General features: G+C 59.4%; 54 protein-coding genes, 6 tRNA genes and 1 pseudogene (1 of these 61 running past the window's edge). 17 read left to right on the top strand and 44 right to left on the bottom strand.

Annotated elements, in window-relative coordinates:
• Positions 1-257: 257 nt before the first annotated feature.
• The 3 genes from rplL to DWW73_RS01515 form a co-directional block, all read right to left on the bottom strand.
• A complete protein-coding gene (gene rplL, locus DWW73_RS01505; protein ID WP_006235005.1) occupies positions 258-635 on the bottom strand; it encodes a 50S ribosomal protein L7/L12 in 378 nt (125 codons plus the stop codon).
• A gap of 102 nt (positions 636-737) precedes the next feature.
• Complete coding sequence (gene rplJ, locus DWW73_RS01510; protein ID WP_006235004.1) at positions 738-1,259, bottom strand: 50S ribosomal protein L10; 522 nt, start codon at positions 1,257-1,259, stop codon at positions 738-740.
• A gap of 505 nt (positions 1,260-1,764) precedes the next feature.
• Positions 1,765-2,901 carry a pyridoxal phosphate-dependent aminotransferase gene (locus tag DWW73_RS01515; RefSeq protein ID WP_117778563.1) on the bottom strand — a complete coding sequence of 379 codons (1,137 nt, stop codon included), beginning with the start codon at positions 2,899-2,901 and terminating at the stop codon, positions 1,765-1,767.
• Between the two features lie 93 nt (positions 2,902-2,994).
• On the opposite strand from DWW73_RS01515, the gene DWW73_RS01520 reads away from it, so the two are divergent.
• A complete protein-coding gene (locus tag DWW73_RS01520; RefSeq protein WP_117563775.1) occupies positions 2,995-3,657 on the top strand; it encodes a hypothetical protein in 663 nt (220 codons plus the stop codon).
• Position 3,658: 1 nt separating this feature from the next.
• Here DWW73_RS01520 and DWW73_RS01525 read toward each other — a convergent pair whose 3' ends face one another.
• The 6 genes from DWW73_RS01525 to DWW73_RS01550 all read right to left on the bottom strand — a co-directional run bounded on the left by DWW73_RS01525 (position 3,659) and on the right by DWW73_RS01550 (position 10,826).
• Complete coding sequence (locus DWW73_RS01525; RefSeq protein WP_117778564.1) at positions 3,659-4,222, bottom strand: uracil-DNA glycosylase family protein; 564 nt, start codon at positions 4,220-4,222, stop codon at positions 3,659-3,661.
• Between the two features lie 3 nt (positions 4,223-4,225).
• Complete coding sequence (locus tag DWW73_RS01530) at positions 4,226-5,602, bottom strand: alpha-amylase family glycosyl hydrolase (RefSeq protein ID WP_117778565.1); 1,377 nt, start codon at positions 5,600-5,602, stop codon at positions 4,226-4,228.
• A 154-nt stretch (positions 5,603-5,756) separates the two neighbouring features.
• A complete protein-coding gene (locus DWW73_RS01535; RefSeq protein WP_117778566.1) occupies positions 5,757-6,953 on the bottom strand; it encodes an MFS transporter in 1,197 nt (398 codons plus the stop codon).
• A 123-nt stretch (positions 6,954-7,076) separates the two neighbouring features.
• Positions 7,077-9,437 carry a ferrous iron transport protein B gene (feoB, locus tag DWW73_RS01540; protein ID WP_117778567.1) on the bottom strand — a complete coding sequence of 787 codons (2,361 nt, stop codon included), beginning with the start codon at positions 9,435-9,437 and terminating at the stop codon, positions 7,077-7,079.
• A 121-nt stretch (positions 9,438-9,558) separates the two neighbouring features.
• Positions 9,559-9,879: a hypothetical protein gene (locus DWW73_RS01545; protein ID WP_117778568.1), complete on the bottom strand. Its 321-nt coding sequence runs from the start codon at positions 9,877-9,879 to the stop codon at positions 9,559-9,561.
• 47 nt (positions 9,880-9,926) lie between these two features.
• Positions 9,927-10,826 carry an alpha/beta hydrolase gene (locus tag DWW73_RS01550; RefSeq protein ID WP_117778569.1) on the bottom strand — a complete coding sequence of 300 codons (900 nt, stop codon included), beginning with the start codon at positions 10,824-10,826 and terminating at the stop codon, positions 9,927-9,929.
• Positions 10,827-11,070: 244 nt separating this feature from the next.
• Between DWW73_RS01550 and DWW73_RS01555 the strand changes: the two genes are divergently transcribed.
• The 11 genes from DWW73_RS01555 (at position 11,071) to DWW73_RS01605 (ending at position 22,850) form a co-directional block, all read left to right on the top strand.
• Entirely contained in the window at positions 11,071-11,634 is a 564-nt protein-coding gene (locus DWW73_RS01555; RefSeq protein WP_118266321.1) for a PTS glucose transporter subunit IIA, read from the top strand.
• A 181-nt stretch (positions 11,635-11,815) separates the two neighbouring features.
• Positions 11,816-13,219, top strand: a complete 1,404-nt coding sequence (gene asnS / locus DWW73_RS01560) for an asparagine--tRNA ligase (RefSeq protein WP_117563868.1) — start codon at positions 11,816-11,818, stop codon at positions 13,217-13,219.
• 249 nt (positions 13,220-13,468) lie between these two features.
• Entirely contained in the window at positions 13,469-14,257 is a 789-nt protein-coding gene (locus DWW73_RS01565) for a hypothetical protein (RefSeq protein WP_117778570.1), read from the top strand.
• Between the two features lie 160 nt (positions 14,258-14,417).
• Positions 14,418-15,398, top strand: a complete 981-nt coding sequence (locus DWW73_RS01570) for an ABC transporter substrate-binding protein (RefSeq protein WP_117778571.1) — start codon at positions 14,418-14,420, stop codon at positions 15,396-15,398.
• A 204-nt stretch (positions 15,399-15,602) separates the two neighbouring features.
• Entirely contained in the window at positions 15,603-16,526 is a 924-nt protein-coding gene (locus tag DWW73_RS01575) for an ABC transporter permease (protein WP_117743087.1), read from the top strand.
• Complete coding sequence (locus DWW73_RS01580) at positions 16,519-17,313, top strand: ABC transporter ATP-binding protein (protein WP_055250279.1); 795 nt, start codon at positions 16,519-16,521, stop codon at positions 17,311-17,313. The genes DWW73_RS01575 and DWW73_RS01580 overlap by 8 nt, the downstream gene beginning before the upstream one ends.
• Before the next feature lie 147 nt (positions 17,314-17,460).
• A complete protein-coding gene (locus tag DWW73_RS01585) occupies positions 17,461-18,228 on the top strand; it encodes a mechanosensitive ion channel family protein (RefSeq protein WP_117778572.1) in 768 nt (255 codons plus the stop codon).
• Positions 18,229-18,322: 94 nt separating this feature from the next.
• Entirely contained in the window at positions 18,323-20,239 is a 1,917-nt protein-coding gene (locus DWW73_RS01590) for a BMP family ABC transporter substrate-binding protein (protein WP_117778573.1), read from the top strand.
• Positions 20,236-20,946: a metallophosphoesterase gene (locus DWW73_RS01595; RefSeq protein WP_117778574.1), complete on the top strand. Its 711-nt coding sequence runs from the start codon at positions 20,236-20,238 to the stop codon at positions 20,944-20,946. The genes DWW73_RS01590 and DWW73_RS01595 overlap by 4 nt, the downstream gene beginning before the upstream one ends.
• Before the next feature lie 232 nt (positions 20,947-21,178).
• Positions 21,179-21,739 carry an RNA polymerase sigma factor gene (locus DWW73_RS01600; RefSeq protein ID WP_117583099.1) on the top strand — a complete coding sequence of 187 codons (561 nt, stop codon included), beginning with the start codon at positions 21,179-21,181 and terminating at the stop codon, positions 21,737-21,739.
• Positions 21,720-22,850, top strand: a complete 1,131-nt coding sequence (locus DWW73_RS01605; protein ID WP_117635373.1) for a DUF4179 domain-containing protein — start codon at positions 21,720-21,722, stop codon at positions 22,848-22,850. The genes DWW73_RS01600 and DWW73_RS01605 overlap by 20 nt, the downstream gene beginning before the upstream one ends.
• A gap of 351 nt (positions 22,851-23,201) precedes the next feature.
• Here DWW73_RS01605 and DWW73_RS01610 read toward each other — a convergent pair whose 3' ends face one another.
• The 13 genes and pseudogenes from DWW73_RS01610 to DWW73_RS01670 all read right to left on the bottom strand — a co-directional run bounded on the left by DWW73_RS01610 (position 23,202) and on the right by DWW73_RS01670 (position 30,452).
• The gene (locus DWW73_RS01610) at positions 23,202-23,852 is read right to left on the bottom strand and encodes an isocitrate/isopropylmalate family dehydrogenase (RefSeq protein ID WP_233502585.1); all 651 of its coding nucleotides are present in this window, start codon (positions 23,850-23,852) and stop codon (positions 23,202-23,204) included.
• Positions 23,776-24,495: pseudogene (locus DWW73_RS01615) on the bottom strand (hypothetical protein). The gene DWW73_RS01610 and the pseudogene DWW73_RS01615 overlap by 77 nt, the downstream one beginning before the upstream one ends.
• Positions 24,496-24,807: 312 nt before the next feature.
• Positions 24,808-25,515, bottom strand: a complete 708-nt coding sequence (gene rplA / locus DWW73_RS01620) for a 50S ribosomal protein L1 (RefSeq protein WP_117736544.1) — start codon at positions 25,513-25,515, stop codon at positions 24,808-24,810.
• A gap of 117 nt (positions 25,516-25,632) precedes the next feature.
• Positions 25,633-26,061, bottom strand: coding sequence for a 50S ribosomal protein L11 (rplK, locus tag DWW73_RS01625; RefSeq protein ID WP_022093893.1), 429 nt, complete (start codon positions 26,059-26,061; stop codon positions 25,633-25,635).
• A 120-nt stretch (positions 26,062-26,181) separates the two neighbouring features.
• On the bottom strand, positions 26,182-26,718 hold the full coding sequence (gene nusG, locus DWW73_RS01630; RefSeq protein ID WP_006234984.1) for a transcription termination/antitermination protein NusG: 537 nt from the start codon (positions 26,716-26,718) through the stop codon (positions 26,182-26,184).
• A gap of 3 nt (positions 26,719-26,721) precedes the next feature.
• Positions 26,722-27,060: a preprotein translocase subunit SecE gene (gene secE / locus DWW73_RS01635; RefSeq protein ID WP_117583102.1), complete on the bottom strand. Its 339-nt coding sequence runs from the start codon at positions 27,058-27,060 to the stop codon at positions 26,722-26,724.
• 76 nt (positions 27,061-27,136) lie between these two features.
• A tRNA-Trp gene (locus DWW73_RS01640) sits at positions 27,137-27,212 on the bottom strand.
• 13 nt (positions 27,213-27,225) lie between these two features.
• Positions 27,226-27,375, bottom strand: a complete 150-nt coding sequence (gene rpmG, locus DWW73_RS01645) for a 50S ribosomal protein L33 (RefSeq protein ID WP_022093895.1) — start codon at positions 27,373-27,375, stop codon at positions 27,226-27,228.
• 277 nt (positions 27,376-27,652) lie between these two features.
• Positions 27,653-28,843, bottom strand: coding sequence for an elongation factor Tu (gene tuf / locus DWW73_RS01650; RefSeq protein WP_117563790.1), 1,191 nt, complete (start codon positions 28,841-28,843; stop codon positions 27,653-27,655).
• A 96-nt stretch (positions 28,844-28,939) separates the two neighbouring features.
• Positions 28,940-29,016, bottom strand: a tRNA-Met gene (locus tag DWW73_RS01655).
• 3 nt (positions 29,017-29,019) lie between these two features.
• A tRNA-Thr gene (locus DWW73_RS01660) sits at positions 29,020-29,095 on the bottom strand.
• Positions 29,096-29,105: 10 nt separating this feature from the next.
• Positions 29,106-29,187 (bottom strand) — tRNA-Tyr (locus DWW73_RS01665).
• A 431-nt stretch (positions 29,188-29,618) separates the two neighbouring features.
• On the bottom strand, positions 29,619-30,452 hold the full coding sequence (locus DWW73_RS01670; RefSeq protein WP_158550121.1) for a MurR/RpiR family transcriptional regulator: 834 nt from the start codon (positions 30,450-30,452) through the stop codon (positions 29,619-29,621).
• A 151-nt stretch (positions 30,453-30,603) separates the two neighbouring features.
• On the opposite strand from DWW73_RS01670, the gene DWW73_RS01675 reads away from it, so the two are divergent.
• Complete coding sequence (locus DWW73_RS01675; RefSeq protein ID WP_117646059.1) at positions 30,604-32,022, top strand: glycoside hydrolase family 1 protein; 1,419 nt, start codon at positions 30,604-30,606, stop codon at positions 32,020-32,022.
• Positions 32,023-32,031: 9 nt separating this feature from the next.
• The gene (locus DWW73_RS01680) at positions 32,032-33,432 is read left to right on the top strand and encodes a PTS transporter subunit EIIC (protein WP_117646058.1); all 1,401 of its coding nucleotides are present in this window, start codon (positions 32,032-32,034) and stop codon (positions 33,430-33,432) included.
• A gap of 533 nt (positions 33,433-33,965) precedes the next feature.
• Here DWW73_RS01680 and DWW73_RS01685 read toward each other — a convergent pair.
• The 7 genes from DWW73_RS01685 to disA form a co-directional block, all read right to left on the bottom strand.
• Positions 33,966-34,040: transfer RNA gene (locus DWW73_RS01685), tRNA-Thr, on the bottom strand.
• A gap of 224 nt (positions 34,041-34,264) precedes the next feature.
• Complete coding sequence (locus DWW73_RS01690) at positions 34,265-34,942, bottom strand: NYN domain-containing protein (RefSeq protein WP_055309418.1); 678 nt, start codon at positions 34,940-34,942, stop codon at positions 34,265-34,267.
• Positions 34,943-34,945: 3 nt separating this feature from the next.
• Positions 34,946-35,860, bottom strand: coding sequence for a 23S rRNA (guanosine(2251)-2'-O)-methyltransferase RlmB (gene rlmB / locus DWW73_RS01695; RefSeq protein ID WP_117778575.1), 915 nt, complete (start codon positions 35,858-35,860; stop codon positions 34,946-34,948).
• 186 nt (positions 35,861-36,046) lie between these two features.
• A complete protein-coding gene (gene cysS, locus DWW73_RS01700) occupies positions 36,047-37,513 on the bottom strand; it encodes a cysteine--tRNA ligase (protein ID WP_117778576.1) in 1,467 nt (488 codons plus the stop codon).
• A gap of 3 nt (positions 37,514-37,516) precedes the next feature.
• On the bottom strand, positions 37,517-38,011 hold the full coding sequence (gene ispF / locus DWW73_RS01705) for a 2-C-methyl-D-erythritol 2,4-cyclodiphosphate synthase (RefSeq protein WP_117778577.1): 495 nt from the start codon (positions 38,009-38,011) through the stop codon (positions 37,517-37,519).
• Positions 38,001-38,729, bottom strand: a complete 729-nt coding sequence (gene ispD / locus DWW73_RS01710) for a 2-C-methyl-D-erythritol 4-phosphate cytidylyltransferase (protein ID WP_117629251.1) — start codon at positions 38,727-38,729, stop codon at positions 38,001-38,003. The genes ispF and ispD overlap by 11 nt, the downstream gene beginning before the upstream one ends.
• Complete coding sequence (gene disA, locus DWW73_RS01715) at positions 38,729-39,769, bottom strand: DNA integrity scanning diadenylate cyclase DisA (RefSeq protein ID WP_369831362.1); 1,041 nt, start codon at positions 39,767-39,769, stop codon at positions 38,729-38,731. The genes ispD and disA overlap by 1 nt, the downstream gene beginning before the upstream one ends.
• 456 nt (positions 39,770-40,225) lie before the next feature.
• Between disA and DWW73_RS01720 the strand changes: the two genes are divergently transcribed.
• From DWW73_RS01720 to DWW73_RS01730, 3 genes are all read left to right on the top strand, one after another.
• Complete coding sequence (locus tag DWW73_RS01720) at positions 40,226-40,723, top strand: manganese efflux pump MntP family protein (protein ID WP_233509084.1); 498 nt, start codon at positions 40,226-40,228, stop codon at positions 40,721-40,723.
• Between the two features lie 127 nt (positions 40,724-40,850).
• Positions 40,851-41,282, top strand: a complete 432-nt coding sequence (locus DWW73_RS01725; protein WP_158563763.1) for a helix-turn-helix domain-containing protein — start codon at positions 40,851-40,853, stop codon at positions 41,280-41,282.
• Positions 41,283-42,587 carry a type II toxin-antitoxin system HipA family toxin gene (locus DWW73_RS01730; RefSeq protein ID WP_117778579.1) on the top strand — a complete coding sequence of 435 codons (1,305 nt, stop codon included), beginning with the start codon at positions 41,283-41,285 and terminating at the stop codon, positions 42,585-42,587.
• Positions 42,588-42,712: 125 nt separating this feature from the next.
• Here the strand turns inward: DWW73_RS01730 and DWW73_RS01735 are convergent, their stop codons facing one another.
• The 15 genes from DWW73_RS01735 to murI all read right to left on the bottom strand — a co-directional run.
• Entirely contained in the window at positions 42,713-44,170 is a 1,458-nt protein-coding gene (locus DWW73_RS01735; protein WP_117778580.1) for an aminoacyl-histidine dipeptidase, read from the bottom strand.
• Positions 44,171-44,318: 148 nt separating this feature from the next.
• Positions 44,319-44,840 carry a PIN domain-containing protein gene (locus DWW73_RS01740; RefSeq protein ID WP_117655056.1) on the bottom strand — a complete coding sequence of 174 codons (522 nt, stop codon included), beginning with the start codon at positions 44,838-44,840 and terminating at the stop codon, positions 44,319-44,321.
• Positions 44,837-45,196, bottom strand: coding sequence for a type II toxin-antitoxin system RelB/DinJ family antitoxin (locus DWW73_RS01745; protein ID WP_117758657.1), 360 nt, complete (start codon positions 45,194-45,196; stop codon positions 44,837-44,839). The genes DWW73_RS01740 and DWW73_RS01745 overlap by 4 nt, the downstream gene beginning before the upstream one ends.
• Before the next feature lie 124 nt (positions 45,197-45,320).
• A complete protein-coding gene (locus DWW73_RS01750) occupies positions 45,321-47,963 on the bottom strand; it encodes an ATP-dependent Clp protease ATP-binding subunit (protein ID WP_117637594.1) in 2,643 nt (880 codons plus the stop codon).
• Positions 47,964-48,263: 300 nt separating this feature from the next.
• Positions 48,264-49,832, bottom strand: a complete 1,569-nt coding sequence (locus DWW73_RS01755) for a threonine/serine exporter ThrE family protein (RefSeq protein ID WP_199413446.1) — start codon at positions 49,830-49,832, stop codon at positions 48,264-48,266.
• A 419-nt stretch (positions 49,833-50,251) separates the two neighbouring features.
• Positions 50,252-52,216 (bottom strand): lysine--tRNA ligase, encoded by a 1,965-nt coding sequence (gene lysS / locus DWW73_RS01760; RefSeq protein WP_117778581.1) that lies wholly within the window; start codon positions 52,214-52,216, stop codon positions 50,252-50,254.
• Positions 52,217-52,295: 79 nt separating this feature from the next.
• A complete protein-coding gene (gene greA, locus DWW73_RS01765; RefSeq protein WP_006234960.1) occupies positions 52,296-52,766 on the bottom strand; it encodes a transcription elongation factor GreA in 471 nt (156 codons plus the stop codon).
• Positions 52,767-52,872: 106 nt separating this feature from the next.
• Positions 52,873-53,148 (bottom strand): twin-arginine translocase TatA/TatE family subunit, encoded by a 276-nt coding sequence (gene tatA, locus DWW73_RS01770; RefSeq protein WP_022094895.1) that lies wholly within the window; start codon positions 53,146-53,148, stop codon positions 52,873-52,875.
• Positions 53,149-53,260: 112 nt separating this feature from the next.
• Positions 53,261-53,337, bottom strand: a tRNA-Pro gene (locus tag DWW73_RS01775).
• Between the two features lie 49 nt (positions 53,338-53,386).
• Positions 53,387-54,283 carry a 4-(cytidine 5'-diphospho)-2-C-methyl-D-erythritol kinase gene (gene ispE, locus DWW73_RS01780; RefSeq protein ID WP_117778582.1) on the bottom strand — a complete coding sequence of 299 codons (897 nt, stop codon included), beginning with the start codon at positions 54,281-54,283 and terminating at the stop codon, positions 53,387-53,389.
• Positions 54,284-54,285: 2 nt separating this feature from the next.
• On the bottom strand, positions 54,286-54,582 hold the full coding sequence (locus tag DWW73_RS01785) for a Veg family protein (RefSeq protein WP_006234957.1): 297 nt from the start codon (positions 54,580-54,582) through the stop codon (positions 54,286-54,288).
• Positions 54,583-54,765: 183 nt separating this feature from the next.
• Complete coding sequence (gene dtd, locus DWW73_RS01790; RefSeq protein ID WP_089572532.1) at positions 54,766-55,212, bottom strand: D-aminoacyl-tRNA deacylase; 447 nt, start codon at positions 55,210-55,212, stop codon at positions 54,766-54,768.
• Positions 55,213-55,215: 3 nt separating this feature from the next.
• Positions 55,216-55,857 (bottom strand): RdgB/HAM1 family non-canonical purine NTP pyrophosphatase, encoded by a 642-nt coding sequence (gene rdgB, locus DWW73_RS01795; protein WP_117635961.1) that lies wholly within the window; start codon positions 55,855-55,857, stop codon positions 55,216-55,218.
• Between the two features lie 143 nt (positions 55,858-56,000).
• Positions 56,001-56,726: a ribonuclease PH gene (gene rph / locus DWW73_RS01800; protein ID WP_117778583.1), complete on the bottom strand. Its 726-nt coding sequence runs from the start codon at positions 56,724-56,726 to the stop codon at positions 56,001-56,003.
• Between the two features lie 54 nt (positions 56,727-56,780).
• On the bottom strand, positions 56,781-57,452 hold the 3' portion of the coding sequence (gene murI / locus DWW73_RS01805; RefSeq protein WP_117778584.1) for a glutamate racemase. 213 nt of this gene lie beyond the right edge of the window; only the last 672 of its 885 coding nucleotides appear in the window; the start codon falls outside the window, past its right edge; it ends in the stop codon at positions 56,781-56,783.

Raw genomic sequence — 57,452 nt, forward strand, 5'->3', positions numbered from 1 at the left:
GCAGACCAAATTGCGATACCCAAGCATCTTACCGCTGGAACTATATGTCGCTACAAGGCAGAGACAATTCTTCAGCAGGTCAACGCAAATTATTGCTCGAATGGTGCAATTTTATTGCCCAACGGCAGGGCACCCGATACGACGCAAATCACAGAACATGGCAGTTTGAGCAACCGATGCCGAGGGACCGAAAAACAAAAAAGACGGGGCTCGCAATGCGAACCCCGTCTGCAAAGAAATCTGGCGAGAAAGCCTGATTACTTGAGGGTGACAGCAGCGCCAGCAGCCTCGAGCTTCTCCTTGGCAGCCTCGGCGTCCTCCTTCTTGGCACCCTCGAGAACAGCCTTGGGAGCGCCCTCGACGACCTCCTTGGCCTCCTTCAGGCCAAGGTTGGTGAGCTCACGGACGGCCTTGATGACCTGGATCTTGTTGTCGCCGAAGCCCTCGAGCACGACGTCAAACTCGGTCTTCTCCTCGGCCTCAGCAGCGCCAGCAGCGGGAGCGGCGACAACAGCGGCAGGAGCAGCGGCGGAAACGCCGAAGGTGTCCTCGATAGCCTTAACGAGCTCGGAAGCCTCGAGAAGGGTCATTTCCTTAAGAGCATCGATGATCTCATCGGTGGTAAGCTTAGCCATTTCTAAGTCCTTTCGGTTTCCGTGTCTGTGCACGGAGATCAGTTAAAACACGGCGCGAATGCGCCAGGGGTGCGGCATTGCCGCCGCGGGTGAAAACAGCGACTAGGCTGCCTTCTGCTCGGAGACCTGCTGGATCGAACGAGCGAGACCAGAGGAAACGCCGTTGACGCAGACAGCGATGTCGCGAGCGAAACCGGAGATGAGACCGGCGATCTGGCCGAGAAGCTGATCCTTGGTGGGCAGCTCGGCGATAGCCTTAACATCATCAGCGGAAACGGCCTTGCCGTCGGAGATACCGCCCTTGATCTCAAGGACGCCCTTGGACTTAGCAGAGAAGTCCTTAAGGGCCTTAGCGGCCTCGACCGGCTCGGACTCGTAGAACACATAAGCGACGGGGCCGGCGAGGATCTCGTCGAGCTCGGGCTGCTCCTGGTTCTTGAGAGCGATCTTGACCAGGTTGTTCTTGTAGACCTTCATCTCGGCGCCGCACTCGCGAAGCTGATGACGCAGCTCCTGAGCCTGCTTAACCGTCAGACCGTTGTAGTTGACGACGAACAGACCGGCGTTCTCGGCGATACGGGACTCGATCTCTGCAACCTTGTCGATTTTGTACTGCTGGGGCATGAATTACACCTCCTCGAATTCTTTCCGGGCACGGTCCGCCACAAGGACGTGACGGGGGCATGTCCAAAAAGAAAGCCCCCGCGCTGCATGAGCGACGGGGGCGAGAAGACATATCTACTCGACCACCTCGGCTGGCGGGATATCCCATTAAGCTCGCGGGCGATGCCCGTTTGCACCGGCTGTCTCTGGCAGCGGATTCGTGCGTGAACCGAAAGTATTATGGCGGGGACCCCGGCGTCGGTCAACGGGAAACCGGGCTGCACACAATTCCACCATCCGGCCGCGCCGCCGAAGGCCAGGCGCAAGGTTTTCGCTCGGTCAGGTCCTGGGCTCGCACGAAGAGCACATTAAGTGCTCTTCGGCTCGTGCGGAATCTACGAAAACCTTGCGCCTGGCCTTCGGCGGCGCGGCCTGCGGTGACTTTGGGGCAGCCCGGTTTCCCGTTGGCCGGCGCCCCCACTCATAAGCCTTAAGTCGGTGGGCTGATATGTTGCGTCCCTGATGGCTACAAGGTTGAAAGGAAGGTGGACAGGCGGTGGAGGCCTTCGTCTAGGTCTTTGTCGGAGACGCAGTAGCTTAGGCGGATATGACCTTCGGTGCCGAAGCAGTCGCCCGGGACTAGGGCTACGTTTGCCTCTTCGATGGCTTTGATGCAGAAGTCTTCGCTGGTTAGGCCGAACTTTTTGATGCTCGGGAAAGTGTAGAAGGCTCCTGCGGGCTCTACTACGTCGAGGCCCATGGCGTATAAGGCTGCGAGGACGCGCTCGCGGCGGGCTCGGTAGACTTTGAGCATGGGGGTTGGGTCGACGGTCAGGGCTCGGGCTGCGGCGTCCATCTCGAAGGAGACGGCGCTCGATACTAGGTATTGGTGAGCTTTTGCGATCTCGGCGATGACGGGTGCCGCTGCCGCGAGCCAACCCAGGCGCCAGCCGGTCATGGCCCAGGGCTTGGAGAAGCTCTCGATGACGACCGTCTGCTCGCGCAGCTCCGGGTGTCGCTGGGCAAAGCGCTCGTAGCCGTCCACGTAGACCAGACGGTTGTACACGTCGTCGCAGACTACGTATATGCCCGCCTGCTCTGCCACGCGCGCCACGGCGTCGAGCGATGCCGTGTCGAGGATGCAACCCGTGGGATTGTTGGGCGAGCAGATGACGATGGCCTTGGTCGCCGGGGTCACACAGGCGCTAAGCGCGTCCTCGTCAATCTGGAATTGCGCAGGCTCCGTATCCAAGAAGACCGCCTTGGCGTGGTTGGCCACGACGATGCTCTCGTACAGGCCAAAGGCGGGCGTGGGGATAATGACCTCGTCGCCGGGGTTGAGCATAGCCATAAATGTTGCCGACAGTGCCTCGGTCGCGCCGTCGGTCAGGATGACCTCATCGGCGGAAAACGCCAGGCCCGCGTCATCCATATATTTGGACAGTGCATCACGCAGGGCGGGGCGACCGTTGTTGGGCGGATAGTGCGTGTCACCGCGGTCCAGCGCGGCGGTCACCTCGGCGCTAATCGCATCGGGCGTGGGAAAATCGGGCTCGCCGAGCGCGAGCGCGATACACCCCGGATGCCGGGCGGCGAGCGCGTTAATCCGGCGGATACCGGAGGGCTTGAGCATGGCAAGCGAGGTATTCATGGGCAGACGCATGGCGTTCCTTTCATAAGGGTTGCACTAGGATAGCGCGGCGGGGCGCCACCAGACGGTGTAACCTAAACGGAAACGAGCCGGAAAGGAGATGGCATGGAGACGACCGCGCGCGGCGACTTACCAAAAACACTGCACACCATTGCGTATATCAGTATTCCCAATAGCGCCGATCTTGATTTTTTGCTCTGGGACCTGCAGGATGCCATCGCCGCCTATGCTCAACTTTCCGGCACCGCACTCCCCCGCCCGGTCGACTTGAAGGCAAATGACGCCGGCAGCGTTGCCGATGGCATCGTGCTGGCCATTGAAGATGTGGCTGACGATGAGACGTTGACTGCTATCGAGCAGGCGCTTGAGCGCTTTGGCGGTACGGGAACGCGCGTCTATGCCGCGATTCGAGCCGCACAAGAGGGCACTGAGCAGGCGCGTGGGACCGCCGTTCGCCTGCACAAGGCATGTGAGCGCCATGACCAATTGTGGTGTGGCGGCGTTGCCATCTGCGCCGGCAGCGGCATCGCAGCGCTTCGCCATTCCCCGCGCATGGGACTCTTGCGGCGACCGTTTTCGGAGGCCATGGACAAGCTCGTGGGCGCCGTGCGCATGGGCTGCTCCGTCGAGCATGCACAGCGACTTGGCGGCGGCAATGCCGCCAACGTCGACGCCGACGGCATGGTTTGCGCCGAGCCAGCCGTGCCCGCGCCGATCTGGCGAGGCGTTCTGAAACGTCTGGGCGCCCACGCTCAAACAAAAATCTAAATTAAATAACAGCCCAGTCAACGGCTTCGTGCCAACGCTCGACAAGACGCTCCAGTCGCCAGGCGGCATTGGCAGGACTTGTCGAGGGCAGGACGACGGCGGGCAACCCCGTCCGATCTTGCAAGTAGCGTTTGTAGAGTCGCCCTGCCGTACCGCCGTTACAGACAACGACCTCGATCGGCGCGGCATCGGTAATGCGCTCGATATGTGCCGGCACAACGTTGCGAATGCTCGCGTCGCTCGAGCCCTTAATGTCGCAGCCCTCGATTGCATCCCACAGGGCCACGCCGCCGTTCAGCAGCATGGCCCGCTTGGCGGCAATGGAGGCATCGAGCGTCGCGGGCTCACCGCTTGCCAAAGGATCGCCCTCGTTGGGCGGCACAGGCACACCGAGACACGCCGCCGTGACCCGCCAAAAGCGGTTCTGCGGATTGCCATAGTAGAAGGCATTTGCACGCGAGAGCACCGAGGGAAACGACCCCAGCACCAAAACGCGCGAGCGCTGGTCGAACACAGGCTCAAACCCATGCTCAATATGTTGATAGTCCTCGTCAGACACGGCCATGGGTTAGGCTCTCAACAGATAGCGCACCTCGTAGGGTGCAAGCTCAAGGGCACCCGTCAGCTCGACCGTGGGCGCATCGTCGGCAAGCAGGTCGACAAAGGACCCGTTGAGCTCGCCGGCGCCAAAGGCGTAAGGCTCGCCCACGGCGTTCACCGCCACGAGCACCGTCGCGTCATCACAGGCGCGCTCGAACAGCAGCTGCTTGTTCTGGATCACCACGTTGCGATAGGCACCATAGTTGAGGGCACGGGCCGCCGCGTCGTCTGCCGAGCGCAGGTGCGCGAGCTGCTTGATGAAGGCCGTCAGCTCGTTGGGCGCAGGCTCATCGAGCGCAGGTCGCAGCGCCCAGTCGCCATCGGGGCCACCCTTTTCGCCAGGAATCCCCCACTCGCTGCCATAGTAGACGCACGGAATGCCCGGCATGCCAAAGAGCATGCCATAAGCGGGGCGCAGACAGGACTTGTCGGTAAGGATGCTCGCCAGGCGCGGCACATCGTGGTTGTCGACAAACGACAGCAGATGCTTGCCGCGATAAATGCACCACGGGTCACCGCCAAACTGGCGATGCAGCGAGTGGGCGATCTCGAACATGTTGACCGAGTTAAAGCTGGAGTACAGGCCCTTGTAGCACTCGTAGTTGGTGCAGGAGTCAAGCATCTCGTCATTGACGATCTGGTTGTAGTCGCCGTGGAGCGTCTCACCAATCAGCACAAAATCGGGCTTGAGCTCACGGGTAAAAGTATGCAGGCGGCGCATAAAATCGCGATCGAGCATATAGGCGACGTCCAAGCGCAGGCCGTCGATGCCAAAGCCCTCGGCCCAGCGACGCACGGACTCAAGCAGGTAATCGACCACGGCGGGGTTTTGCAAGTTGAGCTTCACAAGCTCAAAATGGCCTTCCCAGCCCTCGTACCAAAAGCCGTCGCCATAGCAGGAGTCGCCGTCAAAGCTAATGTGAAACCAGTCCTTGTAGGGCGAGTCCCACTTGCGCTCCTGAACATCGCGGAAGGCCCAAAAACCGCGACCGACATGGTTGAAGACGGCATCAAGCACCACACGGATGCCATGGGCATGCAGTGTCTCGCACACGGCGGCAAAGTCGGCATCCCCACCCAGGCGACGGTCGATATGGCGCAGGCTGCGCGTGTCGTAACCGTGACTGTCGGATTCGAGCGGCGGGTTAATGAGCACAGCACCGATGCCGAGCTCTTGCAGGTAGTCGGCCCATTGGGCAATCTTCATTATGGGCGCATCGGGGTTGGGCGCAGCGTTGGCAGCCTGGGCGAGTTCATCCTCGGCAACAGGGGCGGCGTTTTCGCGCGGAGCTCCGCAAAAGCCCAGCGGATAGATCTGATAGAACGTCGTCTCGTATGCCCACATAGCAACCTCCCGGCAATCTTTCACGCAACGCCATCCATTGTATGCCCGCCGCGCATCCCCTCCCCCAAAATAAGTTGCGGTGAAATAGGGACTGTTGAGACCAATAAACCGGGCAAACAGTCTCTATTCCACCGCAACTGATGAGGGAACGTGATTAGGCGACGGGCTTTGCGCGGCGTATGACCGGGAACAGCACCGTAATGGCGAGGATGACGCCCACGACGGTAATCGCCCCGCCCGCAAAGCCAATCCAAGCGATACCGGGACCCGAAACCACGGCGCCGCCGATTGCGGTGCCCGTGCCGATGCCGAGGTTAAACAGGCCCGAGAAGATCGACATGGCGACGGCCGACGAATCCGCCGGTGTGTACTTGATGAGCTCGGCCTGGAACGCCACGTTAAAGGCTGTGGAGCAGCAGCCCCATAGCGCGCAGACGGCAAGCACTGCTACGAGCGACGATGCGACCGGACCCATGAGCAGCAGAGCCACAGGCACGCCGGAGAGCGTGATAGCCAAGAACGGGAAGCGATGCCCATCGAACAGACGGCCGAACAGCCAGCTTCCGAGCAGACCAGAGCAGCCGAACGCCGTCAGCGTCATGGTAATAGCGCTTGCGTCGACGTGCGCGACCTGCGCCAGGAACGGCTCGATATAGCTGTAACCCGCATAATAGCCGGTTGCCATAAAGACCGTGACCGCGTAGAGCGCGATCAGGAACGGGTTCTTGAGCAGCACGGGCAGCTGCTTGAGCGTAAAACGCTCGCCCGCCGGCATAGCCGGGAACACCGCGGCCTGGTAGACGACCGCGACAGCCGAGAGGGCACCGACCACGGCGAATGTCATGCGCCAGCCCACGGCCAGTCCGATGGCGCGACCGATCGGCAGGCCAAAGATCTGCGCGATGGACGAGCCCGTAGCGATCATGCTGATGGCGAGCGCCCCGTGGCGGGCGTCGCCCAGGCGCGAGGCCATGATCGAGGCGACTGACCAGAACACGGCATGCGCGCAGGCGACCACCAGACGCGCGCAAACCAAAATGGGATATGTCGGTGCCACAGCGGACAGGAACTGGCCGAGCGAAAACACGGCCAAAACGCCCAGCAGCATCCGCTTGAACTCAAAGCGCGAGGCAAACACCATAAGCGGCAGCGACAGCAGCATGACGCCCCAGGCATAGACCGAAATCATGATGCCTGCCTGGGCCTCGGTGAGCGAGAACGACGCGGCGATATCAGTCAGAAGGCCGATGGGCATGAACTCTGATGTGTTGAACACGAACGAACAGCAGGCGAGCCCGATAAGCGGGAGCCACTGCTTGAGCGAGATGCCATCTTGTCTTGCCTGGGTCATGTAGGAAACCTCTCCGATTGTCATGGGCGGTGGGCGATTATATAGCAACGGCCCCGCATCCGTCAGTACAGATGCGGGACCGCAATCAACTCAATACACAGGGGTTGCGCCGTCAATAAATAGCTAAGCCAACCCCAACAATATGCCCGCCGAATGCACGACAAACGCCACGATCCAGGCGACCGTCACCTGAAACGCGAACACGGCAACGGCATAGCGCGCACCCAGCTCGCTCTTGACGGCACCGATGGCCGCCACGCAGGGCGGGTACAGCAGCGTAAAGACCAGGAACACGTAAGCGGTAAACGGCGAAAACATGGTCGACAGTGCCGCGGGCGAGGTCGCGCCCAAAAGCACCGTGAGGGTCGAGATGACACTCTCCTTGGCGATAAGGCCGGTGACGAGCGCCGTGGATGCTCGCCAATCGCCAAACCCAAGCGGCGCCAGCGCCGGCGCGATGATGCTGCCGAGACCCGCAAGCAGGCTTTGCGACTGATCGGCGACCACATTAAAGCGGATGTCGAACGTCTGAAGGAACCAAATGACCACCGTAGCGACAAAGATAATGGTGAAGGCCTTGGTGATGAAGTCCTTGGCCTTATCCCATGCCAGCATCACCGTCGTCTTAACGCTCGGCAGGCGGTAATTGGGGAGCTCCATGATAAACGGCACCGGGTCGCCCTTAAATGCCGTGCGGTTGAGCACCAAAGCCGCTATGCATCCGACCGCAATGCCAATCAGATAGAGCGAGACCATGGCGGGAACTGTCGCCTGCGGGAAAAACGCCCCGCACAGCAGACCGTAGACCGGCAACTTGGCCGAACAGCTCATAAACGGCGTGAGCATGACCGTCATCTTGCGGTCGTGCTCGGATGGGAGCGTACGGGTCGACATGATAGCCGGCACGGTGCAGCCAAAACCGACGAGCATGGGCACAAAGCTGCGGCCCGACAGGCCAAAGCGACGCAATACCTTATCCATGACAAAGGCCACGCGCGCCATGTAGCCCGAGTCTTCCAGAATGGAGAGGAACAAGAAGAGCACGACGATGATCGGCAGGAAGGTCAGCACGCTGCCCACGCCCGTGAGAACACCGTCGACGGCCAGCGAGCGCACCACGTCGTTGGTGCCGAACGCCTTGAGACCCGCATCGGCCGAGGCGATGATGGCAGCGATGCCGTCCTCCATAAGTCCCTGCAACGCCGCGCCGATCACGCCAAACGTCAGCCAAAAGACGAGGCCCATGATCACCAGGAACGCCGGAATGGCTGTGTAACGACCTGTCAGGATGCGGTCAATCTTGACGGAGCGCACGTGCTCGCGGCTCTCGTGCGGCTTTACGACGCAGCGCCCGCACACGTCGCCGATAAAGCCGAAGCGCATGTCGGCCAGCGCAGATAGACGGTCGGTGCCGGCCTCGCCCTCCATCTGGGTAATGATGTGCTCGATGGCGTCGAGCTCGTTGCGATCCAGGTGAAGCGCCTCGGTCACCAGCTCGTCGCCCTCAACCAGCTTAGTCGCCGCAAAACGCACCGGGATATGCGCCGTCGCGGCATGGTCCTCGATAAGGTTGGCGATGCCGTGAATGCAGCGATGCAGTGCACCGCCGTCCGAGCCATCGGGCGCACAGAAGTCCAGGCGACCGGGGCGCTCGCGGAACCGCGCCACGTGCAAGGCATGATCCACCAGCTCGCCGATGCCCTCGTTGCGGGCAGCGCTAATGGGGACAACAGGCACGCCCAACAGGCTCTCGAGCAGGTTGACGTCCACGGCGCCGCCGTTGGCCGTCACCTCGTCCATCATGTTGAGAGCGATGACCATGGGGCGATCGAGCTCCATAAGCTGCAGCGTCAGGTACAGGTTGCGTTCGATGTTGGTGGCGTCGATGATATCGATGATGGCATCGGGATGCTCGTCAAGGATAAACTGGCGGCTCACAATCTCCTCGCCCGTGTACGGCGACAGGGAGTAAATGCCGGGCAGGTCGGTAACGCTCGCCTCGGGGTGGTTACGGATAGTGCCGTCCTTGCGGTCGACCGTCACGCCGGGAAAGTTACCGACGTGCTGGTTGGAGCCCGTAAGCTGGTTGAACAGCGTGGTCTTACCGCAGTTTTGGTTGCCGGCGAGGGCAAAGTGAAGCGGTGCGCCCTCGGGCACGGCCGTCTTGGCAGCACGGGGCGAATACGTCCCCTCGCCCAGGGCCGGGTGATCTGTCGTGCCGATTGCGGCGTTAACGCGCGGGCCGGTATCGGTGTCGTGCACATCCACGAGCTCAATGCGTGCGGCATCGTCCTTGCGCAGCGTCAACTCGTAGCCACGCAGGCGAATCTCGAGCGGGTCGCCCATGGGGGCGTACTTCATCATGGTGACTTCGGTGCCCGGTGTTAGGCCCATGTCCAAAATATGCTGTCGGAGTGCCTGATCGTCCGATGCCACCGATGCGACAACGGCGTCCTTTCCAATCTCGAGTGTATCGAGCTTCACGCGCTCATCCTTTCGTTAGACGCGGTTAACCGTTTACCGGGGCTAACCAACTCGTAACGACAAATGATAGCGCTCTGAACTATTTTATAAAGTCAAATACCGATGTTTACCTGCGCAAACTTTATGCGGTGCGCCCCGAAAGCTCTTTGCGCATACCGCTCAGCGAGATCGAAATGGGACCCGACCGCGCGGTAGCAGTGAGTCGATCACCCTCAACCGACCCCGTGCATGTAAAGGGCGCCTTGCCCATCAAGACGTGGGAGATAGTACCCGAGAGCTCAAAGAAATCGCACTCAGCGCGGGCACCCGAGAGAGCGATATTGAGACCCCTGACGTTTAGTACTGCCCTGAGCGCGCCGTTCACCCCATGTGAAAACGTCACCTCGCCGCGCTTGCTCCCCACCGGCGTCTGGGCCAAAACCACATACGTACCCTCAAGCATGGCTCCTCCTCTAAGCAGACTTTTTGAAACGGGCAAGTAGTCTACTTTTACATATGGCGCTCCAGGAAACGGAAGGCCAGGCGGATCCAAGGACGGACCGCCACCTGCTTGTCCTCGTTGTCGACCGCGGTATTGGCGTTGCCGAGCGAAAGGCCGTGGCCACCCTGGTCAAAGACGTGCATCTCGCATTCAACACCCTCCTCGGCCATGCGCTGCGCAAACGGGTAGACCTGCGCGACCGGCGCCGTCTTGTCGTCCGAAACGCCCCACACAAAGGTCGGGGGCATCTGGCGCGAAACGTGCGTGGTAGGGCAAATGTCGGCCAGGTGCTCATCGGTCGCCTCGCCGCCCGTCACCATCGACAGATAGTCGTTGAGCAAATCGCGCCCCGTCTTGCCACCCGTCTTGGGCACGCGCAGGTCGATGCGCGGGTCGCGCGTCTGCATATCGCGCACATAGGCAAGGTCGAGCAACGGATAGCCCAGCACCACGGCGTCGGGACGAATATCCTCCGGACGAGCCCCGGCAAGGCCCGCGAAGGGTCCGGTCTTCCACTGCGTTGCCAACGAGGCGCAGATCATGCCGCCCGCCGAGAAACCCACGATGCACACGCGCTTGGGATCGACATGCCACTCGTCGGCGTTGGCGCGCACGGTAGCGACCATCTTGGCGAGGTCCGCCTGCGGGTGCGGAAAGCTCACGTCGCCCGTGGCGCTCGTCACATAGTTGAGCACAAAGGCCTGGTAGCCGCGGTCCAAAAACGCAAACGCCACCGGGTCCTGCTCGTGCGGAGCGATATGCGTAAACCCGCCTCCGCCGCAGATGATCACCGCGGGGCGGCGGCCATTGGGCTTGTCGGGCAGCGGCTCGGCACCCAGATACGTAAACGTCGCCGGATACTCCTCGGTCGGCTCCTCGCCCCACAGCGCATGGTTCTCAATAATCATAGGTGCTCCCTCCGTGCGATTCGTGCGCACTCGTTTTTCGCACCTTAGCGTACCCCACTTGAGCCCGCGGCGCAGAAACACGCCAGCAATAAGTTTCCCTTCAACTGATATATCACATAATCCCAGCTCAGAGGTATCGCTGAGCAGCGTAGAATAGGGGGTGTTGACCAAGCCGCGAAACAGATATGAAACGTTTCCGGCAAACCAAACGCGCGATATGCGCCTATTTAAGTTGGAGGCAACTATGGGTCTGCTCGATTCGCTTAAGTCCACCTTCACCTCGACCGGCGAGGCGTCCGTTCCGCCCGCAGCAAGCTTCGCCACCCGCGAAGGCGTCATCTATGCCCCCGTCAACGGCGTGCTCGTCAGCCTGGACGAGGTTCCCGACGAGACGATCGCCTCGGGCATGCTTGGCCAGGGCTATGGCATCGAGCCCATTACCGGCACCATCTATGCGCCCGCCAACGGCCGCATCGGCGCCACCACTGTCACCAACCACTCCATCGGCATGATTACCGAGGACGGTCTGCGCGTATTCATCCATGTTGGCCTGGGCACCGTGGAAATGAACGGCAAGGGTTTTGCCCGCTTTGTCGAGATGGGCGATGTGGTCAAGGCCGGCCAGCCGCTCATCAGCTTCGATCGCGAGGCCATCAAGGCCGCCGGCCACGAGGACATCGTGACCGTCATCGTCTCCGAGCTCGATCGTCTTAAGAGCATCGACCATGTCGGCGAGTCTGGAACGCTTATCGGCGGCAACCCGCTCGTCAAGCTGGGCGACCCGCTGCTGGTTGCCAAGACCAAGTAGCCAGGCCCCGCGCCACACAGCCAAAAGGCACCTCGTCAAGCGCCCGCGACCATTTGGCCGCGGGCGCTTTTCGTTTGAAAAACCATCCCGCCAATGCCTTATCTGTATAGCCCAAATGAGCCGAGCTGCTAGAATATCGAACTGTATGGATAACTATCATTCAACCGTTATGGGAGGATACGTGAACCGCACCAAAATCGCGCAGCTCTATGCCGATGCCGAGTCGCTCGGCGGCCAGACCGTCACCGTCGCCGGCTGGGTCAAGTCCATCCGCGACATGAAGAACTTTGGCTTTGTTACGCTCAACGACGGCAGCTGCTTCCGCGACCTGCAGGTCGTCATGAACCGCGAGGCACTCGACAACTACGACGAGATCGCCCATCAAAACGTCTCGGCCGCACTCATTTGCACCGGCACCGTCAAGCTGACCCCCGATGCGCCCCAGCCTTTCGAGCTTTCTGCCACCTCCATTGAGGTCGAGGGCGTCAGCGCCCCGGATTACCCGCTGCAGAAGAAGCGCGCAACCGTCGAGTTCCTGCGCACCCAGCAGCACCTGCGCCCGCGCACCAACCTGTTCCGCGCCGTGTTCCGCATCCGTTCTGTCGCGGCTGCCGCCATCCACCGCTTCTTCCAGGAGCAGGGCTTTGTCTACGTCAACACCCCCATCATCACCACGAGTGACTGCGAGGGCGCCGGCGAGATGTTCCGCGTGACCACGCTCGACCCCAAAAATCCGCCCCTCACCGAGTCCGGCGAGGTCGACTGGAGCCAGGACTTCTTTGGCAAGCACGCGAGCCTTACCGTGTCCGGCCAGCTCAATGCCGAGAACTTTGCCATGGCCTTTGGCGACGTGTACACCTTTGGCCCCACCTTCCGCGCCGAAAACTCCAACACCACGCGCCACGCCGCCGAGTTTTGGATGATCGAACCCGAGATGGCCTTTGCCGACCTTAACGACTACATGGATAACGCCGAGGCCATGCTCAAGTATGTCCTCAAGGACGTCATGGCAACCTGCCCCGACGAGCTCAATATGCTCAACAAGTTTGTGGACAAGGGCCTGATCGAGCGCCTGGACCACGTGGCAAACTCCGACTTTGCCCGCGTTACCTACACCGAGGCCGTCGAGATCCTGGAGCAGGCAGTCGCTGCTGGCCACCAGTTTGATTACCCCGTCAGCTGGGGCATCGACTTGCAGACCGAGCACGAGCGCTTCCTGACCGAGGAGCACTTTAAGCGCCCGACCTTCGTGACCGACTACCCGGCCGAGATCAAGGCGTTCTACATGCGCATGAACGAGGACGGCAAGACCGTCGCCGCCGCCGACTGCCTGGTTCCCGGTATCGGCGAGATCATCGGCGGCTCCCAGCGCGAGGAGCGCCTGGATCTGCTCGAGGCCCGCATCAAGGACCTGGGCATGAATCCCGAGCAGTACAAGTACTACCTTGACCTGCGCCGCTACGGTTCCTGCAAGCACGCCGGCTACGGTCTGGGCTTCGAGCGCTTGGTCATGTATCTGACCGGCGTGGGCAACATCCGCGACGTCCTGCCGCACCCGCGCACCGTGGGTAACGCCGACTTCTAATCGCCACAGCGCCACCCAGCGCGTTACAGCACATCGCGCCAGCGCCTCTCGGCAAGCCGAGGGGCGCTTTTTTCAACAGTATCCGTCAAGCTTTTGGCAAGTTTTTGGTTAGTTGAGCAGGGCTGTTGAAAACTCGACCCGCCGTTTGCCGACGACTACCGACCGCCCAGAGCGCCCTGCGCCCCTGGGAAAGCCCCACGTCCTAGGCTCCATACCGTCGCCACCCAAAACGGAAAGGACGTGGGCACCATGACCGAAGCCGCTGTTGAAACCTACGACACCACGACTAGAGGCGCTGCCTCGATGGCAGCCTATCGCGCCGTTCGCATCCTGCAACTATTAAGCGAAAACACCGGCGAGGACAAGGCCATGCTTTCCGATGAATTGATCCGGCGCCTCGCCCATCCCGACGACCCCGCCCGCATGCCCATCTCGGCGGCGCGGCGCAGCATCTACACCGCCATCTCCGCGCTTCGCCATGCCGGATACGAAATTGAGTACAAACGCGGCGTGGGCTATCGGCTCTTGACCCGCCCGCTCACCGATGAAGAGATCATCCGGCTCCACGGCATGGTCATGCGCAACCGCTCCACGCCTATCGCTATCCGCAAGAGCATGGCGCAGCATTTAGTTGCCATGGCAAGTGCCGATGTTCGCGGCTACCTCGATACACCCGAACCCGCTCCAAGCGCAGATAGCAAGGCTACCAAGGCAACACGCGCGCCCATCAAGCGCATCGACACGTGCGAGCTCGTCGAGCAGGCCATCGACCACGGAACGACCGTCAGCTTTGATATCTCGAGCACCCTCGCCCGCGGCGAAACCGAAGCGGTGCGGATGACGCTCCGGCCCTTTGCCATCAGGCAGCGCGATGGCATCTCGTATCTGCTGGGAACGGTCTACGACGCCCGAGGCACCGACGATACGCTGCGCACCGTCGAGATCGCCCGTATGAGAAACGTCAGCACGCGCCTCCTTGACGGCAAGAAACTCTTTGCCGCCCTGGACGAGGATGATGACGCCGCCTCCGCCGCATAAGTATCTCTGCCACCCATTCGACTACCCGTACCGCCCATCCGGTTCTGTATTAAAAAACCCGCCAGGCTGTTGTAAAAATGGACATCGGCGTTACTATAGTTCCACTTGCACTTTGTCCCAGTGCAGTGTTTCCAGCCATTTCTATACTGGGGGTAATGATATGAAGGACATCACCATCAGCCGCAGGAGCCTTCTGGTCTCCGCCGGCCTGCTCGCGCTCGCCCCGCTCGCCGGATGCGGCGGCAACTCTGGTTCCGGCTCTGCTGCCGCCGGTTCCGACTACACCATCGGCGTTCTGCAGCTCACCGAGCACTCCGCACTCGATGCCGCCAACGACGGCTTTGTCAAGGCCATCAAGAAAAGCGGCCTTAAGGTCAAGATCGACCAGAAGAACGCCCAGAACGACCAGTCCACGTGTAAGTCCATCGCCGACAAGTTCGTGGGCGATGGCGTCGACCTGATCTACGCCATCGCCACGCCCGCCGCGCAGGCTGCTGCCGGTGCCACGGCGGATATCCCCATCGTGGGCTGCGCCATCACCGACTACGCCGCCTCCGGCCTGGTCCAGGACAACGACAAGCCCGGCACCAACGTCACCGGCGCCTCCGACCTCACCCCGGTCGCCGAGCAGCTCGAGATGATGCAGAAGGTCCTGCCCGACGTAAAGAAGGTCGGCCTGCTCTTCTGCACCGCCGAGTCCAACTCCGACGTCCAAATCAAAGCCGCCAAGAAGGAGCTCGACAAGCTGGGCCTCGAGTACACCGACTTCACCGTCTCGAGCTCCAACGAGATCCAGTCCGTCGTCGAGTCCGCCGTGGGCAAGGTCGACGCGCTCTACTCCCCCACCGACAACACCATCGCCGCGGGCGCTTCGCAGGTCGGTCAGATCTGCAAGGAGAACAAGCTCCCCTTCGTTACCGGCGAGGAGGGCATGTGCAAGGCCGGCGGTCTGTTCACCCTCTCCATCAACTATGGGGATCTGGGCTACGCTGCAGGTGAGATGGCCGTTAAGATCCTGAAGGGCAAGGCCAAGCCCGAGGATATGGCTATCGAGCACCTCTCGAGCAAGGACCTGGTCGTCGTCAAGAACGACGAGATGGCCGAGGCGTTGGGCATCGACCTTTCCGCCCTGGACGAGTAGCGCCATGCGCGGTAACGCGTCTAGGGCCCGCACGCGCGCCGCAGCTGCGTTATTCAATATCTGAGCCACAGGGGCGAACGCTAAAGACCGGCGTTCGCCCTGCTTGTTTCGGATGAGACAAAACATCCGTCCGCAGCTCTTTTATGCAGTGGTACCGCTATTATGGAACATCACGTGTCCACCCTATCCTAGGAGGTATGAAGCATGCTCATTGCATTGCAGGGCGCCGTTTCGCAGGGCGTCCTCTGGGGCATTATGGTGCTTGGCGTGTTTATCACGTTCCGCCTGCTCGACATCCCCGATATGACCTGCGACGGCAGCTTTGCCCTCGGCGGCTGCGTCTGCGCCGTACTCATCGTCAACAATAACGTCGACCCGCTGCTCGCCGTGCTGGCCGGCATGTGCGCCGGCGCCATCGCGGGCGCGGTCACGGGCATTCTGACCACCGTCTTTGAGATTCCCGCGATCCTCGCCGGAATCCTCACCCAGATCAGCCTGTGGTCCGTCAACCTGCGCATTATGGGCAAATCCAACACGCCCATCCTTGCCAAGGGCACCGTGTTCTCGGCCGTCAGCAATATGACCGGTCTGCCGCAGTCCACCGTTGCCATCATCTTGGGCATCCTGCTCGCCGTGGCCATCGTTGCCATCCTGTACTGGTTCTTTGGTACCGAGATCGGCTCCGCGCTGCGCGCCACCGGCAACAACGAGTACATGATCCGCGCCTTGGGCGTTAACACCAACTCCACCAAGATGATCGCTCTCGTGCTCTCCAACGCCCTCATCGGCCTTTCGGGTGCGCTTATCTGCCAGAGCCAAAAGTATGCCGACATTGGCATGGGCACAGGCGCCATCGTTATCGGCCTTGCCGCCATCGTCATCGGCGAGGTGCTCGGTCGCCTGCTGCCCGGCGGACTCACACAGTTTAGCGTCCGCCTAGCCTCTGCCGTCTTTGGCTCCGTGGTCTACTTCCTTATCCGCGCCATCGTGCTGCAGCTGGGCATGGATGCCAACGACATGAAGCTACTCTCTGCCGTGATCGTGGCCGTGGCCCTTTGCGTGCCCGTGGTTTGGGAGCGTTATAAGCTCCGCAGCTCCTACACGAAGGGGGATGAGGCAGATGCTTAAGCTCTCGCACGTCAAGAAGACCTTTAACAAGGGCACCGTCACCGAGAAGCGCGCGCTCACCGGCGTCGACCTCACCCTTAATGACGGCGACTTTGTAACCGTGATTGGCGGCAACGGCGCCGGCAAGTCCACGCTGCTCAACATGATCGCCGGCGTGTACCCGCTCGATTCGGGTGTCATCGAGCTCGACGGCACCGATATCTCGCGTCTGAGCGAGTCGCAGCGCGCCAAGTACCTGGGCCGCGTGTTCCAGGACCCCATGCGCGGCACCGCTGCCGATATGCAGATCGCCGAGAACCTGGCCCTCGCCAAGCGCCGTGGCCAGCGTCGCGGCCTTTCGTGGGGCGTCACCAAGGCCGAGAAGGACGAGTACGTTGAGCTGCTCAAGCGCCTAGACCTTGGTCTGGACACGCGTCTCAACGCCAAGGTCGGCCTGCTTTCGGGCGGCCAGCGCCAGGCACTCACCCTGCTGATGGCCACGCTCACCAGGCCGCGCCTGCTGCTGCTCGACGAGCACACTGCGGCCCTCGACCCCAAGACGGCCTCTAAGGTGCTCAACCTGACCGAGGAGATCGTCGACGAGAACCACCTGACCACGCTCATGGTCACGCACAACATGAACGACGCTATCCGTCTGGGCAACCGTCTGATCATGATGCACGAAGGCCACGTGATCTACGACGTGGCCGGCGACGAAAAGAAGTCGCTCACCGTCGCCGATCTGCTCCAAAAGTTCGAGGAGGTCTCGGGCGGCGAGCTCGCCAACGACCGCATGCTGCTGAGCTAACGACCTAGAAAACCACCACAAAGGGGACAGGCACCTTTGTGGTGGTTTTCGTTAACCCTTATATCGAGCGCAGAAGCCCGTCCGATGTGATCGGACGGGCTTCTTGGTGGGTATCATGGTTGAACGATCATGAGGAGGTTTCCCTACATGGAATTGTTTGAGCCAATTCTTCATTTCTTTGCACAACAATGGGTCCACAACATCATCTGGGCAGGTATCTTGGCTATCGGCACGGCCGTTGCCGCCAAGATCGCGTCCAAGACCCTGCACCACCTGCTTAGCCGCGATGATAACCCGCTCCCAGCATCGAGCATCTTCATCAACATCGCGCGCGCCGTCATATGGACGATCGGCGGCAGCTTTATCCTCGACAACTGCTTTGGCATTAATGCAAACGCCCTCGTCGCCGCTCTTGGCGTCGGCGGCATCGCCATCTCACTCGGCTTTCAGGACACGCTGTCAAACCTCATCGGCGGCATGCAGGTGACGTTTATGGGCATTATCAAACCCGGCGACAATATCGAGGTCGGCGGCGTGTCGGGCGTGGTCCAAGATATCACCTGGCGCCATACGACCATCGAGGACGCCTGCGGGCAGACCATCATCGTCCCCAATTCAAACATCTCCAAGAACACGCTCGTGCACTTGATGCCCTTTGGGCGCGTTACCGTGCCCGTTGCCGTAAAGGACACGTCCAAGTGGGCCTCGCTGGATGCGCTGGCAGATGAGCTTACCGACGCCACCAAGGCCGCGGTGCTTCCCATCTCTGGCTTTGACAAGGAGCCGTACGTGCTCTTTAGTGAGATCGGCGACTTTGGCGTCAAGGGCAAAATCATCTTTATCGTCAGCGACGATAGCACCACCTTCACGGCAGCCGACGCCTGCATCCGCGCCATCGCCCCCATCATCGCCTAAAACCATCACAAAGGGGACAGGCACCTTTGTGGTGGTTTCGCATCGTGGTACCATGGTTCATATCGTTGTTTAAACGACTAAGGGAGTAGACACCATGGAAGAGGCCTATCGTCAAGCACGCAAGCGCGGCGAGCAGGGACGCCGTCACGCCATCAGCCAAAGCGAGCACCCGTACCTTACAGACCTCGATAGCCTCGTTGCCCAGCTCCCCTTAGGTCAGCGAGAGAGCGTCGGCCTAAGGGACATTCCGCTCGAAATGGTCGTCGGCACGGTTACCAAGGGTCGTCAGTCTGCCTTTTCGTGCAACTTTATGCCCCTGTTGCCATTTAACACCGAGTTCGCCCGCAAGTGGTCCAACCTCTACGACATCCAGGTGACCGAGGGCTATCGCGACCCCATCATCGTCACCGAGTTCATGCATCGGTTTTACGTCCAGGAGGGCAACAAGCGCGTCAGCGTCCTCAAATTCCTGGACGCCCCGACGGTTTCGGCCAAGGTCACCCGTCTCTACCCCAGCAAATGGGATTCCGTCGAAAGTCGCCTGTACGGCGAGTTCTGCGCGTTTTGGCGCGTCTGTCCCCTATACGAGATCGAGTTCTCGCGCGAGGGAAGCTACGAGACGCTCGCCAAGATGCTCGGCCAGGACCTTGTCGAAAAGTGGCCACAGAAAAAGGTCGACTACCTGCGCCACACCTTCCTACTCTTTAAACGCGCCTACCTGCGCGCCGGCGGCGACCATCTGGACATTACGCCCGCCGACGCCATGCTCGTCTACCTCAACGTGTACAACCAGGACCGCCTGCTGGATACGCCGACGGACATCGTCGTAAACCGCCTGTGCAAGATTTGGCGCGAGCTGATCATTGCCGGCAAAAATGACGAGGACAAGGTCGATCTTGTCGAGGCACCGAGCGTCGATGAGGAAGAGACACCCGCCAAGTCCACCTCCGGCGTGCTCAACTTCTTTATGGGCAAGACCGTCTACTCGGCTGCCAACCCCCTGCGCATCGCCTTTATCCATGAATTCCCCTGCGTTACGTCGAGCTGGGACAGCCTGCACGACCAGGGGCGCCAGTATCTCGACGAGCACTTTGGCGGCATCGTGCGCACCGAGGCATTCGAGGACTGCCACGATCCGGACATGTTCTACGCCGCCGTGGAAACGGCTGTCAAACATGGAGACAACGTCATCTTCTCGACCTCGCACCGTCTGATGGAATACACGCTCAGGGCAGCCGTTGAGTATCCCCAGGTGCGGTTTCTCAACTGCTCTATCGGCCTTCCCCACCAAAGCGTCCGTTCGTACTTTGGCAAGATGTACGAGGCCAAGTTCCTCCTGGGCGCCCTTGCCGCCAGTATGGCGGACAACCATCGCATTGGTTACCACGCGTCGGTCTTCGCCTCGGGCGCGCTTAGCGAGATCAACGCCTTTGCGATTGGCGCCTCGCTGCTCGACCCCCGCGCGCAAATTATCCTGACCTGGGGCGATGTGCCCGCCGGCGGTCTTGCCGAGGCCATGTGCCGCGAAGGCGTGAGCGTTATGACCGGCGCTGACATGTCCAAGTCGCTCGAAGACCCTACGGCCTACGGACTCCACCGCCTGGTCGATGGCAAGGTCGTCGGCATCGCCATGCCGGTATGGAACTGGGGCCGATACTACGAGCTTATCGTGCGAAGCCTGCTGCACGGCACCTGGGATGAGACCAGTGACGACAGCCAGGTTCGTGCCGTCAACTACTGGTATGGTATGAGCTCGGGCATCATCGACATTCGCTACGCTCCGGGCCTGCCCTATCAGACGCGCAAGCTTGTTCAGCTGCTCCGCAATGGCATCGTCGAGGGCTCCATCAATCCATTTGGCGGCGAGCTCCATAGCCAAGACGGCATGGTGCAGATCGAGGGCTTTCCCCCACTGCCGAGCACGCAAATCGTCGAGATGGACTGGCTGGCCGACAACGTGGTGGGTACCATTCCACAACTCGACGATGAGCCGAAAGTCCGCGCCCTATGAAGATCCTTGCCATAGCCGATACCGAAGAGCGATGCCTATGGGAGTGCTTTCGCAAGGAGCGCTTTGAGGGTGTCGACCTGATTTTGTCCGCTGGCGATCTGGATCCGGACTATCTTGAGTTTTTGGTCACGGTCATCAACAAACCGCTTATCTACGTACGCGGCAACCACGACGACCGCTATGCACGTCATGCACCGGGCGGATGTATTTGTGTCGAAGACACCGTGTACGTGTATCGCGGCGTCCGCATTGCGGGGCTTGGCGGCTCCATGCGCTATCGAGACGGTGCCAACATGTATACCGAGCGCGAGATGGCAAAACGCATGCGCAAGCTATCGCGAAAAATCGCACTGGTAGACGGATGCGATATTCTACTTACCCATGCACCCGTCGCAGGCATGGGCGACCTGGACGACCTGCCGCATCGAGGATTCGAGTGCTTTAATGCGGCTCTTGAGTCTTGGGGTCCCGACTATATGATTCACGGGCATGTGCACCAAAGCTACGGCCCCAACTTTCAACGCGAGCGCCAACACCCATGCGGAACGAAGATTGTCAACGCCTGCGGCTATACCAAGATCGAAATTGACGAGGCGCGCTACCCCACGCGCGGTTGGAAGGCCGCTTGGCTCAACTCGCAAACCATGCGCCGCGAGCTCAAACGCCACGAAGCAATCGAGTCTTCAACCGCCAGAACCCCCTGGTAACTGCCAACAACCACCACGAAGGGGATAGGCACCTTTATGGTGGTTTTGCTGACTCGTCCGACCTGTCCATCACGGTGCTTGTGTAATTAACGAGAACACTCATTGTTTTGTAAGGACGGCGCTCACGTGCCGTCTTTTTTTGTCAACTTATGCAGTCTCGACCGTGTTGTATGTAGAGGGACCTCGCGAGACGCCTTCCCTATATCCACCACGACCAATTGGAGGTGACACTATGCCTGCACGCCGTAACCGCAATAGCACGCTCCGATGCGATGCCGATCAGATCGAGCGGGAAGCAAAGCGCTTGGTCGACACGTATTCCGACCTCATCCTTCGATTGTGCTATTCGGCCCTTGGATCCGCTGACGACGCTCAAGACATCTGCCAGGACACGCTGATCAAGATTCTCCAACGCACTCAACCGTTCGACTCGCTCGAACACGAACGTGCTTGGGTGATCCGAGTCGCACTGAACGCATGTCGCGATATCGGCCGTACGCACGCGAATCACCCGGTTGTCGACCTCGATTCGCTCCCCGATTTCTGCGCACCCGTAACACATACCGAGCAAGAATTCGCGCAACGCGACTGCGCCATTCTTTCCGCTGTCACGGCCCTGCCTCAAGCACAGCGCATCGCCATCTTTTTGCACTACTACGCAGGCATGAGCATCAGGGAAATCGCAGACGCCGTTCACGCGACGCCAGCTGCAACCGCCCAGCACCTTAGCCGCGGACGTGCGTCACTTCGGCTTTCCTTGAAAGGAGACCACAATGACTACGAATTCGAATGACTATCGCCACGCCCTGGAGCACATTTCGTTTACCGATAATGCGAAGCAGCACATGGCAAACTCGATTGCTCAGTCCGTCGCCTCGAGCGATGCGGCGACCGCTCAAAGCAACTTTAATGGCACGCGACGCAAGCCGCGCATCGCCCGCCATCCCGTAAGAACAGTCGCTCGCATTGCCGCTGTAACGGCAGTCCTCGCTATCGTCATTGGAGGCGCTGGCACGGCTATGGCAACAGGCGTCCTGCCGCTTCCTTCTGACATGCTTTCCGACATCTTTGACGGACCTGCTTCTCAAACCGAGATCATCGACCGTATTGGCCGGCCCGTCGGTGCTAGCTGCTCCAACAACGGAGTCACCGTGACCGCCGACGCCATCATGGGCGACAAGGATATGGTTACCATCGCCTATACGCTTACGTTCGACGATCCCGCTGCCCTGAAAAAGCTTTCCGAGCCGGGCGAGAACGGAACTATCGCCGGAAGTGTCGATGGAAACGTATACGTTGATGGCGAGCATGGCGGCCAAGGCCAATCATGGCTCATTGACAAGAACCCCAATGACTCCAGCATTCAATACTTTGCACAGTTCAGCGTTGAATCACCCGGCCTTATGGGCAGGACCGTCCGCACGCATATCAACTCTCTCGTTGTGCCACGTGCTGGCAAAGAGCTTCCCGAGTATAAGAAAATACTTACGGGCCCATGGGATCTTAAGTTCCAGCTGAATTACGAAGATACATCCGTTACGATTCCCGCGCCCAAATCGGTCAACTTTAACGGCACCAAGGCGACGATTCAAGAGGCCACCGTATCCTGCGTTGGCGTTTCAGTCCGCTACAACATAGATCGTTCCATCGAACACGACAACAACAGCGGCAAGATGTCTCAAAACATGGAGGAGTCTATGGATGCCGTTGGCAACATACCCCTCATCGTGACGTTCAAAGACGGTCATGTTGAGGACGCAACCAGCCACAGCGGCTATTTCGCAAATAAACTGGATAACGGCACCACTGATGTCCACAAGACCTGGCCGTTCTCGCAAGTTTGTGACACAGACAAGATTGCAAGCGTACAAATTGGCGATACGGTCATTCCCATGAATTCGTAACGCTACGCGGCTCGTATATGCACCCGGTTCCGCACTTCGCGTCTAAAGATGCGCTGTCATCGAGCAGCGTGAGCGCAAGGCCGCCCGTATGGTCGGCTGGGAACACCTCGTTGCGCTAAAAACCACCACGAAGGGGACCGGCACCTTTGTGGTGGTTTTGCTGACTCGTCCGACCTGTCCCAACGGTTTGTCTCAATCTGTAACAGGTAGGGCCCAAATAATCGGTTAGCTGTTACAGATCGAGACAGACCACGGATGCTCAGCCGAAAATCTCAATCTGTAACAGGTAGGAACGATTTTGCCCCTTAGATGTTACAGATTGAGATATTTGACAGCTTGAATCGGCATCGCCTACAGCGCGGCGACGACCTTGTCGCCCATCGTCGTGGTGCCGAGGATCTTATCTGCCGGGGTGTTGACATCGGCGATGTCACGGGTGCGCCAGCCCTCGTCGAGCACGCGCGCCACGGCGCTCTCGATCCACGCGGCTTGCTCGCCCATGTCGAGCGCGTAGGTCAGCAGCATCGCCACCGACAAGATTTGAGCCAGCGGATTGGCCACGCCGAGCCCCGCGATGTCAGGAGCGCTGCCAGCGCTCGGCCCAAACAGCGATACGCCATCATCCAGCGAGGCAGAGGCAAGCATACCGAGCGATCCGGTAATCTGAGCCGCCTCATCGGACAGGATGTCGCCGAACATGTTCTCCGTCACCACGACGTCAAAGTCTGCCGGTCGACTGATGAGCTGCATGGCGGCGTTGTCGACGAGCAGGTCCTCAAGCTCCACGTCGGAGTACTCCTCGTCTTGCACGCGATGCACGATCTCGCGCCACATGCGGCTCGTCTCCAGCACGTTGCGCTTATCAACGCTCGTCACCTTGCCGCGACGTTTGCGCGCCGCCTCAAATGCCTGGCGCGCAATGCGCTCAATCTCGTACTCGCGATACTCCATCACGTCGACCGCACGCTGACCGGCCGCACCCGCAGCGCCCGCGCAGGTCACGGATGCGGGCGCCAAAGTCCCACGGCATGTTGTAGCCCATCGTATCGGGGATGTTCACGACCGTGGCACCGGCCTTTACGGCCGCCTCGATAATGCGCACCAGAAACTCCTGATCGGAGCGGCCGGCATCCTCGGCATAAAACTCAACATCGTCAACGAACTTGCGAGCATGTTTGACGGCATGGATCGCTCACTCAATTGCCCTTTCCTCAGTCATATGGAGCTTGTCGCGCAGGTGACTGGTGCTCACACCCAGCCCTGTATGGATACGGGGCCTCTGGGCCGTTTTGAGCGCCTCTGCAGCCACTTCGATATCCCTGTCGACAGCGCGCGTCAGGCCGCATACCGTGCATCGGTCGCCCGCAATCTTGCCAATCTCCTGTACGGAGCGAAAGTCACCAGGACTCGAGATGGGAAAGCCCGCCTCGATAACGTCCACGTTCATGCGCACCAGCTGGCGGGCGATGAAGAGCTTTTCCTCGGTATTCATGCTGGCGCCCGGCGACTGCTCACCGTCGCACAGGGTGGCGTCAAAGATTGTGATTTTGCGGCTTATATGTTCCTCCTGATTGACCGTTTTATGACAGATGGCTTTCAGGAGAGAGAGAAGGCCTAGAGATAGAAAAATACCCGTGTCGCTCATCACGCCTGAAAGCGGCAGACGATAGCGCACCCGGGTACAACAAATCGTTATAGCGAGATTACAACCCTAGCGCGCTATCCAATCTAGTAGCGCTAGGCCTAGGAGCTGTTGCGTGTTCTTAAACATGTTGGGCTCCCTTCGGCCTCGGGTAGTACTACATCGCGCTAAAGTACAACACAAGTAAAACCACCACAAGGGTGCCTGTCCCCTTCGTGGTGGTTTCGTTGACTCAAAAGCAAGAGACCCGGTCCTGCACGAGGCAGAACCGGGTCTCTTTAGCAATGCTTGCTTTGCTCAGGCAGTAACTGTTAGTTACTCAGCCAGGAAGTCGCGCTGGATAGCGGGATCGACCTTGACGCCAGGGCCCATGGTGGAAGACACGGAGATGGACTTGACGTACTTGCCCTTAGCAGAAGAGGGCTTGACGCGCAGGATCTCGGTGTACAGGGCAGCGTAGTTCTCGACGAGCTGCTGCTCGGTGAAGGACTTCTTGCCCAGGGGCACGTGGCAGATGCCGTAGCGGTCGGCGCGGTACTCAACGCGGCCAGCCTTGAGCTCGGAGACCATCTTGGCGACGTCCATGGTCACGGTGCCGAGCTTGGGGTTCGGCATGAGGCCACGGGGACCAAGGATCTTACCGATGCGGCCAACCTTGGCCATCATGTTCGGCGTAGCGATAGCGGCGTCGAAGTTGATCTCGCCCTTCTGAATCTGGGCGACAAGCTCGTCGGAACCGATGATGTCGGCGCCGGCAGCCTCAGCCTCGCGGGCCTTCTCGCCCTCGGCGAAGACGGCAACACGAACGGTCTTGCCGGTGCCGTGGGGCAGGGAGATGGAACCACGGATGTTCTGGTCAGCCTTACGAGTATCGATGCCCAGACGGAAGTGGGCCTCGACGGTCTCGTCGAACTTGGCGGTGTCGAGCTCCTTAATGAGCTTGGCAGCCTGAAGGGGGGTGTAGAGCGTGGCGCGATCGATCTTCTCGGCAGCGGCGTTATAGCTCTTACCATGCTTAGCCATGTGCATTACCTCCTGTGGTTAAACGGGCGTGAGCCCTCCCACATCGTATCGTGTGCCCTATTGCACACATTTAACGGGCGCCCCGGTCGGAGCACCCGTCATTACCTAAAGAAATCGCTACTCAGCGATGGTGACGCCCATGGAGCGGGCGGTACCGGCGATGATCTTCTTGGCGGCGTCAATGTCGTTGGCATTGAGGTCCGGCATCTTGATCTCGGCGATCTTGGTGAGCTGCTCCTGGGAGAGCTGACCGACCTTGTCGGCCTGGGGCTTAGCGGAACCAGACTTGAGGTTCAGCTCCTTCTTGATGAGGTGAGCCGCCGGCGGGGTCTTGGTGATGAAGGAGAAGGACTTGTCCTCGTAGACAGAAATCTCAACGGGGATGATGTCGCCCTTCTTGTCCTGCGTCTCGGCGTTAAAGGCCTGGCAGAACTGCATGATGTTCACGCCAGCAGCGCCCAGGGCGGGGCCGACGGGAGGAGCGGGGTTAGCTGCACCAGCAGGAATCTGGAGCTTAATGACGTTGGCAACCTTCTTCTCAGCCATGGTCATTCCTTTCGAATCACGAGTGTGAAGTACTTGCTATATCGTAAGCACGCACGTGTTAGAAGCACTCCTGAGATGAGCAGTCACAGAAGAAGCACGCTCGCGCGAACGGACGAAAACTTAAGCGATGACAGCGACCTGGTTAAAGTCGAGCTCTACCGGCGTCTCGCGGCCAAAGATCATCAGCGTGACCTTGAGCTTGCCTGCCTCGGTGTTAACCTCGGAGACCTTGCCATCAAAGTCGGTAAGCGGGCCATCGGTGACGCGGACGGACGTGCCGACCTGAATATCAACCGAGGTGCGCTTGGGCGAATCGCCCTTACCGGGACGACGAGTCATCTTATTGTACTCGTCGCGGGAAAGCGGAGCGGGCTTGCCGTTGCCGCCCAGGAAACCGGTGACGCCGGGCGTGTTGCGAACACACGTCCATGCATCGTCATCCATCTCCATGCGGACCAGGACATAACCCGGGAAGATCTTGGAATCCTTGGTCTCACGCTTGCCACCCTCTTTAATCTCGGTGACGCGCTCCATAGGAATCTCGATATCAAAGATACGGTCCTGCATGCCCATAGTCTCGATGCGATGCTCGAGATCGGACTTAACGCGGTTCTCGTATCCAGAGTAAGTGTGAACGACGTACCAACGCTTAGACATGGTTTAGCCCCTCAATCCAGAGAACAGAGCAAGAGCCTCGCCAAAGCCAGCATCGAGCAGAGCGATGACGACGCCGACGACGATCAGAGAAGCGCAAACGACGACCGAGTAGTTCACGAGCTCCTTCTTATCGGGCCACGTGACACGCTTCATCTCAGACTTGACCGAAGCGAAATACTTCTTGGTGCGGGCGAAGAAACCAGGCTTCTCGTTCTTCTTGGACTTCGCAGCCTTCTCGTTCTTCTTGGCAACGGCCTTCTTGGCCTCAACCTTGGAGTTGGCGGCAGCGTTGTTGGCAGGTGCCGGCTGCTGAGCCTTCTTCTTGTTCTTCTTGTTGGCCATTTGGGTTACCTCCGCGCAATGCGCTTATACATGAGTAAACCGTAAGCCCCCAATTGGGAGCTTACGGAATAATGACTGGCACGCCAGGAAGGACTCGAACCCTCAACACTCGGTTTTGGAGACCGATGCTCTACCAATTGAACTACTGGCGTATGTGACTAGAGACTAGCGAGTCTCTTTGTGCAGCGTGTGGTGACGGCACCAGGGGCAATACTTCTTGATCTCCATACGATCAGGCATGGTCGACTTGTTCTTGGTGGTCGTATAGTTGCGGCGCTTGCACTCAGTGCACGCAAGAGTAACTAGAGTACGCATGTATCCTGAACCTTTCATATCCGCCCCGTACGGGCACGAGATGGTACTTTATCAGCTCTATGTAAGTGCTGTCAATGAAAACCTCGAATCAATTGGTTCTCGCTGAATCCATTCATATTTGGAACACATCAATGAAGCCAGCGAGATCTAATCGATCCCCGACGCTCGGCTTAAGGGCGAGCGAAGCGCAATCGGCAGGGAACAAGCCCCGCGTAGAAAAGAACCCGGCACCCTAAAAGTGCCGGGTTCTCTAAGTCAGCTAAATCAAAGAGCTAATTTACTCAATGATCGTGGAGACGATGCCCGAGCCGACGGTGTGGCCACCCTCGCGGATAGCGAAGCGCAGGCCCTCCTCCATGGCGATCGGGTGAATGAGGTCGCCCTCGATGGTGATGTGGTCACCAGGCATAGCCATCTCGGTGCCCTCGGGGAGCTTGACCGTACCGGTAACGTCGGTGGTACGGAAGTAGAACTGAGGACGATAACCATCGAAGAACGGGGTGTGACGGCCGCCCTCCTCCTTGGTCAGAACGTAGATCTCGCCGGTGAACTTGGTGTGCGGGGTAACCGAACCGGGCTTGCAGAGAACCTGGCCGCGCTCGATGTCCTCGCGCTTGATGCCGCGGAGCAGCAGACCGACGTTGTCGCCAGCCTCGCAGAAGTCCATGGACTTACGGAACATCTCGATACCGGTAACGACGGTGTTCTGGGTATCCTTGATGCCGACGATCTCGACGGGCTCGTTGAGCTTGAGCTCACCGCGCTCGACACGGCCGGTAGCAACGGTACCACGGCCGGAGATGGTCATAACGTCCTCAACGGCCATCAGGAACGGGAGGTCGTTGTTACGAGCAGGCGTCGGGATGTACTCGTCGACGGCGTTCATGAGCTCGCGGATAGCGTCCATCCACTTAGCGTCGCCCTCGAGAGCGCCCAGAGCGGAACCACGGATGACGGGGATGTCGTCGCCGGGGAAATCGTACTCGGAGAGGAGCTCACGGGTCTCCATCTCGACGAGGTCGATGAGCTCGTCATCGTCGACCATGTCGCACTTGTTCAGGAAGACGACGATGTAGGGAACGCCGACCTGACGGGCGAGCAGGATGTGCTCGCGGGTCTGAGCCATGGGGCCGTCGGTAGCGGCGATAACCAGGATAGCGCCGTCCATCTGAGCAGCACCGGAGATCATGTTCTTGACGTAGTCAGCGTGGCCCGGGCAGTCAACGTGAGCGTAGTGACGGGCAGCAGTCTCGTACTCGACGTGGGAGACGGAGATCGTAATGCCGCGCTCGCGCTCCTCGGGAGCCTTGTCGATGTTCTCGAACGCAGTGAAGTCAGCCTTGCAGCCCTCGGTCTCGGAGAGAACCTTGGTGATGGCAGCGGTCAGCGTGGTCTTGCCGTGGTCGACGTGACCAATGGTGCCGATGTTAACATGCGGCTTAGTGCGCTCAAACTTCTCTTTGGCCATAAAGCCCTCCTCTAAACAGGTCGTCCCCGGACGGGACTTTGCCTTTATACCATAGTGGCCTCTCAACATACTATTGAGAAGCCACCGTGTTACCTATGGTAGCGGTGACTGGATTCGAACCAGTGACGCCACGGGTATGAACCGTGTGCTCTAACCAACTGAGCTACACCGCCGGATGGAGCCTGCAACCAGACTTGAACTGGTGACCTCTTCGTTACCAACGAAGTGCTCTACCGACTGAGCTATACAGGCACTTGACGGGTGGGAGCTATAGGATTCGAACCTATGTAGGCAGAGCCAACGGGTTTACAGCCCGTCCCCATTAACCACTCGGGCAAACTCCCAATCGTTCAAGTATCCGCAGGTTCTTTGGTCTTTTGGACCGCCGCCCCCGCGAACGAAAAAGATAATACGATGCAACCTTGGGGGCTGTCAACGAAAACCTCTAGATACACGGTTCCGGGCGTATCTATATAGCCGTGACCTGCGGTTTTGCTGAGTTTGATTATGTGGAGTGATGAATTTGGCAATGCTGGCGTCATTTCCCAAGGGCACACTTTGGCGTGATGGAGTATGTCTGCAGTCTCGACCCTCGATAACGGATCCCTTGCGCTTATTACATAGGTCGTGATCGGCCTTCACCGGCACAATTCAGCGTGGATTTTCTCCCGTTTGACATCGAGCGTGGATAATCTCCCACTTTTGGCGTGTTTCTGAGGCCAAAGTGGCAGATTATCCACGCTCATTCTCTAGGCTGGAGAACTATAGAGCCGAACTACTCGGGCCAGGCCAAAGTAGACCCATAGAGCGGCTCCCCCTTGGTGCAGGGGTAGCGACTCAAGTAACACGACGATAGCAAGTCGAAGAAATAAGTCATGGCATATTTCGAATAAACGCCGAGTCGGTCAATTCCGTTTCCCGCATTACCAAGACGATATACACGGTCAAAAGACCTCGATTTGTCATCGTTGCTAAACGCAGTAATTAGAATCTTCCTGCCCGAACGGCAATCAAGATACTCACGTGCCTGTGACGCAAATAGCCCGGAGACCGATACGAGAATTATCAATGACTGCGAAACGTCTCCCATGTTTTTCAATTCCGCGACGTTAGCCCCAGCAACTATGCGAACTATCTTGCCCGCATAAAACATTTCCTGCTGAAATCGTACGAGATTGGCGCTCACATTATTGGTGCACCAGATTTCAACGTTTTTATGGCCATCAATTTCGTCGGCAAGGTGCTTAATAGCGATATCGGACACGCCGCTTTCAACCTCAGCGAACATCTCGATCATGCGAACGTCGAGCTCTGCCCTGTACTCCTCGTAGCCAAATTCCTCCTCTCGATGGCTTAAGTCGCTTGGAAAGACTGATTGAGTAAATGATTCTTTCAAATCGCTAAGAGACTGGTAGCCCAATCGATTGCAGAAACGACGAACAGCGGAACGGGTCACGAATGCATCGCGGGTTATTGCGGCAACATTGATTTCGCTCGAACGCCTAATGTGAGCGATGAGATATCGAGCGATGGCGGCATCGTTTGACCCAAACTCGCTGTTGATGATTGAGCTAATGCGATTGAGCACATCGAAGTCATTGATATTCACGTGATCCCTCTTTCCGCTCTCCTCGAAATCATGGTTCATTTATTGAATCAAACAGCTTTGGTCGTTCTCCTATGATTCAAATCAGTTGACGTCATCTTAATCGTAATTCCGCCACACGTATCCACCGTGTTGAATGATGGAAAGGGGATTCATGGACAACGTGAACAACATGCCGTTTCTCTGGGGTTCCGCCACGGCGTCTTATCAGTGCGAGGGTGCCTGGAACGAAGACGGCAAAGGCCTTGGCGAGTGGGATTTCTTTAGCCACACAAGCAATAAGAACATCAACCATGTTGACGGTGATGTATCTTGCGACTTCTACCATCGCTATGAAGAAGATATCCGCATGATGAAAGAAGGCGGACAAAACACTTATCGCTTCTCTCTTTCATGGAGTCGAATCATCCCCACGGGTATCGGCGAAGTGAATGAAGAGGGTATCGATTTTTATAATCGGGTCATTGATTGTTGCCTCGAAAATGGCATAGAGCCCAACGTTACGCTGTTCCATTACGATCTACCATTCACGCTTGCTTGCAAAGGCGGATGGCTGAACAACGACATGGCAGAGTGGTTCTGCAAATACGCCAAGATTTGCTTTGAGCGCTTTGGAGACCGCGTCAAAATCTGGGCTACCGTTAACGAGCCGCATTTCTACAGCTACTGCGTAAACATGTTGGGCAACTATCCCCCCAATCGATCGCTCGACGTTCAGTCGTACATGCAGTTTCAGTACAACCTGATGCGCGCGAGCGCACTCGCAGTCCGAACATATCGTCAAATGGGCTACGACGGCATCATCGGCGCCGTCCACGATGGCGGCGTTGTCGAACTCGACCCGGCAACCGAGCACCCTGATGACGTATTTCGATACGCAGACTTTTTCGCCAATCGCATGATTCTGGCACCAGCGCTTCAGGGTCAACTGCCGCCAGAAATGGACGAAATCCTTGAAAAACTTGGCGTCTCGCTCTATCGATCCCCAAATGACGTAGAAGAATTCAGAGACGGTAAAGTCGATTTTATTGGACTCAACGTGTATTGCCGAGAGTATGTAACCGACTGGCACGGTGGAGAGCTTGCCGTTTCGGCGAACAATAAGGGCGGTTCGAGCAAAAAGGTCGAAGGAAAATGCATTGCGCCCTTGTTTGAAAGCGCCCGCGACAGCAATGTTCCCCGCAATAAATGGGGCCGCGAAATACTCCCAGGTTGCATGTATTCAACCATCATGGATGTCCACGAGCGCTATGACGCGCCCCGCATCTTTATTACGGAAAACGGACATGGCGCCTATGAGCAACCAGACGCAGACGGAATGATCCACGATGATGACCGCATCGAGCTTCTGGGCCAGTTCATCGAGCACATGATGAGGGCTAAGCGCGACGGCGCGCGCGTTGAGGGCTACTACCTCTGGTCGACGATGGATCTGTATAGCTGGATCAACGGCTACGAAAAACGATACGGACTTGTCCATATCGACTTCGAGAACAATCTGGAGCGCACCCCCAAAAAGAGCTGGTATTGGTACCGAGACCTTATCTCGAAGTATCAGGAGCAGGAAGGCTAGGAGAAAGAGATGAAATATCAGGCAATGTCCGAAACAGTCCTAAAGGCTGTTGGCGGCAAAGAGAACATTACATCGGTAACTCATTGTGCGACGCGCCTTCGCATCGACGCACGAGACACCTCGATCATCGATCTCCAGCTCGCCAAATCGGCCGATCAGGCGCTCGGGGCAGTAGTCAGCGGTGGCCAGCTTCAGGTGATCATCGGCCCCAACGTCACCGAGGCTTACAACGACTTCCTCGACTTCGCGGGAATCGAAGTCGGCGGTGGCACGGTTGCCGACGATGCCCAAACCGCCAAAGACCTTGCAGAAGGCATTAAAAGCGGTAACACCGCCATGGGCTTGATTGAGAAATTCGGGAACGTCTCTGCACAGGTATTCATGCCCATCGTCCCGGCGCTCATCGTTGGCGGACTCATTCTTTCGATCAAGAATCTCCTGGTTAATTATTGCGGATTGAGCACCGATAGCGGAACCGCCCAGGTCCTGTTGGCGATCTTTAGCGCTTCGTTTAGCTTCTTACCCGTTTATCTTGGTTATCAGCTCGCGGCCGTCATGAAGATGCAGCCCATCATGGGCGCATTGCTGGGCGCGATCATGATCAGCTCGTCCATTAGCGGTGCCGAGGGTCTCGACTTTCTTGGTATTCCCATCCCGACGAACGACTATTCGAGTACGGTAGTGCCCATCGTACTGGGCGTTGTATTCATGTACTTTGTCGACCGCGGCCTTCAGAAGATCATTCCCGACGTTACCAAACTGTTCTTGAAGCCGCTGCTCACCATGATCATCGTCGTGCCCGTCGAGCTTATTATCCTTGGCCCCGCCGGCAGCATGATGGGCTACGCGCTGAGCGATGCCGTCACGTGGCTTATGGACAACGTGGCATTTATCGCTACTCCGATCCTGGCAGCCCTTAACCCCTATTTCGTCATGCTCGGTCTCGATAAGGCTTACATCGCAATCGAAGTTACGAGCCTGGCGCAGCTCGGTTGGGCACCCATTATCTTTGGATTCATCTCGAACCTCTGCATTGGCGGCACGAGCCTCGCCCTGGCAACTGCCATGAAGGGAAACAAAGAGAAGAGGGGTATGGTCACCACGGTTGCCGTCACCGCACTCTGTGGCGTAACCGAGCCCGCGTTCTACGGTTGCCTCATCGAGCGTCCCCGCCTGCTTGTCGGCACGGCAATCGGCGCGCTCTGCGCTGGACTCCCTGCAGGCATCTTTGTTCTGAAAGAGTATGTTGCGGGAGCATGCCCCGGCCTTCTTTCGGCACTCATCTTTATCGCTCCCGATGGGTCCATGGGTAACTTCGTGCTGGCATGCGTTGTCGCCATCATCGCCATCGTCGTCTCCTTCATCGCTGCACGCGTGATCATCAAGAAGAACCCCAGCTATATTGAGTAGATGCCCGCTGTTTGCATTGGGGACATCCTCGGCAGACCATTAGCAAGAACCCAAGAAGTTCCTTAGGAGCTCGATTAATCCATTCGGATTCCTGAGGCACAAACGACCCCGATTCCACAATGAAATCGGGGTCGTTGTTTCTAAAGCCGTCGATAGACAATCGGTGTTTACCTTAGCTCCCTATCCAAGTTAATTATCCACGCTCGTTCTCCGGTCGGGAGATTTTCTTCGCTCGCGTATCCAGAAATCCACGCTCGAGCAGGACATCCAGATCCGCGCCCGCCCTTGTCTCGATCTGTAACAGCAAGAGGCCTATTCCGCTTCTACATGTTACAGATCAAGATATTCCTAAAACACCCTAAGTTTCATCTCAATCTGTAACAGTTAGATGCCGAATATCGGTCTTGGTGTTACAGATTTAGACAAACTGGAGGACGAGACAAACCAAAAACGGGATGGGCGCTAACCCGATGGCGCACCACCTAAATAGAAACGGGCTCTGTCCCACAAGGGAACAGAGCCCGAAACTCTCATGGAGCCAGTGACAGGAATCGAACCTGCAACCCACTGATTACAAATCAGTTGCGCTACCGTTGCGCCACACTGGCACACTTGGCGCTTTCGCGCGAAGCCTGTTAAGGATAAAGGAATTGAGGATGGGGCGCAACAGGCCCTTCGACCGACCACATCTCAAAACTATTCGCCAGAACGAATAGTTTCGTCTGTTCGCCAAAACAAAAAACTATTCGTTTTGGCGATGGCAAGTCCACAATCCAATAACTACAAGCCAGTGAATTGACCAGCCGAGTAGCTGGTCTCTACAGATACTCCCCTACCGGCCACGAAGGGCCTTGAGCTTGGCCAGGGCATCGGGGCTCAGGCGACTGCCCAGAGTCATCTTGATCTGCGGGGCTTCCTCTGCCTCGTGAACGTCGTTATCGATCTGTTTGATCTCGTCCACCAGCATGCGGCTCGAGATGCGCGTGACGCCCTTGCCCATGACGACGGCCTGAATCGTACCGTCGCTCGATACCACGGAGCACGCGCGGCCTTCCTCGCGTGCCTCGATGCAGAGCTTCTGCACCACGGTATCGGCAGAGACGCCCGTCGGCGAGAACTCGATGCGCACGCCGCGGGCCGGTAGGTTGGGGCGCTCGTTGGAGATGTTGCCCGCGCCGTCGAACACGATCACGGCCTCGTAACGGCCCTGGGCAAACGCCGCAACATCGTTGATGAGCGCGGTGCGCGCCATATCGTGGACGTCGCTGGAATATGGATCGTCGGAATGGTCGTAGACGAGCTTTTCGTAGCGCGGCGTGCAGTGGATCACGTTGTAACCGTCGACCACCAGCAGCTCGGGCTTGTTGGAGTGCACCGTCGAGACTGGGTCGGCGATAGCCTGCGCAAACGCATTGCCGCCCACGCCGTAGGTCGCGGCCGAAACAATCGGCTTGGCCGAGCCCTCGCCAAAGCGCTTGGCCTTGGATTTGGCGCGGTTCTTCTTGGACATGCGCTACTCCTCCCCCATGAGCTCGCCGGCATTGCGGCGCAGCCACTCAAAGCACAGCGCGGTGGTCGCCTGGGCCACATTGAGACTCTCGGTCATGCCGCGCTGGGGAAGCTTGGTCAAAAAGTCGCATTTCTCGAGCACCAGGCGCGAGATGCCGTCGCCCTCGGAGCCCATGACGAGCGCAACGCGGCCCTCGAAGGGAGCATCCCAGCAGCTGCCCTCGGCGTGCTCGGAAGCACCGCCCACCCAAAAGCCAGCAGCCTTGAGGTCGTCGAGCGCTCGAGCGATGTTGGGAACCTGTGCGATGGGCAGATGCATAACGGCACCAGCAGAGGTTTTGTAGCTGCCCACGGTCACACCGGCGGCGCGCTTGTTGGCAATGATGACGCCCACCGCGCCCACGACCTCGGCAGAGCGCACGATGGCACCAAAGTTACCGTCGTCGGTCACATGGTCGAGTACGACGACGAGCGCCGGGCCGTCACCCGCGCGGTCAAGGATATCGGCGACGTCCGCATAGGGGAAATTACCCACCTCGAGCGCAATGCCCTGATGAGCGCCATGGCTCGACAGCGCATCGAGCTGCGCGCGCGGCACATACTTAATGCGGACGTCCGCGGCGTTGAGATCGTCGACCAGGCGCGACAAGGCAGCATCGCGCTCCCCGCCCTCGGCGATGAGCGCGCACTTGATGGGAAAACCAGTGCGTAGCGCCTCGGCGGCAGCACGACGACCTTCGATAAACTCGCCCTTGGGAACCTCGACGTTATCGCGGCTACGCTCGCGCTGCGAGCGAGCAGCCTGTGAGCGCTCGCGCTGGCCCTTGGGAGCGGCAGCGCGATCGTTGCGGCGAATCGGACGCGAGCCAGAAGCGGCCTGCTTGCCGCCACGAGGCGCACGCTTGCGATTGTCGGCCATAAAGCGACCTCCTAAATACAACTATCAAACGAAACAAAATAAACGACCGCCCATGAATATTAATTCGGGCGGTCGGTACGGGTTTTCCAAGTGCCCGAGATTGCCATGAAAGAGGAGCGACACGTACTTGAGTACGCGAGCGACGGTTTGAACGGCAAGGTCGGGTGCTTGGAAAACCCGCAGGGATTAGAGAGACTTGATACGAGTGCCGGCGGCAGTGTCCTCGATCGTCAGGCCTAGGTCCTTGAGCTGGTCGCGGATGGCGTCGGCCAGATCCCAGTTCTTGGCGGCACGGGCCTCGGCGCGGGCCTCGAGAATCTTGGCAGCGGCCTCATCTACGTCGTCACCAGTGTAGGCAACCAAACCGGCGGCAACGCCCAGCAGGCCCAGCGGCAACTCGACCTTGGGCTCGGGAAGCTCGACGCCAAACGTATCGAGCAGCTCGACCAACGTATCGGCGGCAGCCAGGGCTGCGGCCTTGTCGGCAGCGTCGCCCGCCTGCTCCAGGTACTGGTTGCACTCGGTCACAAAGCCAAAGACGGCACCCATGGCGCCGGCGGTGTTAAAGTCGTCGTCCATGCACTCCTTAAAGGTGGCACGGGTCTCGGCGGCCTTGGCGGCAAACGCCTCGGATGCTGCCTCATCGGCATCGGCCGTCGCATGGTTCGCGGCCCAGCGCAGGTTCTCGACCGTACCGGCGATACGCGTGAGCGAGTTTTCAGCACCCTCCAGGCGCTCCCAAGAAAAGTCGAGCGGCGAGCGATAGCTCGTCTGCAGCATCAGCAGGCGCAGGGCGGCAGCGGAATGCTGCTCGAGGACCTCGGCCAGCGTAAAGAAGTTGCCGAGCGACTTGGACATCTTCTCGCCGTCGACCAGCAACATGCCCGTGTGCATCCAGGTGTTGGAGAAGCCCTGGTGCCAGGCGCAGGTGGCCTGGGCGCACTCGTTTTCGTGATGCGGGAAGGCAAGGTCGGAGCCACCGCCGTGGATGTCGATCGGAGTGCCCAGGTAGCGATGCACCATGGCGGCGCACTCGGTGTGCCAACCGGGACGGCCCTCGCCCCAGGGGCTCGGCCAGCTGGGCTCGCCGGGCTTGGCGGCCTTCCACAGGGCAAAGTCGAGCGGGTCGTTCTTGTCCTCGTTCTCCTCGATGCGCGCGCCCACCATAAGGTCGTCGATGTTGCGGCCCGAGACCTGACCATAGCTGGGATCACTGCGCACGGCAAAGTACACATCGCCGTTATCGGCAGCATAGGCATGGCCCTGCTCGATAAGCGTCTTGATCATGGCGATCATGGGGCCGATCTCCTTGGTTGCGCGGGGGCGCACATCGGGATCGAGCACGTTGGCGGCGCGCATGACGCCGATGAACTTGTCGGAGAACTCCGTCGCGACCTCGGCAGCCGTACGGCCTTGCTCGTTGGCGCGCTTGATGATCTTGTCATCGACATCGGTGAGGTTCTGGGCGAACGTGACCTCGTAGCCGCTCGCGATGAGCCAACGGCGGATCACATCAAAGCTGATGAACGTGCGGGCATTGCCGATGTGGATGTTGTCGTAGACCGTGGGGCCGCACACGTACATGCGGACCTTGCCGGACTCGATGGGCTGGAACTCTTCCTTTTTATGGGTAGCGCTGTTGTAGATACGCATTCGTTACTCCTTAACGGTTTTCTGTAGCAGGCAGACGGCCCAGGCGCCGATTCCCTCGCCTTGGCCTTCCCAGCCGAGCTTTTCGGTCGTAGTGGCGGCGACGCCCACGTTTTCGACGTCAACGCCCAGAGCATGGGCGAGGTTGGCGCGCATGGCATCGCGGTGCGGGGTGATCTTAGGCTGCTGGCAGGCAATGGTGCAATCGGCATCGACAAGCTCAAAGCCCAGCTCGCGCGCATAGTCCATCACGCGAGCGAGCAGCACCATCGAATCGGCACCCTCGTAGGCGGGATCGGTGTCGGGGAATAACTTGCCGATGTCTCCCCCGCGGCAGGCGCCCAGGATGGCGTCGGCCAAGGCATGCGCGAGCACATCGGCATCCGAGTGGCCCAGCAGGCCGCGCTCGTAGGGAATGTCAACCCCGCCGATGATACATCGACGCCCCTCCACCAAACGGTGGACGTCGTAGCCGTGGCCAATGCGCAGGTTACTGAACATGGGGAAGGTCCTCTCCCTCGGCCATGCGGCCAAGCAGAATCGCGGTTACGGGACGCAGGTCCTCGGGCACCGTCACCTTAAGGTTATCGCGCGGGCTCTGGACACAGCGGACGCGCCCGCCCATGCGCTCGACCAGCGAAGAATCGTCGGTCCCGATAAAGCCCTCGGCGATAGCTGCGGTGTGGGCGCGCTTCATGGCGTCGACGCTAAAGATCTGCGGTGTCTGCGCGGCCCAGTAGAGCTCACGCGGCGGCGTCTCGACGATATTGTCGCCGTCGACGATCTTGAGCGTGTCGATCGCGGGCTGACCGCATACGACACCGTCGAGCGAGCGGTCGCCCACAAGCACGTCGATCGCATGATCGATGGCCTCGGTCGTGATGAGCGGACGGGCGCCGTCGTGGATGGCGACATATTCGAAACCCGCCGGAACCGCATGCACGCCGGCACGGGTGGAATCCTGACGGGTATCGCCGGCATCGGCGAAGCTGATGGGCGTGTCATAGTCAAACGGATCGATGGCCAGGCGGCGCATCTCGGCACGGCGCTCGGCAGGACACACCACCACGATGTGGCCGACCTTGTCGCTCCGATCGAACGCGCGGATAGACCAGCTCATGAGCGGACGGCCCGCCACGTTAACGAGCTGCTTGCCGCCGGGATTTCCAAAGCGCTGGCCGCTGCCGCCGGCAACGACCACGGCGCATACGGGCGCCATTATGCGTTCCCCTGTTTGGTGCCCTTCATGCGGTACAGCGAGTCCGCAAGAATGGCAGGGTTGTTGACGCCAAAGTCGCCCAGGCGCTCCGGATCCTCGCTGATGTCATCCATGAGCTCCTGCAGCGAGCCGTACTCGTCGACGATCTTCTCGGCCACGCCGTCGCGCACGACGGACACGCGAGAAAGCGTGCGCAGGCCCAGCGGTGTCATGACGGAGTCCTCGTCCAAGTCATCGTAGCCCAGAACCGCCGCCACATGCTGCGGGTCGGACAAGTCCTTGGGCGTCATACGGCTCAGGTTGGCGCGGATCTTTTCGGCATTGGCCTCGGAGGAATCGCTCGCATAGTCGCGGATCATCAGGTCGTACTCGGTATCCATGCTGGAGCCGGCGAGCTGCTCGAGCTGCATCTGCACGAGCTTGCCCTGGTTGCCCAGCTTGACAATGCAATCCTTAAGCTCAGTCTTTGCCTGCTGCATGATCTCGAAACTCGAGAAAATGCCGGTGATGTCGGCGAGCGTAACGTAGTCGTCGAGCTCAAGGGCTGTCAGGCGCAGCAAGGAGCGGTCGAGCGACTGACGGGTGGTCTGAAGCGTGGCGACGAGCTGGTTGACCGAGCTCATGATGGTGGTGACAGGCTGGATCTCGTAGCTCTTACCGTGGACGTACACGTTGACGACGGCACGACGAGCCGAAACCGAGATCACGATGGCGTCGGTGAGCACCGACATGCGAGCGGCAGTACGGTGACGCATGCCCGTCTCACTCGTGGCGAGTGAGGGATCGGGATTGAGGTGGAAGTTGGCGCGCAGGATCTGGGTGAGGTCGCCATCGATAACGATAGCGCCGTCCATCTTGGAAAGCTCGAACAGGCGGTTCGAGGTAAACGAAATGTTGAGCGGGAAGCCGTCGTTACCAGCAGCGAGCACGTTTTCGGTGTCGCCGACGCAGATAAGGGCGCCCAGGTGACCAGCAATGATCATGTCGAGGGCGGTGCGAATCGGCTGACCGGGGGCAGTCAGGCGAATAGCCTGTTCCATACGCTTTTGCAGCTCGTTCTTATCCAAGGCATCGCTCCCATCGTATACGCTCCATAAACGTCAATAAGTTTCTCACGGTTTGCCCCTGTGACGCCCGCAAAATCCGATGCTTACAGAATGAGCGAACACAGCTGAGAGCCCCAATCCAAATGAGCTGCTTATGTGGTAGCATCGGGATTCGCATAAATGAGGGAGTAGTCGCGTGATCGGGTTCGCCTCCGGTGGCGCGGCAAGTCAACACACTGGCCGATGCGGCCTGGCTTGCCTTAATGAACGAGACTCGTGGCTGTGCGCGCAACGCGTACGCCACGGGTCTTTTTTTGTTACTCCCCCAAGAGGTACACGCGGGCCCGCCCGCAGAGAGGGAGCCAGACTATTGGACTCGCAGAGCTCGTGTTGCTCGCCGTTGGCCTTTCGATGGACGCCTTTGCTGTTTCCATTTGCAAGGGCCTTGGCATGAAGAAGATCAACCTTAAAGTCGCCGTGGTGCTCGGCCTGTTCTTTGGCGGCTTTCAGGCCGGCATGCCCGTAATCGGATGGGCGCTCGGCAGTCAATTCATGGGCATCATCGGACCCATCGACCATTGGATCGCCTTTATCCTTTTGGCCTTCATCGGCGGCAAAATGCTGTGGGAAGCCTTTACCGAAGACGAGGATGAAAGCGACGGCAAGGATGCCGAAAAGATTGACCTGGGCGAGTACCTGATCCTCGCCATCGCCACCTCAATCGACGCCCTGGCCGTGGGCATCTCGTTCGCCGCGCTTTCGGTCGACATCGTTCCCGCTGTATCGCTTATCGGCGTCACAACGTTTATCTTCTCCGTCGCCGGCGTAGCGATCGGCCACACCTTTGGCGCGCGCTACGAAAAACCCGCCACCATCGTGGGTGGCGTCGTACTCGTCCTCATCGGGCTTAAGATCTTGCTTGAGCACCTTGGGATCCTCGCACTGTAACGCCAAACACAATCGCTCAAAACTCAACGCCAGTACAAGGCCTCATGCAAAGTTTTGCATGAGGCCTTTTCGTGCAGACTTTTGCATGTCATACTGATATGCAAAAGTCTGCATGTTGGAGATCGCCGTGGATACCCTTCCCATCACCACACCGCGCCAAGCTGGCATCTACGTGCGCCAGGCACGCGAGACTCAGGGTCTCACCCGTGCCGCCCTCGCCAAAAAGGCCGGTGTTTCGGAGCGCCTGCTCGCATCGCTCGAGCTAGGCGATGCCACGGGCATTCGACTCGACAAGTTGCTGTCCGTCTTTAACGCACTCGGCATAGGTCTCTTTGCGCAAAGCGATAACGACTCCATCGCATCGCCCTCCGAACATCCGACGACGAAAGCGGACCTCCCTATCGCGAACTCGAATGCCCTGCCAAAGCCAAGCGTAGGCAGACGACCCGCTCGACAGGGAACGCCATCTTCCTATGGTGCCTTGCTGGCCCAAATCGCAGCCGAGCAAGGCCTTTCCGACACTTCAGACCTCTCCTTTGGCTGTAAGGTTGTGAAATAAATGGCAGAGATGGAGCTTGCGACCCTCATTTGTGGCGAAATCGCAGGCACTCTCCGGCAAGACGAGCATGGACTCTGCAGCTTTGTATACGCCCCAACCTATCGCGGAGCACCACTATCGCTTACAATGCCGCTTTCCAATCGCACGTATGGCCATAACATCGTCCGCCCGTTCCTATTTGGCCTTTTGCCCGACAGCCAAGAGCAGCGCCGCGCTATTGCCGCCGAGCATGACGTTGCATCCAACAACCCCGTCGCCCTCTTGTGCCATATCGGTCTTGACTGCGCAGGGGCCGTTCAGTTTTGTCGAACCGATCAATTAGGCGCCGCCCGCGGCAGGGTCTCGGCATACCGCCCGCTTACCAATTCTCAAATCGCTCACAAGCTCAAAGCAATTCGCGATGACGAAAGAGAGACATGGATGGGCTCCAACGAAAGCTGGTCCCTGGGCGGCAACCAAGGCAAATTTGCACTAGCTTGGCATGATGGCCAATGGTGCGAATGTCTAGGGTCATCCCCCACTACCCATATCTTCAAAAATGGTGTCGTTGGGTTCAAACATCAGGCCTTAAACGAATTCGTCTGCATGAAAACGGCTCGGCGTGTTGGCATTCCAACTGCCAACGTCTCCTATTGCACATTTGAAGACGAAGCCGCGCTCCTCGTTGAACGGTACGACAGAATGGTCAATAGCAGCGGAAATATCGAAAGGCTGCATCAGGAGGACTTTTGCCAGGCGCTCGGTGTATTGCCAAGCCAGAAATACACCGCCGACGGAGGACCAACCACACGAGACATCCAAGAACGACTGATTAACACAGTCCCCCACCACATGAATCTTGTGCTTTTTACCTATATGTTGTTCTATAACGCCATTATCGGAGCGCCTGACGCACACGCTAAAAACTACTCGCTCATCCTAGGTAAAGGCACAAACGCAGCGCTCGCACCCATGTACGATGTCGCATCGGGCTTGGCGTACGAGCGTATGCGCCGCCGGGCGCGCCTTGCCATGAGCGTTGGCGGCGAAAATCGAGTGGGGCGCATCGGTCCAGGCGCTATCCGCCGATACCACGGTATGGGCGACCCCGCGCTGGAGGCGGCGCTCACCGATGCCGGGCTATCCGAGAAGTTTTGCTTTGCGACCATGATGGACCTCGCCTACGAGGTGCCCATTTGCATGGAAGAGATCATGGACGAATACGCCGACCTGCCCGGCATGGCGGACCTGCGCGAGCACATGCTCGGCCCCGTCCGCGAAAACTGCCAGCGCACCCTCGACCTCATCAAGGCGGATATGGGCTAGGCGCCAATCAATCCACATTTCTTAAAAGAAGAGGGGGGCACCCGTCGCAAAAGTTCGGATGCCCCCTCTCGTAATGTCATTTGCAATCCGCTAGCACGTGGCTCGAACTGCTGCTAGCGCGACCCTTACGCGGCAAGGCGCTTGAGGACGTCGATGAGCAGCTCGTAGAAGCGCTCGGCAGAAGCGAGCTCCATGCTCTCGTCCGGGGTGTGGACATCGGAGAGCGTCGGGCCCACGGCGATGGCGTCCAGGCCGTGCAGGGCCTCAGCAAACAGGCCGCACTCAAGGCCAGCGTGAATGGACTCGATGCGCAGCTCGGAGCCAAAGAGCTCGCGATAGCTCTCGACAAAAACGTCGCGGACCGGCGAATGCTCGGCATAGCTCCAGCCGGGATACTCGAACTCGAACTTGGCGTCGAAGCCCAAGACATCGGCCAGCGTCTGCAGGCGGTCCTTGAACTCGTTCTGCAGCGAGGTGATCGAGGAGCGCGGGGACAGCATGATCTTGACCTGGTCGTCGGAAGTGGCGACCACGCCGATGTTGGAGGAAACCTCGACGGAGCCGTCAGTGGCGACGTTGCGGCGAATCACGCCGTTAGGGGCAAGACGCAGGGCGCGGATGAGGGCAAGCGCGGACTTCTGGTCCATGGCCTCGACCTCGGCGTCGTCGGCAATCTCGACGGTGCAGGTAAAGCCGGGGTCGAAGACCTCGAGCTCGGCAGTGACGTCGGCGATGATGTCCTTTGCGATCTGGGCCGCGGCCTCGGCGGCAGCGTGGTCGGCATAGACCAGAACAGCCTTGCACTCACGGTTGATGGCGTTGTCCTTGGTGCCGCCGTTAAAGCTCACGATGGCGGGCTCGCCGGCAACCATCAGGCGGTCGATGATGCGGGCCATGATGAGGTTGCCGTTGCCGCGCTCCAGGTGGATATCGCTGCCGGAGTGGCCGCCCAGCAGGCCGGAGATGTCGAGCGTGAGGGTGCTACCGGTCTTGTGCTCGCGCGCGATGGGGCAGGTGTAGGTAACGACGACGCCGCCGGCGCAGCTGACGGTGGCAACGCCCTCTTCCTCGGAGTCAAGGTTAATCATGGTGCGGGCGCTAATCTGGGACTTGTCGAGCGTCTCGGCGCCGACCAGGCCAGTCTCCTCGTCGGTGGTGAACACGCACTCGAGGGCCGGATGGGCAATCGAATCGTCGTTGAGCACGGTAAGCATAAGCGCGACGGCGATACCGTTGTCGGCGCCCAGAGTGGTGCCGTTAGCGGTGAGGACGCCGTCCTTGACGACCAGGTCGATACCATCGGTCGTAAAGTCGTGCTCAACGGAGCCCAACTTGTCGCACACCATATCGATGTGGCCCTGCAGCATCACGGTCGGAGCATTCTCGGCGCCGGCAGAAGCGGGCTTGCGAATGATGACGTTGTAGACCTCGTCCTGGTACACATCGAGGCCGCGCTCCTTAGCAAACGCAACCAGGAAATCGCTGATGCCCTTCTCGTTGCCAGACCCACGGGGGATCGCGCTGACCTCCTCAAAGAAATGGAACAGCTGGGCGGGCTCGTAGCCGGTGATCTTGTAATCCATGGTGCCTCCTTGGCGCAACTGGTTAGACAGTAAGACATGCGACTTGTATATTCCCAGACTTTGCGTGCATAAACCAGTCGAAAACGCCGAGCGCCCTTGCATCATCGGCTAACGGCGGGGAAACGCCACTTTATTAAGATAAAGCAGGCTAGACGGGCCGTGCCGAAGGGGCGTTGGACCCTTCAACCAACCTCAACGCCTGTTGAACATTAATGCATACACCATTGGTATGTTTAATAAGATTCTTGTCCTCCGTCACAACGTAATCGGCATCAATGCGATTGGCGACGCCCAGCATCAGGTCGTCCTCAAAGTCATTGTGGTGGTACTTGAACACAAAGGAGTCGAAGACCTCGTCTGCACCGACCGGGGCGATGAGGGCTAGCTCGCGCATCTGTCGAACGCATGCCCAAGCCGTTTCGTCTGCCGCCGCAATGGCGTTATCGCTCAGTGAGCCAGTCTTTCTTCGGCACTCCTGCTTGATTGCCGCCGAGACAAGATATGAAACGTCTTTGACCGAAAGCGACGAGGCAAACAGGGCAATCCGCTCCGAGGCGTCGGCAATCTCGATCAGATGGACGACATTTGCCGTACGGTCGGACCTGCCAGAAAAATAATCCATCCATACGTTGGTATCGATTAACAGCTTGAGGACGCCTTCTGTGCTCATAGTTCCACCCATTCGGGATAGCGCTCCGCCATGGCCTCCTCATAGAGGTCGTCATAGTCTCCCGAGAACTCAGGGATGGGGATGCCGTATTTGAGGCACGAATCGCGAACGATATGGCTGCCTTGCGCGGCCCTTGACTCCATGCGCTGGGGCTCCACTCCGTCAGAAACCGGAGCCGCCGCGTCTCCCTTCGAGGGCATGCGTCCGTTAACGACCAGATACTCCCAAAGTGTCCGAACGGCTTGTGACGGCGTCATGCCAATATGAGTCAGGACGGCGTCTCCCGCCTCTTTGAGCTGGCGATCTATACGCACGTTCATCTGAACTGGCCGCGTGTCGAGTATTGACGTAGGCATATCAGCTCCTTTGCTATACTAAATCTCGATTTTAGTATAGCACGGCAGATTGAAGCGCATTTCAATAGAAATGAGGGCGCTTCCTTATCGGAAACGCCCCCGTTATACAAGGTATGTTTAATCCCTACAGCGCACCAGAGCCGGCTTGCATCATACCGCCGGGGCCCGAGGTCACGCCGCCGCTCACGGGCGCGGCGTTGCCGGTGTGCGGTGCCGCCGGGGCGGTATCGCCACCGAGCGTGCCCGCCGGACGCGGTGCCGGGATCTCGCCCGTGCCATGGCTAAAGACAAACTTGCCATCGGCCACGTCGCACAGGACGGTATCGCCCTCACCCCACTCGCCGGCCAGAAGCTCCTCGGACAGCGGGTCCTCGATGAGCTTTTGAATAGCACGGCGCAGCGGACGCGCACCGTTGGTGAGGTCGGTGCCCTCGGCCACGATCTTGTCATAGGCCGCATCGGTGAGCTTGATGTTCATGCCGTTGGCAATCAGGCGCTGGCGCAGATCGTCCACCAGCAGGTGAGCGATCTTGGTCAGGTTCTCGCCCGAGAGCTTCTGGAACACCACGATGTCGTCGATGCGGTTGAGCAGCTCGGGGCGGAACAGGCGCTTGAGCTCGCCCATGGCGCGGCCGCGGATCTCACTCGAGGTGAGGCCCTGCTCGCCGGTGGTGCCAAAGCCAACGCTTGCATCCTGCGCAATCTCGCGGGCGCCCACGTTGGACGTCATGATGATCACGGTGTTGCGGAAGTCGACCGTCTTGCCCTGGCTATCGGTCAGACGACCCTCTTCCAGCACCTGCAGCAGGATGTTGAAGATATCGGGGTGCGCCTTCTCGATCTCGTCGAACAGCACGACCGAGTACGGGTGGCGACGAACGGTCTTGGTGAGCTGGCCGCCCTCATCGTGACCGACGTAACCCGGAGGGCTGCCGATGAGCTTGGAGACCTCGAACTCGCTACCGAACTCGGACATGTCGAAGCTGATGAGTGCGTCCTTGCTGCCAAAGAGGTACTCGGCGAGCGTCTTGGCAAGCTCGGTCTTGCCCGTGCCGGTGGGACCAAGGAAGATAAAGCTGCCGCCGGGGCGACGCGGGTCCTTGAGCGGCGAGCGGCTGCGGCGCACGGCCTTGGCAACGGCCTCGACAGCCTCATCCTGACCGATGATGCGCGTCTTGAGCACGCTTTCGGTCTGCAGCAGGCGCCGGCTCTCGCTCTCGGTAAGCGAGGATACCGGCACGCCCGAAGTCACGGACACGATATCGGCGATCTGACTCACATCGATGGTGAGCGGGCTGGCGTCGAGCTCGGCGGTCCAGGCAGCCTTGGCCTCGGCGAGTTCAATCTCGGCAGCCTTCTGCTGCTCGGTGATCTCGGCGGCCTTGTTCATGTCGTCGCTCTCGGTGGCCTCCTGCGCGGCGGCCTTGAGCTCCTCTATGCGATGCTCGGCCTCGCGCACCGGCTCGGGCGCGCGGTTGGCGGCGATGCGAGCGCGGGCACCGGCCTCGTCAATGAGGTCGATGGCCTTATCGGGCAGGAAGCGATCCTGGATGTAGCGGTTGGAGAGGTTCGCGGCGGCCTCGATGGCACCCTGCGTGTAACGCACGTGGTGGTGCTCCTCGTAGCGTGGCTTGAGCGCAGTCAGAATCTTGACGGTGTCCTCGACACTCGGCTCCTCGACATCGATGGTCTGGAAGCGACGCTCGAAGGCCGGGTCCTTGGTGAGGTACTTGCGGAATTCCTCGGCCGTGGTGGCGCCGATAATCTGGAAGGCACCGCGCGCGAGCACAGGCTTGAGCATGGAGCTCGCGTCGATGGAGCCCTCGGCAGAACCGGCACCGATGATGGTGTGCATCTCGTCGATAAACAGGATGACGTCGTCGGCTTCGGTTGCCTCCTGGATTACGTTCTTGAGGCGCTCCTCAAACTCACCGCGGTACTTGGCGCCCGCCACGAGGCCCGGCAAGTCGAGCGTCCAGATGTTCTGGTTCATAAGGTTCTCGGGCACGTTGCCGGCTGCAATCTGCTGAGCCAGACCCTCGACGATGGCCGTCTTGCCCACGCCGGGGTCGCCCAGAATGAGTGGGTTGTTCTTGGTGCGGCGCGAAAGAATTTCCATCATACGCTGGACTTCCTTTTCGCGACCAATCACCGGATCGAGTTCGCCGTCGCGCGCCTTCTGCGTAAGGTTGGTCGCGAACTGCTTAAGCGTATCGGTGCCGCTCCCCTTTTGCTGGGAGGCATCCGAGCCGCTAAAGAACGGCAGGCCCGTACCGGGACGACCAGCACCGGCGCCAGCGAGCGGGCGCTTCTTATCCTGGTCCTTGGCGGTGAGTTTCTCGATAGCCTTTTTGATGGAGGCGGACGACACACCCAGGCGCATGAGGATGTCCATGGCCATGCCGTTGCCCTCTTCGACGATGCCGATCAGCAAGTGCTCGGTCGACACGTAGGTCTGGTTGTTTTCACGCGCCACGCGGAATGAACGCTCCATCACGCTAATGACGAGCGGCGTAAAGGCGAGCTTGGCCGCCTCGGTCTCCTCACTGGGCTCGGGAACCGTGGTCTGGACCTCTTTGAGAGTATCCATGATGTCATCGTAGGAGATGTCGAGCGAACGCAGTGCCTCGGCGGCAATGCCCTCGTCCTCCTTAGCGAGTGCGAGCAGCAGGTGCTCGGTACCCACCTTATTTGAGTGAAGATCGAGCGCTTCTTGCTTGGCCATGGACATGACCTTGCGCGCGCGATCGGTAAAACGGTCTAACATGCTAGTTCCTCTTAGACGAGCTAGTTTTTTTCAAACGCAAAGCGCCGCCCCGCGGCAGCGCTTTGGTCTCTTTACCCATATGGAGTATATGTTAACCGTTGGGACCTTTCCCGCCCGTAGCCGCGCGACAACGTCTACAAAAAAGGAATTGCCAGGTGCCTCTGCATCGGCCCAACGAGCGTGGATTTTCGGACACCCATTCCACGAGCGTGGATAATCTCCCGTTTTGAGCCCGTAAACAGGCCAAAAACGGGAGATTATCCACGTTCATGTTTTGCGGATCAGTTTCATTTGCACCAATTAGCTGGTGTGGCGCCAGCGAGGGTCGGTGAGCGTACGCGCCACACCCAGGCCAACGGGCAAAAACGCCACGATGAGCACTGCACGCACAAACCAGCCGAGCATATTGACCGTGTCGAAGGTGCACATGTAATACATCGAGCGATACAGATACAAGCCCGGCACCATAATGACAATCGATGGCACCGTGAGGGCGATACGTGGGTAGGTGAGCTTGATTTCGGCTAAGCTCGCGAGCAGCCCCGATACCAACGCACCAGTAAACGCAGCCGCCTCGGGAGGCATGCCCGCACTCAGGCCCAAGAAGGGAAGCAGCGTCGGCGCATCGACGAGCGTAAGGCGCAAGGTATTAGACACGGCGCCGATGAGCCCTGCCGCTGCTGCCATCTTTACCGGGCTGTTGAACATAACCGAGAAGCCAAATACGCCGATAAAGCTCATCAGTATGCGCAAGAGCGTAAGAGCCAACGGTGAGAGGCCGAGCGGGGCGAAGTCATCCGGCGCCAGTCCCACACACTCGGCAACCATCCAACCTACGAGGGTCGCCATCACAATAATCGATACGGCATACGAAAGACGCTCGATACCGCTTCGCATGTCGAGCTTAGCGATGTCAAGGCCTGCCGTAATGAGGGGAAAGCCGGGAATCACAAAGAGCATGGCGCCGATATAGCCTTCTTGGTGCGACATTGCCCCCGGTATGACCTGGCCAAGGCCGAGCAATGCCAGCAGATACGAAACGCAAGCGAGCGCAACGCCGATCGTCAGCGCGCTAAACTGGCCAAGGCCCTGCTTGAGAATATGGGAACGAGCAAAGTTGCCAACACCAGCGCCCACGAACGCGCAGGCCATCTCGATAGGGCCGCCGCCGAGCAAAAAGACAAAGGCGCCGCAAGCACAGGCCGCCGCAAGGCCCTGTTGCCAGGGAGCGTAATCGGGCTTTGAACTCTCAACGGTCTTGAGCATCTCGTGGTACTCGTGCACGGTAAACCGGCGCCCGTAAATCTCGATTTCCTTTAAGAAGCTCTCCATCATCCAAATGCGATGAGTATTGACGCCCGTTGTGGGCAAGCTGACGACCTCGTTAAAGCAGTGACCATCTTCGATACAAGTACACTCAAACGATAGGAGACTTAAGTCAACGTGGATGGTGACACCGAGTACGGCGGCGACGCGATTCATGGTATCGCGTACACGCCAGGCACCCGTTCCGCTCGCGAGCATAAGCATACCGGTGCGGCAAATGATGGATGATTTATCGGTGAGCGGCGCATCGACGGCAAGCTCATCGCCTGCCGTCACGATCTGGCACCAGTCGGTTTTCATATGGAGGGCGCCGGCACGCACACCGTGGTGCAGAGGGACTCTTGAGAGCAGCGAATCATGGCTCGAAGGCTGTGGGGGTTCCGTCGATTCGACCTCGTCCTCGTCGGGCCCTTCATCAACAAGGCCGAAAGCATCGAGCGCCGCCGGCTCGCGACGATCGATCAATTCCTCGTCCTCATCATCAAAATAGTTGAACTGATTGAGCATATCCTCTTCGATTGCACGATCGCTCGCGTCGTCCATACAGACGCTCCCTTCCTACCGACTAACCCCCATCCTAGGCAGCGACGGCTAAAGGAAACATAAAAGAGACGACTGTCATGCATGGAAGGCGTAAACCCCCAATGCACCGGTAGACCCCAGGCGGCTAGGACCGTCCCCAAGTGCCGGCACAAGAGGAACGTCCCTAAGTGCCAACCAGGGCAACGCCGCAGGTAGAGGACGGACAGCGAAAGCCCGCCAGAGCGAGCAAGGTCCTTTTGGGGCGAGATGACACCATAGGTTGAGCATAAGTCAGCGAGCGGGCCGCATTTGAGACAAGGTGACGTGAAACGAAAGGGCGCTGACCTTCTGGTCGCGCCCTTGAAATTGAACGTCAGATTGTCCAAATGCGGCCCGCGCAGCGTCGAGCCGTTACGCGGTTCTACGAACCGCGTAACTAGTTAGTACATCTTTGCGCCGGCGGGGATGGAGGCGTCGAGCTGGATCAGGTTGAGACGCTCCTCACCATCCTCCTCGTGGATAGCGCTGATGAGCATGCCGCAGCTGGGAATGCCCATCATCTTGCGCGGAGGCAGGTTGGTGATGGCGAGCAGAGTCTTGCCGACCAGGTCCTCGGGCTCATAATAACCGTGAATGCCGGAGAGGATGGTGCGGTCGGTGCCGGTGCCGTCGTCGAGCGTAAAGTTCAGCAGCTTCTTGGACTTCTTGACGGCCTCGCATGCCTTGACCTTCACAGCGCGGAAATCGCTCTTGGAGAAGGTATCAAAGTCGACGAACTCCTCGAACAGCGGCTCAACGGCGATCTTGGAGTAATCGAGCGTGGGTTTAAGCGACTCAACGAACGGGCTCGCGGCGTTGCCGGCCTCGGCAGCCTTGGCGGCAGCGGCACCGGACTGGAAACCCTTCTCGGGCTTCATGTGCGGGAACAGCAGCACGTCGCGGATGGAAGCCTGGTTGGTGAGCAGCATGACCACGCGGTCGATACCGATGCCGATGCCGCCCGCGGGAGGCATACCGTACTCGAGGGCGCGCACGTAATCCTCGTCGTACTCCATGGCCTCGTCGTCGCCGCCAGCCTTCTCGGCCATCTGGGCAGCGAAACGCTCGGCCTGGTCGACCGGGTCGTTGAGCTCGGAGAACGCGTTGGCGTACTCGTGACCGGCAATAACCAGCTCAAAGCGGTGCGTCAGGCGCGGGTCGTCCTCAAAGCGCTTGGCAAGCGGGCTGACCTCGATGGGGTAATCGCACACGAACGTGGGGTTGACGATGGTGTCCTCGCCCAGCTCATCGTAAATCTCGGCGATGATCTTGCCAGCAGTCCACTCGGGCTTGATCTCCAGGCCCTTCTCGCGAGCGGCGGCAGCAAGCTCCTCGACCGGCGTATCGATGGTAACCTGCTTGCCGAGCACGTCGGAGACGATGTCGGTCATGGGACGGCTGGCCCACTCACCAGAAAGGTCGATGGTCTGGCCCTGGTACTCGATAACCTCGGGGTTGCCGATGGCCTTGTTGGCCGCCTTGATGACACCCTGGGCGAGCGCCTTCATGCCCTCGAGGTCGGAGAAGGCACGGTATGCCTCCATCGTGGTGAACTCGGGGTTGTGGGTAAGGTCCATGCCCTCGTTACGGAAGATACGGCCGATCTCGAACACGCGCTCAAAACCGCCGACGATGCAGCGCTTGAGGTGCAGCTCGGTGGCAATACGCAGGTAGCACTCCTGATCGAGCGCGTTGAAGTGGGTAATGAACGGCTTGGCCGTGGCACCACCCTGGATGGTCTGCAGGATGGGGGTCTCGACCTCCATGTAGCCGTCGGACTCCATAAAGCGACGGAAGGTGGAGAGAATCTGCGAACGCTTACGGAAGGTCTCGCGAACGTCGTCGTTGGCGATCAGGTCGACATAGCGCTGGCGATAGCGGGTCTCCTTGTCGGAAAGACCGTGGAACTTCTCGGGCAGCGGACGAACGGCCTTGGCAAGCAGGGTCGCGCTCTTAGGGGCAACGGAAAGCTGGCCGCGCTGGGTGCGCACAACCACGCCGGTCACGCCCAGGATGTCGCCCAGGTCGAGGGACTTGAGCGTATTCCAGGCAGCCTCGTCCATGTCGTTGATGCGGCAGAACAGCTGAATCTCGGCAGTCGCATCGCGCACGACGATGAACATGATCTTGCCCTGACCGCGCTTGGCGACCACACGGCCGGCGATCTTCACGACGTCCTCGGTGTCCTCGCCATCGGCAAGCTCGGCGTACTTAGCCTCGATATCGGCAACGTAGTCCTCAAGCTCAGAGTGCTCGGGATAGGGGTTCTGGCCCGCCTCGAACAGGGCGGCGCGCTTGGCCAGGCGGGTGGCGCGCTCGTCGTTGAGCGTCGATGCCTGATCGGCGGCGTTCTGGTTCTCTGCCATAAGTTAGCTCCTCAAACTAAAACGCTCCCCAGGATTCGGTCCCAGGGAGCGAAAACATACCTTTACGCGGGACCGTGGTCTAGCGTGCAATCTTGGCGATGGTGTAGACGCGAGTCTTGCCGGAAGGCGTAACGACTTCGACGGAGTCGCCCTCGCCGTGACCGATGATGGCGTGGCCGACCGGAGACTCGTTGGAAATCTTGTGCTCGAGCGAGTTGGTCTCGGTGGTACCGACGAGCGTGACTTCCATGACCTCACCGTTGGGATCAATCAGAGAAACGGTGGAACCGATGGAGACGGTCAGGTCGCCCGTGGTGGCAGCAACCTGAGCGTTGGCGAGGATGGCCTGGATCTCGGCAATACGAGCGGCGTTCTGGGCCTGCTTGTCCTTAGCGGCGTCGTACTCGGAGTTCTCCGAAAGGTCGCCGAACGCGCGGGCTTCCTTGATGTCCTCGACGATCTCCTTGGCGTAATCACCCTCACGCCAAGCGAGCTCCTCGACGAGCTTCTGGCGGCCCTCAGCGGTCAGTACGATCTGGCTTGCGTCCATACGGATATCTCCCCAACTCTGATCAAACAATCAACTGTCAACAAAACGAAAAAGACCGGCTAGCCTGCGGGCAAGCCGGTCAGGTGCTCACCCCAAAGGGATGGGACTACTCTGCGTCCGCGTCGCTGTCCTCTGCCTGCTTCTTCTTGGCAGCAGCGAGCTTGGCCTCGAGCTCAGCGATCTCCTTGTCCTCCTCGGACTGCTCGACCACGACCTCCTCGGCCTGCTTGGTCTCGGCCTTATCGTCGCCCTCCATACCCTCACGGATATTCTTGACGGTAGAGCCGAGGGACTTGCCGAGCTTCGGCAGGTTCTTGGGCCCGAAGATAATCAGGACAACGACGAGAATAATGATGAGCTCAGGAGCCCTCAGTCCAAACATGTAGACCTCCACAATACAGCGAGACAAGCTCGAATGAGTATACCGCGGGTATCGCGGTATCACAACAATAGCTAAAAAAAGGGACCGCAAGAAGCGGTCCCTCCTCATGCTCTGGTCGGGTTGACTGGATTTGAACCAGCGACCCCTGCGTCCCGAACGCAGTGCTCTACCAAACTGAGCCACAACCCGTTGGCTCGACTATAGTAACAAAGATTTTCGCCGCGTGCTAGATAATTTTTTATTTCTTTGGCGCTTCGATGCGAACCGTGTTGGGAATGAGCTCCGTCGCGCAGGACCACCAGCCGTTTTGCAGGGCAGTGTCGGCAAGCCTTTCGGCCGTGGCGGCGGTGTCGCAAATGGCAAATGAGCAGGCACCCGATCCGCACACATCTACAGCAACGGTGCCGTCCTGTTTACGCAGCCAATCGAGAACCATTTGAATCTGCGGCTCCATCTGTGCGGAAATGACACCTAGGTTGTTATGGATGAGCGCATATGCCATCTCGGCATCACCAGCATGCAAGGCAGAAGCTATCGCGCCGGGCTTGTCTGCAGGCACCGGAGCCTCGTCAAAACGTCGATAGGCTTCAATTGTTGAAACGCTTGCCTCGCGCGGCTTGACCAACACGACGGGCGTTGCGAGCAGCGCGGGATACTCAGTTGCCAGCACGTCTCCCCCACCTACGTAGAACGCAAGGCTCGCGTGCAAAAAGAACGGGACGTCAGCACCAATACCCCGCGCAATGTCGTCGAGCGCGGGGTCGGTGCGATCAATTCCCCAGAGCTCCGCCAAGGCGACAATGACCGCGGCCGCATCCGTCGAGGGGCCGCCCAAGCCGGCGCACAATGGAATGCGCTTCTCAATCGTCACGCAGATGTTTGCCTCGCGACCATAATGCTCGGCCATAGCAACCGCAGCCCGATACGCCGTATTCTTTTGCATGGGAAAGTCGGATGCCGGAATCGTCTGGACGGTCAGCGCCTGCGCCGGCGTAACCGTCACGGTATCGACAAGACCGACGGCTGCCATCAGGGAATCGACCCTGTGGTAGCCGCGGTCATCGCGCTCGGTATGAACCCCCAGGTAGAGGTTAATCTTTGCCGGCGCGGAAAGGGTCAGGGACCGATCGGTCACCGCTAGTGCTCCTCGAGCTGATTGCCGAGCGGGGTAAAGATATGCTCGCCGCTCTCGGGGTCGAACAGCTCGACCTGACCGGTGAGGACATCGATATACTGGTAGGACTGACGCGACTTGCGGCCGCGACGCTCGTCAACCTCGACGATAAAGACGGCGGGGTGGACGCTCTTGATGGTGCCCATGCGCTCGACGACGCGGGTGCGGCCCATGTTGGCCTTCACCTTGACGCGATCGCCCACCATATCGGTCAGCTTCTCGTGGATGTCGTCGACGTGATTGACTTCCATCTCTTCCATGAACAGGGCCTCCAGAAGGTGCAATTCAAAAAGGGGATAATACCCCTAAGATAGACAAAACTCTAATACTATAGCACCCTGCTGCCGCCATACGCAAGTAGCTAAATAAGCCCCGTCCCAAATACGTACCAGAAGACAACCTCGCATGACCAGTTGTTACGCGGTTTGGTAAAACCGCGTAACCTAAAGGTTGTCCGTGTCCAAGACGATGGTGAATGGGCCGTCGTTGACCAAGTCGACTTTCATATCGGCGCCAAAGATGCCGTGCGCCACGTGTTCGACATCTTGACGAACGAGCGTCAGGAAGTACTCGTAGAGCTCGTTGGCAACATCGGGCGCGCCTGCATCGGTAAACGACGGACGGCGACCGTGGCGGCAGTCAGCGAACAGCGTGAACTGCGACACCACGAGCACCTCGCCGTCGACATCGGCAAGTGCCAGGTTGGTCTTGCCGTTCTCGTCCTCGTTGATGCGCAAGCCCCGGAGCTTGCCCCACAGCTTATCGGCCTCGGCGCGCGTGTCGCCGTGGCCCACGCCCAGCAGCACCAGATAGCCGCGCCCAATTTTGCCCACGCACTCGCCGTCGACCGTCACGCCGGCGTTGAGTACGCGCTGCACCACCGCACGCACGGTCTACTCCTCGCCCGTCAGTTTGGCGGACAGATGCTCGAGCGCGTGGAAACGATGGCTGATGGCGTTCTTCTCGTCCGCCGTCAGCTCGGCCATGGTCTTGCCCGGCGTGTCGACCGGCAGGAACAGCGGGTCATAGCCAAAGCCGTGATCGCCGCGGCCCTCGTGTGCGATAACGCCCTCGCAGGCGCCCTCGCCATAGGTGACCAGACCATCCGTGTCGATAAGCGCAACGACGCTCATAAAGCGCGCGGTGCGGTCCTCGTCCGCCACGCCTTCCAGGTTAACGAGAAGCTTGGCGTTGTTGGCGGCATCGTCTCCGTGCACGCCCGCATAGCGCGCGCTATACACGCCCGGCTCGCCGTCAAGCGCGTCGACGACCAAGCCCGAATCGTCGGCAATGGCCATGAGCCCCGTCTCTTCGACGGCAGCCTGCGCCTTGATGATGGCGTTCTCCAAAAACGTCGTGCCGTTTTCCTCGGGGTCCTCAAATTCGCCCAGCTGGCCGAGCGCCACAAAGCGCACCTCGGGCATGACCTTGCCCAAAATGGCCTCGATCTCGGTGAGCTTATGGGCGTTGCCCGTTGCCACGACAATGGTCGCCGCCGGGTCGAGGGTGTCGATGTCGATCTTCTCAAGTGCCATGAGTGGTCTCCTTGTCTCTATAGCAATGCCGCGCCGAGGGCGACGAGGGCCTCCGCCTCTCCCCTCTCAATCAACGGCAGTCTTATACTTCGACGTTTTCCCAGATAAAACCTGCCAAAATAAACCTGTCCCTTTTTGGCAGGTTAGGCGAGGGCTTGGCACTGGAGCTCGATGAGCTCGGCGATACCCTTGTCGCCCAGGTCGAGTAGGGCGTTGAGGCGCTTGCGGTCGAAGGGCGCCTGCTCGCCAGTACCCTGGAGCTCGATCATCTCACCGGTGTCGGTGGCGACGAGGTTCATGTCGACCTCGGCGTGGCTGTCCTCGAAATAATCGAGGTCAAGCAGTGTATTGCCGTCGACAACGCCCATGGAGATGGCAGCCACCTGGCCGGTAAGCGGGATGCGCTCGATCTTGCCCGCCTCGACCCACATGGCAAGGGCGTCGTGCAGCGCCACCCAGGCGCCGGTGATGCTCGCTGTACGCGTGCCGCCATCGGCCTGAATCACATCGCAGTCGACGGTGACGGTGTACTCGCCGAGCGCCTTCATGTTGACGACGGTACGCAGGCTGCGGCCAATGAGGCGCTCGATCTCCATGGAGCGACCCTTGCGGTTGGCATGCTCGCGCTTGCAGCGCTTGCCGGTCGACGTCGGCAGCATGGCGTATTCCGCGGTCACCCAGCCGGCCTTAGCTCCCTTTCGCCAGCCCGGCACGCCCTCCTCGATAGTGGCGGCGCACAGCACGCGCGTGTCGCCGAACTCGGCCAAACACGAGCCGTGGGCGTGCTTCATGACGCCACGGGTGAGCTTAACGGGGCGCAACTCGTTGGCAGCGCGACCGTTGGCGCGGTTGACCTGCATGTACTCCATAGAAATATCCTTTCGGCAAAAGATGTGGCGAAGGCTTTGGCGGCTGCCTTACATCTATTTCAGTTCATCGATATCGATATGCTCAATGCTCTTGAGCGGCTGGCCAAAGATAAAGCTGCCCGCCACCGCAAACTCGGCAATGTTATCGGCCGTCGTTGCAAAACGATGCTGCGGCTCGGCGGCGTCGCCCGCCAGCTGCTCGCGGCGCGTGAGGATATCGGTCAGCTCGCGCGTGGTCTCCTCGGCGGAACTCACGACGCGCACCCCAGGCCCCAGCGCATGGCGGATAGGTCCCACCAACAGCGGAAAATGCGTACAGCCGAGCACCACGGTATCGATACCGTGGTCGCGCAGCGGCTCAACCGTGGCACCCACCAGCGCACGCACGGCAGGTGTATCGAAGATGTCCTCGTTCTCAAGCCACTGCTCCTGCAGATGCGCACCCGAGGCGAGCTCGTGCTCAACGACCTCGACAAAGCTCGAGGCAGGGCAGCCGTATACGTCAACACCGGCATCCAGGTCCTGAATGGCGCGCGTGTAAGCACCCGAGCGAATGGTGAGGTTGGTGGCGAGCACGCCCACCCGGCGCGTGCGGGTGCTGTTGATTGCCGCGCGTGCGCCCGGTGCGATCACACCGATGACGGGGACGTCGAGCACCTGCTGGGCCAAACGCAAGGCCGCAGCGGTCGCTGTATTGCAGGCGATGACCATGATCTTGACGTCGTG

The organism is Collinsella sp. AF16-8, assembly GCF_003462695.1.
Taxonomy (GTDB): Bacteria; Actinomycetota; Coriobacteriia; order Coriobacteriales; family Coriobacteriaceae; genus Collinsella.

Bases quoted from the DNA above. Each gene is read 5' to 3' on its own strand.
- rplL (WP_006235005.1), bottom strand. From the start codon at position 635: ATGGCTAAGCTTACCACCGATGAGATCATCGATGCTCTTAAGGAAATG.
- rplJ (WP_006235004.1), bottom strand. From the start codon at position 1,259: ATGCCCCAGCAGTACAAAATCGACAAGGTTGCAGAGATCGAGTCCCGT.
- DWW73_RS01515 (WP_117778563.1), bottom strand. From the start codon at position 2,901: ATGCGTCTGCCCATGAATACCTCGCTTGCCATGCTCAAGCCCTCCGGT.
- DWW73_RS01520 (WP_117563775.1), top strand. From the start codon at position 2,995: ATGGAGACGACCGCGCGCGGCGACTTACCAAAAACACTGCACACCATT.
- DWW73_RS01525 (WP_117778564.1), bottom strand. From the start codon at position 4,222: ATGGCCGTGTCTGACGAGGACTATCAACATATTGAGCATGGGTTTGAG.
- DWW73_RS01530 (WP_117778565.1), bottom strand. From the start codon at position 5,602: ATGTGGGCATACGAGACGACGTTCTATCAGATCTATCCGCTGGGCTTT.
- DWW73_RS01535 (WP_117778566.1), bottom strand. From the start codon at position 6,953: ATGACCCAGGCAAGACAAGATGGCATCTCGCTCAAGCAGTGGCTCCCG.
- DWW73_RS01545 (WP_117778568.1), bottom strand. From the start codon at position 9,879: ATGCTTGAGGGTACGTATGTGGTTTTGGCCCAGACGCCGGTGGGGAGC.
- DWW73_RS01550 (WP_117778569.1), bottom strand. From the start codon at position 10,826: ATGATTATTGAGAACCATGCGCTGTGGGGCGAGGAGCCGACCGAGGAG.
- DWW73_RS01555 (WP_118266321.1), top strand. From the start codon at position 11,071: ATGGGTCTGCTCGATTCGCTTAAGTCCACCTTCACCTCGACCGGCGAG.
- DWW73_RS01565 (WP_117778570.1), top strand. From the start codon at position 13,469: ATGACCGAAGCCGCTGTTGAAACCTACGACACCACGACTAGAGGCGCT.
- DWW73_RS01570 (WP_117778571.1), top strand. From the start codon at position 14,418: ATGAAGGACATCACCATCAGCCGCAGGAGCCTTCTGGTCTCCGCCGGC.
- DWW73_RS01575 (WP_117743087.1), top strand. From the start codon at position 15,603: ATGCTCATTGCATTGCAGGGCGCCGTTTCGCAGGGCGTCCTCTGGGGC.
- DWW73_RS01580 (WP_055250279.1), top strand. From the start codon at position 16,519: ATGCTTAAGCTCTCGCACGTCAAGAAGACCTTTAACAAGGGCACCGTC.
- DWW73_RS01585 (WP_117778572.1), top strand. From the start codon at position 17,461: ATGGAATTGTTTGAGCCAATTCTTCATTTCTTTGCACAACAATGGGTC.
- DWW73_RS01590 (WP_117778573.1), top strand. From the start codon at position 18,323: ATGGAAGAGGCCTATCGTCAAGCACGCAAGCGCGGCGAGCAGGGACGC.
- DWW73_RS01595 (WP_117778574.1), top strand. From the start codon at position 20,236: ATGAAGATCCTTGCCATAGCCGATACCGAAGAGCGATGCCTATGGGAG.
- DWW73_RS01600 (WP_117583099.1), top strand. From the start codon at position 21,179: ATGCCTGCACGCCGTAACCGCAATAGCACGCTCCGATGCGATGCCGAT.
- DWW73_RS01605 (WP_117635373.1), top strand. From the start codon at position 21,720: ATGACTACGAATTCGAATGACTATCGCCACGCCCTGGAGCACATTTCG.
- rplA (WP_117736544.1), bottom strand. From the start codon at position 25,515: ATGGCTAAGCATGGTAAGAGCTATAACGCCGCTGCCGAGAAGATCGAT.
- rplK (WP_022093893.1), bottom strand. From the start codon at position 26,061: ATGGCTGAGAAGAAGGTTGCCAACGTCATTAAGCTCCAGATTCCTGCT.
- nusG (WP_006234984.1), bottom strand. From the start codon at position 26,718: ATGTCTAAGCGTTGGTACGTCGTTCACACTTACTCTGGATACGAGAAC.
- secE (WP_117583102.1), bottom strand. From the start codon at position 27,060: ATGGCCAACAAGAAGAACAAGAAGAAGGCTCAGCAGCCGGCACCTGCC.
- rpmG (WP_022093895.1), bottom strand. From the start codon at position 27,375: ATGCGTACTCTAGTTACTCTTGCGTGCACTGAGTGCAAGCGCCGCAAC.
- tuf (WP_117563790.1), bottom strand. From the start codon at position 28,843: ATGGCCAAAGAGAAGTTTGAGCGCACTAAGCCGCATGTTAACATCGGC.
- DWW73_RS01675 (WP_117646059.1), top strand. From the start codon at position 30,604: ATGGACAACGTGAACAACATGCCGTTTCTCTGGGGTTCCGCCACGGCG.
- DWW73_RS01680 (WP_117646058.1), top strand. From the start codon at position 32,032: ATGAAATATCAGGCAATGTCCGAAACAGTCCTAAAGGCTGTTGGCGGC.
- DWW73_RS01690 (WP_055309418.1), bottom strand. From the start codon at position 34,942: ATGTCCAAGAAGAACCGCGCCAAATCCAAGGCCAAGCGCTTTGGCGAG.
- rlmB (WP_117778575.1), bottom strand. From the start codon at position 35,860: ATGGCCGACAATCGCAAGCGTGCGCCTCGTGGCGGCAAGCAGGCCGCT.
- cysS (WP_117778576.1), bottom strand. From the start codon at position 37,513: ATGCGTATCTACAACAGCGCTACCCATAAAAAGGAAGAGTTCCAGCCC.
- ispF (WP_117778577.1), bottom strand. From the start codon at position 38,011: ATGTTCAGTAACCTGCGCATTGGCCACGGCTACGACGTCCACCGTTTG.
- ispD (WP_117629251.1), bottom strand. From the start codon at position 38,729: ATGGCGCCCGTATGCGCCGTGGTCGTTGCCGGCGGCAGCGGCCAGCGC.
- disA (WP_369831362.1), bottom strand. From the start codon at position 39,769: ATGGAACAGGCTATTCGCCTGACTGCCCCCGGTCAGCCGATTCGCACC.
- DWW73_RS01720 (WP_233509084.1), top strand. From the start codon at position 40,226: ATGAAGAAGATCAACCTTAAAGTCGCCGTGGTGCTCGGCCTGTTCTTT.
- DWW73_RS01730 (WP_117778579.1), top strand. From the start codon at position 41,283: ATGGCAGAGATGGAGCTTGCGACCCTCATTTGTGGCGAAATCGCAGGC.
- DWW73_RS01735 (WP_117778580.1), bottom strand. From the start codon at position 44,170: ATGGATTACAAGATCACCGGCTACGAGCCCGCCCAGCTGTTCCATTTC.
- DWW73_RS01740 (WP_117655056.1), bottom strand. From the start codon at position 44,840: ATGAGCACAGAAGGCGTCCTCAAGCTGTTAATCGATACCAACGTATGG.
- DWW73_RS01745 (WP_117758657.1), bottom strand. From the start codon at position 45,196: ATGCCTACGTCAATACTCGACACGCGGCCAGTTCAGATGAACGTGCGT.
- DWW73_RS01750 (WP_117637594.1), bottom strand. From the start codon at position 47,963: ATGTTAGACCGTTTTACCGATCGCGCGCGCAAGGTCATGTCCATGGCC.
- DWW73_RS01755 (WP_199413446.1), bottom strand. From the start codon at position 49,832: ATGGACGACGCGAGCGATCGTGCAATCGAAGAGGATATGCTCAATCAG.
- lysS (WP_117778581.1), bottom strand. From the start codon at position 52,216: ATGGCAGAGAACCAGAACGCCGCCGATCAGGCATCGACGCTCAACGAC.
- greA (WP_006234960.1), bottom strand. From the start codon at position 52,766: ATGGACGCAAGCCAGATCGTACTGACCGCTGAGGGCCGCCAGAAGCTC.
- tatA (WP_022094895.1), bottom strand. From the start codon at position 53,148: ATGTTTGGACTGAGGGCTCCTGAGCTCATCATTATTCTCGTCGTTGTC.
- DWW73_RS01785 (WP_006234957.1), bottom strand. From the start codon at position 54,582: ATGGAAGAGATGGAAGTCAATCACGTCGACGACATCCACGAGAAGCTG.
- rdgB (WP_117635961.1), bottom strand. From the start codon at position 55,857: ATGGCACTTGAGAAGATCGACATCGACACCCTCGACCCGGCGGCGACC.
- rph (WP_117778583.1), bottom strand. From the start codon at position 56,726: ATGGAGTACATGCAGGTCAACCGCGCCAACGGTCGCGCTGCCAACGAG.